53 protein-coding genes and 1 pseudogene are annotated in these 55,982 nt (G+C 61.3%); 18 read left to right on the top strand and 36 right to left on the bottom strand.

The genetic code is table 11. From position 1 onward, the window contains the following. Nucleotides 1-385: 385 nt before the first annotated feature. The 6 genes from ppa to exaC form a co-directional block, all read right to left on the bottom strand. Nucleotides 386-913, bottom strand: a complete 528-nt coding sequence (ppa, locus tag ACW55A_RS25370) for an inorganic diphosphatase (RefSeq protein ID WP_003366402.1) — start codon at nt 911-913, stop codon at nt 386-388. A 110-nt stretch (nt 914-1,023) separates the two neighbouring features. Next, nucleotides 1,024-1,833 (bottom strand): M90 family metallopeptidase, encoded by an 810-nt coding sequence (locus ACW55A_RS25365; protein ID WP_455809368.1) that lies wholly within the window; start codon nt 1,831-1,833, stop codon nt 1,024-1,026. Between the two features lie 3 nt (nt 1,834-1,836). Beyond that, complete coding sequence (locus ACW55A_RS25360; protein WP_003366404.1) at nt 1,837-2,484, bottom strand: DedA family protein; 648 nt, start codon at nt 2,482-2,484, stop codon at nt 1,837-1,839. A 249-nt stretch (nt 2,485-2,733) separates the two neighbouring features. Further along, nucleotides 2,734-3,582, bottom strand: a complete 849-nt coding sequence (gene eutC / locus ACW55A_RS25355; RefSeq protein ID WP_268950506.1) for an ethanolamine ammonia-lyase subunit EutC — start codon at nt 3,580-3,582, stop codon at nt 2,734-2,736. A gap of 11 nt (nt 3,583-3,593) precedes the next feature. Next, entirely contained in the window at nt 3,594-4,988 is a 1,395-nt protein-coding gene (locus tag ACW55A_RS25350) for an ethanolamine ammonia-lyase subunit EutB (RefSeq protein WP_044310537.1), read from the bottom strand. A gap of 414 nt (nt 4,989-5,402) precedes the next feature. After that, entirely contained in the window at nt 5,403-6,923 is a 1,521-nt protein-coding gene (exaC, locus tag ACW55A_RS25345) for an acetaldehyde dehydrogenase ExaC (RefSeq protein ID WP_044310536.1), read from the bottom strand. 225 nt (nt 6,924-7,148) lie between these two features. Between exaC and mpl the strand changes: the two genes are divergently transcribed. The 3 genes from mpl to ACW55A_RS25330 are packed head-to-tail and all read left to right on the top strand — an operon-like array spanning nt 7,149 to nt 9,401. Beyond that, nucleotides 7,149-8,498, top strand: a complete 1,350-nt coding sequence (mpl, locus tag ACW55A_RS25340; protein ID WP_455809365.1) for a UDP-N-acetylmuramate:L-alanyl-gamma-D-glutamyl-meso-diaminopimelate ligase — start codon at nt 7,149-7,151, stop codon at nt 8,496-8,498. Beyond that, entirely contained in the window at nt 8,495-9,124 is a 630-nt protein-coding gene (gene ubiX / locus ACW55A_RS25335; protein ID WP_003366410.1) for a flavin prenyltransferase UbiX, read from the top strand. The genes mpl and ubiX overlap by 4 nt, the downstream gene beginning before the upstream one ends. Further along, nucleotides 9,117-9,401: a YceK/YidQ family lipoprotein gene (locus ACW55A_RS25330; RefSeq protein ID WP_455809363.1), complete on the top strand. Its 285-nt coding sequence runs from the start codon at nt 9,117-9,119 to the stop codon at nt 9,399-9,401. The genes ubiX and ACW55A_RS25330 overlap by 8 nt, the downstream gene beginning before the upstream one ends. Before the next feature lie 119 nt (nt 9,402-9,520). On the opposite strand, the gene ACW55A_RS25325 is transcribed toward ACW55A_RS25330, so the two are convergent. From ACW55A_RS25325 to ACW55A_RS25315, 3 genes are all read right to left on the bottom strand, one after another. Continuing rightward, nucleotides 9,521-10,162, bottom strand: a complete 642-nt coding sequence (locus tag ACW55A_RS25325; RefSeq protein ID WP_003431871.1) for an NAD(P)H-binding protein — start codon at nt 10,160-10,162, stop codon at nt 9,521-9,523. Nucleotides 10,163-10,189: 27 nt separating this feature from the next. Beyond that, nucleotides 10,190-11,917, bottom strand: coding sequence for a C13 family peptidase (locus tag ACW55A_RS25320; protein ID WP_003366418.1), 1,728 nt, complete (start codon nt 11,915-11,917; stop codon nt 10,190-10,192). Nucleotides 11,918-12,057: 140 nt separating this feature from the next. After that, complete coding sequence (locus tag ACW55A_RS25315; protein ID WP_003366420.1) at nt 12,058-12,513, bottom strand: MaoC family dehydratase; 456 nt, start codon at nt 12,511-12,513, stop codon at nt 12,058-12,060. A gap of 203 nt (nt 12,514-12,716) precedes the next feature. Here ACW55A_RS25315 and ACW55A_RS25310 point away from each other — a divergent pair, with 203 nt between their 5' ends. Genes ACW55A_RS25310 through ACW55A_RS25300 form a run of 3 tightly spaced genes read left to right on the top strand, consistent with a single transcriptional unit; the run spans nt 12,717 to nt 14,397 of the window. Further along, on the top strand, nt 12,717-13,079 hold the full coding sequence (locus ACW55A_RS25310) for a CidA/LrgA family protein (RefSeq protein ID WP_003431869.1): 363 nt from the start codon (nt 12,717-12,719) through the stop codon (nt 13,077-13,079). Next, nucleotides 13,076-13,792 carry an LrgB family protein gene (locus ACW55A_RS25305; RefSeq protein WP_003431868.1) on the top strand — a complete coding sequence of 239 codons (717 nt, stop codon included), beginning with the start codon at nt 13,076-13,078 and terminating at the stop codon, nt 13,790-13,792. The genes ACW55A_RS25310 and ACW55A_RS25305 overlap by 4 nt, the downstream gene beginning before the upstream one ends. A 14-nt stretch (nt 13,793-13,806) precedes the next feature. Next, nucleotides 13,807-14,397: an LON peptidase substrate-binding domain-containing protein gene (locus tag ACW55A_RS25300; RefSeq protein ID WP_003366428.1), complete on the top strand. Its 591-nt coding sequence runs from the start codon at nt 13,807-13,809 to the stop codon at nt 14,395-14,397. Nucleotides 14,398-14,481: 84 nt separating this feature from the next. Here the strand turns inward: ACW55A_RS25300 and ACW55A_RS25295 are convergent, their stop codons facing one another. The 6 genes from ACW55A_RS25295 to ACW55A_RS25270 all read right to left on the bottom strand — a co-directional run bounded on the left by ACW55A_RS25295 (nt 14,482) and on the right by ACW55A_RS25270 (nt 19,141). Beyond that, the gene (locus tag ACW55A_RS25295; RefSeq protein ID WP_122265537.1) at nt 14,482-15,048 is read right to left on the bottom strand and encodes a DUF4136 domain-containing protein; all 567 of its coding nucleotides are present in this window, start codon (nt 15,046-15,048) and stop codon (nt 14,482-14,484) included. Between the two features lie 18 nt (nt 15,049-15,066). Next, nucleotides 15,067-15,705 carry a DUF4136 domain-containing protein gene (locus tag ACW55A_RS25290; RefSeq protein ID WP_002555543.1) on the bottom strand — a complete coding sequence of 213 codons (639 nt, stop codon included), beginning with the start codon at nt 15,703-15,705 and terminating at the stop codon, nt 15,067-15,069. Between the two features lie 19 nt (nt 15,706-15,724). Continuing rightward, nucleotides 15,725-16,474, bottom strand: coding sequence for a methyltransferase domain-containing protein (locus tag ACW55A_RS25285; protein WP_044310533.1), 750 nt, complete (start codon nt 16,472-16,474; stop codon nt 15,725-15,727). Next, complete coding sequence (locus ACW55A_RS25280; RefSeq protein ID WP_003366436.1) at nt 16,471-16,776, bottom strand: MazG-like family protein; 306 nt, start codon at nt 16,774-16,776, stop codon at nt 16,471-16,473. The genes ACW55A_RS25285 and ACW55A_RS25280 overlap by 4 nt, the downstream gene beginning before the upstream one ends. Nucleotides 16,777-16,897: 121 nt before the next feature. Then, nucleotides 16,898-17,755, bottom strand: a complete 858-nt coding sequence (locus ACW55A_RS25275; protein WP_455809360.1) for a MaoC family dehydratase — start codon at nt 17,753-17,755, stop codon at nt 16,898-16,900. 30 nt (nt 17,756-17,785) lie between these two features. Continuing rightward, nucleotides 17,786-19,141 (bottom strand): 3-oxoacyl-ACP reductase, encoded by a 1,356-nt coding sequence (locus ACW55A_RS25270; protein ID WP_369625523.1) that lies wholly within the window; start codon nt 19,139-19,141, stop codon nt 17,786-17,788. A gap of 108 nt (nt 19,142-19,249) precedes the next feature. On the opposite strand from ACW55A_RS25270, the pseudogene ACW55A_RS25265 reads away from it, so the two are divergent. The 3 genes and pseudogenes from ACW55A_RS25265 to ACW55A_RS25255 all read left to right on the top strand — a co-directional run bounded on the left by ACW55A_RS25265 (nt 19,250) and on the right by ACW55A_RS25255 (nt 22,422). Then, nucleotides 19,250-20,526 (top strand): annotated as a pseudogene (locus ACW55A_RS25265) (acetyl-CoA C-acetyltransferase). A 187-nt stretch (nt 20,527-20,713) separates the two neighbouring features. Further along, nucleotides 20,714-20,992 carry a hypothetical protein gene (locus tag ACW55A_RS25260; RefSeq protein ID WP_455809357.1) on the top strand — a complete coding sequence of 93 codons (279 nt, stop codon included), beginning with the start codon at nt 20,714-20,716 and terminating at the stop codon, nt 20,990-20,992. Between the two features lie 32 nt (nt 20,993-21,024). Beyond that, the gene (locus tag ACW55A_RS25255; RefSeq protein ID WP_455809356.1) at nt 21,025-22,422 is read left to right on the top strand and encodes a DUF726 domain-containing protein; all 1,398 of its coding nucleotides are present in this window, start codon (nt 21,025-21,027) and stop codon (nt 22,420-22,422) included. Nucleotides 22,423-22,429: 7 nt separating this feature from the next. Here ACW55A_RS25255 and ACW55A_RS25250 read toward each other — a convergent pair whose 3' ends face one another. Then, nucleotides 22,430-23,458, bottom strand: coding sequence for a bile acid:sodium symporter family protein (locus tag ACW55A_RS25250; RefSeq protein WP_054081324.1), 1,029 nt, complete (start codon nt 23,456-23,458; stop codon nt 22,430-22,432). Nucleotides 23,459-23,543: 85 nt separating this feature from the next. Between ACW55A_RS25250 and ACW55A_RS25245 the strand changes: the two genes are divergently transcribed. Beyond that, nucleotides 23,544-24,347 (top strand): AraC family transcriptional regulator, encoded by an 804-nt coding sequence (locus ACW55A_RS25245; RefSeq protein ID WP_498811883.1) that lies wholly within the window; start codon nt 23,544-23,546, stop codon nt 24,345-24,347. A 244-nt stretch (nt 24,348-24,591) separates the two neighbouring features. Further along, on the top strand, nt 24,592-25,488 hold the full coding sequence (locus ACW55A_RS25240) for a PA4780 family RIO1-like protein kinase (RefSeq protein WP_003366454.1): 897 nt from the start codon (nt 24,592-24,594) through the stop codon (nt 25,486-25,488). Between the two features lie 151 nt (nt 25,489-25,639). On the opposite strand, the gene cueR is transcribed toward ACW55A_RS25240, so the two are convergent. The 3 genes from cueR to ACW55A_RS25225 all read right to left on the bottom strand — a co-directional run bounded on the left by cueR (nt 25,640) and on the right by ACW55A_RS25225 (nt 28,683). Next, a complete protein-coding gene (gene cueR, locus ACW55A_RS25235) occupies nt 25,640-26,038 on the bottom strand; it encodes a Cu(I)-responsive transcriptional regulator (protein ID WP_003366456.1) in 399 nt (132 codons plus the stop codon). After that, on the bottom strand, nt 26,035-28,233 hold the full coding sequence (locus tag ACW55A_RS25230) for a heavy metal translocating P-type ATPase (protein ID WP_455809352.1): 2,199 nt from the start codon (nt 28,231-28,233) through the stop codon (nt 26,035-26,037). Before ACW55A_RS25230 ends, cueR begins: the two co-directional genes overlap by 4 nt. A 69-nt stretch (nt 28,234-28,302) precedes the next feature. Next, a complete protein-coding gene (locus ACW55A_RS25225; protein WP_003366459.1) occupies nt 28,303-28,683 on the bottom strand; it encodes a hypothetical protein in 381 nt (126 codons plus the stop codon). A gap of 164 nt (nt 28,684-28,847) precedes the next feature. On the opposite strand from ACW55A_RS25225, the gene ACW55A_RS25220 reads away from it, so the two are divergent. Next, on the top strand, nt 28,848-29,045 hold the full coding sequence (locus tag ACW55A_RS25220) for a heavy-metal-associated domain-containing protein (protein ID WP_003366461.1): 198 nt from the start codon (nt 28,848-28,850) through the stop codon (nt 29,043-29,045). Between the two features lie 137 nt (nt 29,046-29,182). Further along, nucleotides 29,183-30,379 carry a multidrug effflux MFS transporter gene (locus ACW55A_RS25215; protein ID WP_032609231.1) on the top strand — a complete coding sequence of 399 codons (1,197 nt, stop codon included), beginning with the start codon at nt 29,183-29,185 and terminating at the stop codon, nt 30,377-30,379. 75 nt (nt 30,380-30,454) lie between these two features. Here the strand turns inward: ACW55A_RS25215 and ACW55A_RS25210 are convergent, their stop codons facing one another. Then, a complete protein-coding gene (locus ACW55A_RS25210; protein WP_498811875.1) occupies nt 30,455-31,468 on the bottom strand; it encodes a zinc-binding alcohol dehydrogenase family protein in 1,014 nt (337 codons plus the stop codon). A gap of 115 nt (nt 31,469-31,583) precedes the next feature. On the opposite strand from ACW55A_RS25210, the gene vimR reads away from it, so the two are divergent. Both vimR and ACW55A_RS25200 read left to right on the top strand, forming a co-directional pair. Continuing rightward, complete coding sequence (vimR, locus tag ACW55A_RS25205; RefSeq protein WP_498811872.1) at nt 31,584-32,507, top strand: transcription regulator VimR; 924 nt, start codon at nt 31,584-31,586, stop codon at nt 32,505-32,507. A gap of 436 nt (nt 32,508-32,943) precedes the next feature. Beyond that, nucleotides 32,944-33,636 carry an ArsR/SmtB family transcription factor gene (locus tag ACW55A_RS25200; RefSeq protein ID WP_003350954.1) on the top strand — a complete coding sequence of 231 codons (693 nt, stop codon included), beginning with the start codon at nt 32,944-32,946 and terminating at the stop codon, nt 33,634-33,636. Nucleotides 33,637-33,893: 257 nt separating this feature from the next. On the opposite strand, the gene ACW55A_RS25195 is transcribed toward ACW55A_RS25200, so the two are convergent. The 7 genes from ACW55A_RS25195 to ACW55A_RS25165 all read right to left on the bottom strand — a co-directional run bounded on the left by ACW55A_RS25195 (nt 33,894) and on the right by ACW55A_RS25165 (nt 40,892). Continuing rightward, nucleotides 33,894-34,847: an adenosine deaminase gene (locus tag ACW55A_RS25195; protein WP_003366473.1), complete on the bottom strand. Its 954-nt coding sequence runs from the start codon at nt 34,845-34,847 to the stop codon at nt 33,894-33,896. Between the two features lie 78 nt (nt 34,848-34,925). Beyond that, nucleotides 34,926-35,891 (bottom strand): 2-oxoglutarate and iron-dependent oxygenase domain-containing protein, encoded by a 966-nt coding sequence (locus ACW55A_RS25190; RefSeq protein ID WP_003366475.1) that lies wholly within the window; start codon nt 35,889-35,891, stop codon nt 34,926-34,928. A gap of 83 nt (nt 35,892-35,974) precedes the next feature. After that, nucleotides 35,975-37,069, bottom strand: a complete 1,095-nt coding sequence (locus ACW55A_RS25185; protein ID WP_003366477.1) for a BMP family ABC transporter substrate-binding protein — start codon at nt 37,067-37,069, stop codon at nt 35,975-35,977. Nucleotides 37,070-37,220: 151 nt separating this feature from the next. Further along, nucleotides 37,221-38,012 (bottom strand): Fe(3+) dicitrate ABC transporter ATP-binding protein FecE, encoded by a 792-nt coding sequence (fecE, locus tag ACW55A_RS25180; protein ID WP_003431853.1) that lies wholly within the window; start codon nt 38,010-38,012, stop codon nt 37,221-37,223. A gap of 4 nt (nt 38,013-38,016) precedes the next feature. Further along, the gene (locus ACW55A_RS25175; RefSeq protein ID WP_003366481.1) at nt 38,017-38,985 is read right to left on the bottom strand and encodes an iron chelate uptake ABC transporter family permease subunit; all 969 of its coding nucleotides are present in this window, start codon (nt 38,983-38,985) and stop codon (nt 38,017-38,019) included. Then, a complete protein-coding gene (fecC, locus tag ACW55A_RS25170; protein ID WP_498811861.1) occupies nt 38,982-39,971 on the bottom strand; it encodes an iron-dicitrate ABC transporter permease FecC in 990 nt (329 codons plus the stop codon). The genes ACW55A_RS25175 and fecC overlap by 4 nt, the downstream gene beginning before the upstream one ends. Further along, a complete protein-coding gene (locus tag ACW55A_RS25165; RefSeq protein WP_003431850.1) occupies nt 39,972-40,892 on the bottom strand; it encodes a Fe(3+) dicitrate ABC transporter substrate-binding protein FecB in 921 nt (306 codons plus the stop codon). Nucleotides 40,893-41,156: 264 nt separating this feature from the next. Here ACW55A_RS25165 and ACW55A_RS25160 point away from each other — a divergent pair, with 264 nt between their 5' ends. Continuing rightward, complete coding sequence (locus ACW55A_RS25160; RefSeq protein ID WP_455809344.1) at nt 41,157-42,260, top strand: calcium:cation antiporter; 1,104 nt, start codon at nt 41,157-41,159, stop codon at nt 42,258-42,260. Nucleotides 42,261-42,371: 111 nt separating this feature from the next. On the opposite strand, the gene ACW55A_RS25155 is transcribed toward ACW55A_RS25160, so the two are convergent. From ACW55A_RS25155 to ACW55A_RS25115, 9 genes are all read right to left on the bottom strand, one after another. After that, nucleotides 42,372-43,727, bottom strand: coding sequence for an 8-oxoguanine deaminase (locus ACW55A_RS25155; protein ID WP_455809343.1), 1,356 nt, complete (start codon nt 43,725-43,727; stop codon nt 42,372-42,374). A gap of 123 nt (nt 43,728-43,850) precedes the next feature. After that, nucleotides 43,851-44,540 carry an SDR family oxidoreductase gene (locus ACW55A_RS25150; RefSeq protein WP_054995097.1) on the bottom strand — a complete coding sequence of 230 codons (690 nt, stop codon included), beginning with the start codon at nt 44,538-44,540 and terminating at the stop codon, nt 43,851-43,853. A 239-nt stretch (nt 44,541-44,779) separates the two neighbouring features. Further along, on the bottom strand, nt 44,780-45,709 hold the full coding sequence (locus ACW55A_RS25145) for an ABC transporter permease (protein WP_498811852.1): 930 nt from the start codon (nt 45,707-45,709) through the stop codon (nt 44,780-44,782). Continuing rightward, a complete protein-coding gene (locus ACW55A_RS25140) occupies nt 45,706-46,806 on the bottom strand; it encodes an ABC transporter permease (protein ID WP_003431845.1) in 1,101 nt (366 codons plus the stop codon). Before ACW55A_RS25140 ends, ACW55A_RS25145 begins: the two co-directional genes overlap by 4 nt. An 11-nt stretch (nt 46,807-46,817) precedes the next feature. After that, nucleotides 46,818-48,371 carry an ABC transporter ATP-binding protein gene (locus tag ACW55A_RS25135; protein WP_248696015.1) on the bottom strand — a complete coding sequence of 518 codons (1,554 nt, stop codon included), beginning with the start codon at nt 48,369-48,371 and terminating at the stop codon, nt 46,818-46,820. Between the two features lie 532 nt (nt 48,372-48,903). Then, nucleotides 48,904-49,497, bottom strand: coding sequence for an IMPACT family protein (locus tag ACW55A_RS25130; RefSeq protein ID WP_455809341.1), 594 nt, complete (start codon nt 49,495-49,497; stop codon nt 48,904-48,906). A gap of 32 nt (nt 49,498-49,529) precedes the next feature. Beyond that, a complete protein-coding gene (locus ACW55A_RS25125) occupies nt 49,530-50,192 on the bottom strand; it encodes a TetR/AcrR family transcriptional regulator (RefSeq protein WP_003318629.1) in 663 nt (220 codons plus the stop codon). 94 nt (nt 50,193-50,286) lie between these two features. Continuing rightward, complete coding sequence (locus tag ACW55A_RS25120) at nt 50,287-51,684, bottom strand: uracil-xanthine permease family protein (RefSeq protein WP_044309518.1); 1,398 nt, start codon at nt 51,682-51,684, stop codon at nt 50,287-50,289. 185 nt (nt 51,685-51,869) lie between these two features. Further along, nucleotides 51,870-52,790 carry a LysR family transcriptional regulator gene (locus tag ACW55A_RS25115; RefSeq protein ID WP_498811840.1) on the bottom strand — a complete coding sequence of 307 codons (921 nt, stop codon included), beginning with the start codon at nt 52,788-52,790 and terminating at the stop codon, nt 51,870-51,872. Nucleotides 52,791-52,901: 111 nt separating this feature from the next. Here ACW55A_RS25115 and aptA point away from each other — a divergent pair, with 111 nt between their 5' ends. After that, complete coding sequence (gene aptA / locus ACW55A_RS25110; protein WP_499140656.1) at nt 52,902-54,248, top strand: omega-aminotransferase AptA; 1,347 nt, start codon at nt 52,902-52,904, stop codon at nt 54,246-54,248. A gap of 90 nt (nt 54,249-54,338) precedes the next feature. Next, nucleotides 54,339-55,832 (top strand): CoA-acylating methylmalonate-semialdehyde dehydrogenase, encoded by a 1,494-nt coding sequence (locus ACW55A_RS25105; RefSeq protein ID WP_455809339.1) that lies wholly within the window; start codon nt 54,339-54,341, stop codon nt 55,830-55,832. The last annotated feature ends 150 nt before the right edge of the window (nt 55,833-55,982 follow it).

The raw sequence follows: 55,982 nt of genomic DNA, 5'->3' as shown, positions 1-55,982 counted from the left end.
GATGCGGAGTCGATCACCTGATGTATTCATAGTGGCGAAGTCTACGGGCGTCGTCTGGGTGTTTAAATGAACGAGGTGTTGACGTCGACGTTATCCCAGGGTGGGCGTGGCTATCCGGACTACGGATGGAATGAATGTCGTGTAGGTGGATTCCGTAATAGCGCTTTTGGCGCTAAACGAGGTATTGCGCGTTTACCCCCGCTATACGGGCATTAACGAACTGTTCATTGAATGTCTAAAAGGCGGGCGCATTTTTAAACGTGCGTGCTGCAAAAAGACGGGTGATTTCGTTTCAGCAAGAGAGGTGTGCGGGGAGGTGCAGCGAGGAGGGGGGGAGCGTGTTTCAGGGCACGGGTGTTCGCGCCCTGAAACGCCAGATCGGTGATCAGCCTTTGAAGGCCGCAACCGATTTGGTGATCTCGGCGCGGGCAGCGTCAGCGTTGCCCCAACCTTCGATCTTCACCCATTTGCCTTTTTCGAGATCCTTGTAGTTCTCGAAGAAGTGCTTGATTTGCTCCAGCAGCAGCGGCGGCAGATCGGTGTACTCTTTCACGTCGACGTACAGCTGGGACAGCTTGTCGTGTGGCACTGCGATAACTTTGGCATCGCCGCCGCCGTCGTCAGTCATGTGCAGGATGCCGACCGGGCGTGCGCGGATAACCGAGCCTGGAGTAACCGGGTATGGGGTTACCACCAGCACGTCCAGCGGGTCGCCGTCGTCAGCCAGGGTGTTGGGGATGAAACCGTAGTTGGCCGGGTAGAACATTGGGGTGGCCATGAAACGGTCAACGAACAGGCAATCGGAATCTTTGTCGATTTCGTATTTGATCGGCGCGTGGTTGGCCGGGATTTCGATCGCGACGTAGATGTCGTTCGGCAGGTCTTTACCCGCCGGAATCTTGCTGTAGCTCATTGGGCATTGCCCCCCTAGTTGACCAGACAGATTGTGGCGCGAACCGCCATAAAGTGGTCCGGATTATAGGCATATTCTGTTTTGGTTGCCACGCATGGCCTTGGCGGCCGTCAGCTGTCCCGGTAAGCCGGGTCCTGTTGACGCAGCAGGTCGAGCTGCGCCAGGGTGTCCTGGCGGTAGAACGCTTTCAGTTGTTCGTAGACTGCCGGGTAACTGCTGTGCAGCAGATCGGGTGCGCTGAAGAAGTATTCGCTGGTCACGGCGAAGAATTCGGCGGGGTCTTCGGCGGCATAGGGATCGATGGCGGGCTCGGCGTCGGGGTTGTGGTCCAGTTGCCGGTTGAGATCATCGAACGCGCTTTGCATGACGCGAGCCCATTCGGTCACCTGCATATCGCTGTGCAGCGGCGGCAGGCCATTGGCGTCGCCGTTGAGCATGTCGAGCTTGTGCGCCAGTTCATGGATCACCAGGTTGTAGCCATCCCAGTCGCCGCTGCTCAATACGCCGGGCCAGGCCAGAATCACCGGGCCCTGCAGCCAGGCCTCGCCACTGTGCTCGCCATCCCACTCGTGTTCGACGCCGCTGGCATCGCGATAGCGCTGCGGGCTGACGAAGTCGTCGGGGTACAACACGATTTCATGAAAACCCTGATACCAGTTCAGTTCGCCCAGATTCAACAGCGGCAGTTGCGCCTGAGCGGCGAGAAACAGCCGTTGTTCGTCATCCAGATCAACGCCCGGCAGTGCACTGAGGTGTTTGTCATGCAGAAACAGCACGCAGGCGTCACGCAGTTGCGCGTGTTGCTCACTGCTCAGGCCATCAAGGATCGGCAGACGTGCGCAGACGTTCTGCCATAGTTCTTCAGCAACCGGGTGTCGGGCCAGCGTGCGCTGCCTGCGCCAGTGGCTGAATGACCACATGGTTCAGCGCGCGTCGACCGGACGCGCGGTGCGGCTGCGCACCACGCCGATGACCATCGGCACCAGTGACAGCAGGATGATTGCCAGTACCAGGAAGGTCAGGTTGTGCTTGATGAATGGCACGTTGCCGAAGAAGAAGCCCAGGGTCACCAGACTGCCGACCCACAGCACCGAACCCAGCACGCTGAAGCCCACGAAGCGCGGATAGGACATCCTGCCCACACCGGCCACGAATGGCGCGAAGGTACGGATAATGGGCAGGAAGCGCGCCAGCGTGACGGTCTTGCCGCCGTGGCGTGCGTAAAAATCCTGGGTACGCAGCAGGTAGTCGCGGCGGAAGATGCGCGATGACGAATTGCTGAACAGTTTTTCGCCAACCGTGCGGCCAATCACGTAGTTGGTGCTGTCGCCCAGAATCGCTGCGAGCATCAGCAACCCGGCCAGCAGGACCGGGTCCATGCCGCCACCGGCAGCCACTGCGCCAGCGATGAACAGCAGCGAGTCGCCCGGCAGGAAGGGCATGATCACCAGTCCGGTCTCGCAGAAAATCACCAGAAACAGAATCGCGTAAACCCATGTGCCGTAGTTGGTCACCAACAGGTCAAGGTAAACGTCGAGATGCAGAATAAGGTCGAGCGGGTTGAATTCCATTAAAGCACCTGAGGCGAGAACCCTGTCCGGGGTCGCATGCGGAAGAAACGACTGTGCGTATGCGCGGCATTATAGAAGCAGAATGCGCAGAAGGGGCTTCGGAATAAGCGGCGGGGTTGAATGGGGGGTGAGCGGTACGTCTTCAGAAGGGATGAACAGGCCGCAACGTTCATCCGGGCTGATGCCATACGCCGGGCTGATTACGCGAATCGCCCCGGCGGCTTGGAATGGCATAAGCCTGCATGGGGCCTAATGCGACGCTGCAGGACCGTCGAGCAGGAAGTTGCCGATGGGTTTGTCTGAATGATCATCAGTGCCGTCTGATTCCAGAATCTGCAGCTCAGCTTCGTCCTTCAGATTGACCCCGGAAATCTGCCGCCTGCAGGCCTCGCGCATCAGGTACAGCAGCCGATGAGCGGCCATGCCGTAGCTCAAGCCTTCCAGGCGCACATTGGAAATACAGTTGCGGTGCGCGTCGTTCAGCCCGACCTTCGGCGCGTAGGTGAAGTACAGGCCCAGACTGTCCGGGGAGCTGAGACCGGGGCGCTCGCCGATCAGAATGACCACCATCTTCGCACCGAGCAGTTCGCCGACCTCATCGGCCACGGCGACGCGGCCCTGTTCGACCATGATCACTGGCGACAGCGACCAGCCCTCTGCACTGGCCTGTTCTTCCAGGCGAATGAGGAAAGGCACCGCATGCCGATGCACCGCCAGGGCGGACAGACCGTCGGCGACCACTACCGCCAGATCAAGACCTCCCGGATGTGCAGCGGCGTAGTCACGCAACGTCTGCGCTGATTCGTCATTCAGGCGACGGCCCAGGTCCGGACGCTGCAGGTAGCTGTCCCGGTCGGCCGCGGCGCTGTGCAGCAACAGGGTTTCACGACCTTTTTCGGTCAGTTGTGCGCTGATCGCGGCATGGTCGAAGGCCAGATGCACCGCGTCGCGTGCCTGCGCATGAGCGGCTTGAAAGTCCAGTTGCGCAGAGGTCGGCAGGCTGGTGCCGGTACGACCCAGCGCAATACGCGCAGGGGTCAGGCGGCGCAGTTCCAGCCAGGGATTGGTGGGGGCGGCGCTGTCTTGTAGTTCGTTCATCGGCTCGTCACTCATGCTAGATGCGCCAGCGCCTGACGGAAGGCAGGCGGCAGGCTGTCGCCGAAGCGCACACGACCGTCGGCCTGGGTGAAGATGCCCATTTTCTCCAGCCAGGCTTCGTATTCCGGTGCAGGACGCAAGCCCAGGCTTTGCCTGGCGTACAGCGCGTCGTGGAACGAGGTGGTCTGGTAGTTGAGCATGATGTCGTCGGAGCCGGGAATGCCCATGATGAAGTTGATCCCCGCAACGCCCAGCAATGTCAGCAGAGTGTCCATGTCGTCCTGATCGGCCTCTGCGTGGTTGGTGTAGCAGATGTCACAGCCCATCGGTACGCCCAGCAGTTTGCCGCAGAAGTGATCCTCCAGACCGGCGCGGATGATCTGTTTGCCGTTGTACAGGTACTCGGGGCCGATGAAGCCGACCACGGTGTTGACCAGAAACGGATTGAAATGCCGGGCGACGGCATAGGCGCGGGTCTCGCAGGTCTGCTGGTCGATGCCATGGTGCGCGTTGGCCGACAGCGCGCTGCCTTGCCCGGTCTCGAAATACATCAGGTTTTGCCCGAGGGTGCCGCGGTTCAGGCTCAGGCCCGCTTCATAGCCTTCCTGCAACAGCTTGAGACTGATGCCGAAGCTGGCGTTGGCGGCTTCAGTGCCGGTGATCGACTGAAACACCAGATCGACCGGTACGCCACGGTTGATCACTTCAATCGAGGTGGTGACGTGGGTCAGCACGCAGGATTGCGTGGGGATTTCATAGCGCTGGACAATGGCGTCGAGCATTTCCAGCAGAGCAACGATGGACGAGGTGCTGTCAGTGGCCGGGTTGATGCCGATCATGGCATCGCCGTTACCGTACAGCAGGCCGTCGAGCACGCTGGCGGCAATGCCGGACGGGTCGTCGGTGGGGTGATTGGGTTGCAGGCGTGTCGACAGCCGGCCGCGCAGGCCCATGGTGTTACGGAAGCGCGTGACCACGCGGATTTTCTGCGCCACCAGCACCAGATCCTGCACGCGCATGATCTTTGAAACGGCAGCGGCCATTTCCGGGGTCAGGCCGGGGGCCAGCGCGCGCAGACTGGTTTCGTCGGCCTTGTCGCTGAGCAGCCAGTCGCGAAAGCCGCCGACTGTCAGATGACTGACCGGGGCAAACGCCAGTTTGTCGTGGGTGTCGATGATCAGCCGGGTAACTTCGTCCTGTTCGTAAGGGATCAGGGCTTCTTCAAGAAAGTGCTTGAGCGGAATGTTCGCCAGCGCCATCTGCGCGGCGACTCGCTCGCCGTCGTTCTGCGCCGCGACTTCGGCCAGATAGTCACCGGAGCGCGCAGGACTGGCCTTGGCCATGACTTCTTTGAGGCTGTCGAAGCGGTACGTCTGCGCACCGACAGAATGGGAAAAGCTCGCCATACAGATTCTCCATGACGTCGCGCTGCTTGCGTCGGACGTAGTCTTTCGCTGAAACGGATACGTCCCGGTTCAAACGACTGTGGGAAGCGATGCAAGCAATTAATACTCCATCCTGACCGGGAGTGCGAGTTTGCAGGCGTAAGCGGATTAGTCCAGGGCAGGATGCATCACGCCCAGCGTTAAGCCGGGGCGTGATGCACAGGGTTGGTGCGTGATGTGTTTCTTGTTACCGCGCAATAGGGCTCGGTGCTATACACAAGTCCGCTTTTGATTCTGGCCGAAGGCCGTGGGAGCGAACTTGTTCGCGAAAGGGCCAGTACATTCTCCGGGAAGGTATCGTCTGAACTACCGTCTTCGCGGACAAGTCCGCTCCTACAGTGGGCGTGTTCCAACCTGAACAGGGGACCTAAATACCTAGAAGAAACCCAGCGGGTTGGTGTCGTAGCTCACCAGCAGGTTTTTGGTCTGTTGATAATGCTCAAGCGCGATTTTGTGGGTTTCGCGGCCGACGCCGGATTTCTTGTAGCCACCGAACGCGGCGTGTGCCGGGTAAAGGTGGTAGCAGTTGGTCCACACGCGTCCGGCCTTGATCGCCCGGCCCACGCGGTAGGCGCGGTTGATGTCGCGGGTCCACAGGCCTGCGCCCAGACCGAACTCGGTATCGTTGGCGATGGCCACGGCTTCTGCTTCGTCCTTGAAGGTCGTGACGCTGACCACCGGGCCGAAGATTTCTTCCTGGAACACGCGCATTTTATTGTTGCCTTTGAGCAGCGTCGGCTGAATGTAGTAGCCAGTGGACAGGTTGCCCTCCAGCTTCTCCACTTTGCCGCCGGTCAACAGCTCTGCGCCTTCGCCCTTGGCGATGTCCAGGTACGAAAGAATCTTGTCGAATTGTTGCTCGGATGCCTGCGCGCCGACCATGGTGTCGGTGTCCAGCGGGTCGCCGCGCTTGATCTTCTCGACCTTGCGCATCACCGCTTCCATGAACTGCGGATAGATCGACTCCTGCACCAGCGCGCGAGACGGGCAGGTGCAGACTTCGCCCTGATTGAAGAACGCCAGCACCAGGCCTTCGGCGGCCTTGTCGATGAACTCCGGCTCGGCACTCATGATGTCTTCGAAGAAGATGTTCGGCGACTTGCCGCCCAGTTCCACGGTGGACGGGATGATGTTGTCCGCCGCCAGTTTCATGATGTGTGAGCCGACCGGTGTCGAGCCGGTAAAGGCGATTTTGGCGATGCGTTTGCTGCTGGCCAGCGCTTCACCCGCTTCGCGGCCATAACCCTGCACGATGTTCAGCACGCCGGGAGGCAGCAGGTCGCCGATCAGTTCGATCAGCACGCTGATGCCCAGCGGCGTCTGCTCGGCAGGTTTGAGCACGATGCAATTACCGGCTGCCAGCGCAGGGGCGAGTTTCCAGGCGGCCATCAGAAGCGGGAAGTTCCACGGGATGATCTGCCCGACCACGCCCAGCGGCTCATGAATGTGATAGGCCACGGTATTGCCGTCGATTTCGGCGGCGCTGCCTTCCTGCGCACGCAGCACACCGGCGAAGTAGCGGAAATGGTCGGCAGCCAGCGGAATATCGGCGTTGAGGGTTTCGCGGATTGCCTTGCCGTTGTCCCAGGTTTCGGTGATGGCCAGGACTTCCAGATTGGCTTCGATGCGATCGGCAATCTTCAGCAGGACCAGCGAGCGGGCCTGCACCGAGGTCGAGCCCCAGGCCGCAGCGGCAGCGTGCGCAGCGTCGAGTGCCTTGTCGATGTCTTCGGCGGTGGAGCGCGGAAACTCTGCAATGGCCTTGCCGGTGACCGGCGAGGTGTTGGTGAAATACTGGCCTTTCACCGGTGCGACGAACTCGCCGCCGATGTAGTTACCGTAGCGCTCCTTGAAGTTGACGATAGCGCCTTCGGTACCGGGATGAGCGTAACGCATGGTATGTCTCCTGGTTCTTGTTGTGAGGGAGTCTGTGTCGATTCTGCTTTCGGGTATCTGGCAATAAGCGTTCAAGAATAGGCCATTTGCATTCGGCCGTGGCTAGGACTTTAGGCTTATCTGCCTGGCATTGAAATGGCTTGCGCGCGCGAGACGACGGACAAACTCAGGGTGCCATTTCACCGTCCCTACGTTAACCTGCGCAGATGTTCTGAGAGGTTGGTCATGCATATTCATATCCTTGGTATCTGCGGCACGTTCATGGGGTCTCTGGCGGTGCTCGCCAAAGAGTTGGGGCACCGGGTCACGGGCTCCGACGCCAATGTCTATCCACCGATGAGCACCCAGCTCCAGGCGCAGGGCATCGAGCTGACCCAAGGCTATGATCCCGTGCAACTGATTCCCGCGCCGGACCTGGTAGTGGTCGGCAACGCGCTGTCGCGTGGCAACCCTGCGGTTGAATATGTGCTCAACACCGGTTTGCCGTATGTGTCTGGCCCGCAGTGGCTGGCGGACCATGTGCTGCAAGGCCGCTGGGTGCTGGCCGTGGCCGGCACGCACGGCAAGACCACCACCAGCAGCATGCTGGCCTGGGTGCTGGAACACGCGGGCATGAGCCCCGGCTTCCTGATCGGAGGCATCCCGCAGAACTTTGCCGTGTCGGCGCGTCTGGGCGAGACCCCGTTCTTTGTGGTCGAGGCCGATGAGTACGACAGCGCGTTCTTCGACAAACGCTCCAAGTTCGTTCACTACCGCCCACGGACAGCGATCCTCAACAATCTTGAGTTCGATCATGCCGACATCTTCCCCGACCTGCCGGCCATCGAACGCCAGTTTCACCATCTGGTGCGTACTATCCCGAGCGAAGGCCTGGTGATCCATCCGACTACCGAGCCGGCGTTGTCGCGGGTCATCGAGATGGGCTGCTGGACGCCGGTACAGACCACGGGCCAGAACGGTCAGTGGCAGGCACGACTGTTGAGCGAAGACGGCTCGCGCTTTGAAGTGCTGTTCGAAGGCGAGCTTCAAGGCACCGTCGACTGGGACATGACCGGTCAGCACAACGTAGCCAACGCCCTGGCGACGCTGGCAGCCGCTCGCCATGTTGGCGTGGTGCCGCTGCTGGGTGTGCAGGCGCTCAGTGCATTCAAGAGCGTCAAACGGCGTATGGAAAAGGTGGCCGACGTGCGCGGCATCACTATTTATGATGACTTCGCTCATCACCCCACGGCCATCGCCACCACGCTGGACGGCCTGCGCAAAAAGGTCGGTGATGCGTCGATCATTGCAGTCATCGAGCCGCGCTCCAACTCGATGAAGCTTGGCGCGCATCGCGAAGGCCTGCGGGAAAGCGTGAGTCAGGCGGATCAGGTGGTCTGGTATGCGCCCCCCAATCTGGGCTGGGACCTGGCGGCAACAGTCGCGGGAGGCACTGTGCCGGCGTTGGTCTGTGATTCCCTCGAGGCAATCATCGCCCGGGTCAAAAGCCAGGCGCAGCCCGGCACGCACATTGTGATCATGAGCAACGGCGGCTTTGGCGGTCTGCATGGCAAACTGGCGGAGGCGTTGCAATGAGCGGCCCGGAGCGCGTCACCGTCGCGATGACCGGTGCATCAGGCGCGCAATATGGCCTGCGCCTGCTGGATTGTCTGGTGCGTGAGGACCGGGAAGTACATTTCCTGATCTCCAAGGCGGCGCAACTGGTGATGGCCACCGAGACCGACGTGCGCCTGCCGCCCAAGGCGATGATGATGCAGGCGTTTCTGACGGAGTACACCGGTGCGTCTGCCGGGCAGATTCGCGTCTATGGACGCGATGACTGGATGTCGCCAGTGGCCTCCGGCTCGGGTGCGCCCAGCGCGATGGTGGTGGTGCCGTGTTCCACCGGTTCGCTGTCGGCGATTGCCACCGGGGCTTGCAACAATCTGATCGAGCGCGCCGCTGACGTCACGCTGAAAGAGCGGCGCCAGTTGATTCTGGTGCCGCGCGAAGCGCCGTATTCCAGCATTCATCTGGAACACATGCTCAAGCTGTCGAACATGGGCGCAGTGATTCTGCCGGCGTCTCCCGGCTTTTATCACCAGCCGCAGACCATCGACGACCTGGTGGACTTTATCGTCGCGCGGATCCTCAACCTGCTGAATATTCCTCAGGACATGTTGCCGCGCTGGGGCGAGCACCATATTGGCGGCGATGAATAAGCTGCTGCTGGTAGCGCTTGCGCTGGCGCTGACCGGATGCGCAACGGCACGCACGCTCAATGCGGCCAAACCTGGTGCGCCGGTGGTGTATGCCGGTACGCGGTTGAATATGTACGCGCTGCAGGGTGGTTGCTGTGCCGCCGACCGATTCGGCGCAGACGCTCCCAGGTACCCTGGCCTGGACCTGCCTGGCAGTGCGCTGCTCGACACCCTGCTGCTGCCACTGTCATTGCTGACCGCGGCGGGACTGGGGGTTCAGGCTACAGGCGGGCTTTAGGGGGGCGGAGCGACACCTGGGCTATCGGGTAAAGCTCCCTTGGGTGACGCAGAGCGTCACGAACTGCATTCCCACGCGGAGCGCGGGAACGATCAGCGCTGGGCCCCGGCGATCATCACCTACTTGCCCAGCTTGCGCAGCTCATCCGATTCGACGATCCGTTCGCCGTTCTGCTCTTCCAGCGCCAGCCGCCACAGGGCGCGGGCCAGTTGGCAGGCTTCGATTGCGCCGTATTTGCCGGGGATCAGTTTGGCGATAGGTGCCGCCAGTTGCTCGACCCAGCGGGTTTCAGGACGGCTGCCCACCAGCAGGGAAGGGCGGGCGATGGTCAGTTGCGGCCAGCCTTGCGCACGAAGCGCCTGTTCCATTTCGCCTTTGACACGGTTGTAAAAGGTACTGGAAGCCGGGTCTGCGCCGACTGCGCTGATCACCAGCAAGTGGCGAGCACCGAGTTCGCGGGCGCGGCTGGCGAACGCCGTGACCATGTCCAGATCGACGGCCTTGAAGGCTTCCTGTGAACCGGCCTGTTTGATCGTGGTGCCCAGGCAACAGAATGCGATATCCACCCGGCCGGACAGCGTTGGCAGCAAGGTCGCCAGCTCGCCGATCGGGTTTTCCAGGTGCGAGTGCTCGGCCAGCGGCTTGCGGGTCGGTGCCAACACGCGGCTGACGGTCGGCTCGCTGAGCAGCCGGTCCAGCAAATGCTCGCCTGTAAGGCCTGTGGCTCCTGCGAGCAGGATGTGTTGCGGCGTCAGGTACATGTGGCTTCTCCCTTAATACACATAAGCCTAGCGGCTAGTCGAAGTCTTCGCTTCCGTGCGGTTCAACGCCGTACTCAACGCGCGTTCGGCCTGGCTCTTGCGCAACTGCTGCCAGCGCGCCAGGACTCCTTTGGGTGCCCATATCTGCGGTTCGGAGGCTTCGAAGTTGTCTTCGGTCTCACGTTGCGCAACATAGGCCTTCGCTTCGTTGAAAGCGTGTTGCAGGTCATCGGTTTCGACCAATGCCCTGGCAAATAGTGCATCGCCAAAATAAGTGAAGTCCGCTTCTTCCGAGCAGCCGAACGAGACACGGTCGGCGCGCGAGGCGGTCATGATCAGCGTGCGCTCATCTTTCAGGTCGGGAATGAACCCGCCCGAATAACAGGCTGAAATCACCACGACCTTGTCACGGTTCTTCAATGGCGCGAGGGCTGCTGCCAGGGCGTCGGCGGGCAGGTCTGCCAGCGACAGGCGCGGCTGGTCGAGCACCAGTTCATGATCCTGAGTGCCGTGGCTGGTCAGGTAAATGAACACCAGATCTTCCGGGCCGGTGCGCTGGGCGAGTGTCTGCACTGCGCGGGTGATGGTTTCACGCGTCGCCATCGGCCGGTCGTCCATGTGATCGCGATGATTGACCAGGCTGACCTGTCCGACGGCACCGAAACGCGACTTGAGCAGGTTGCTCACGTAGTCCGCCTCGCGCATGAACACGCTCTGCTTGCCGTCGCCACCTACCACGAGCGTGTACAGCTCGGTAGCGGGTGTCGACGCCGGCACGGCTGCCAGTGCCTTGTCCAGCAGCGAACCCTGGACCAGCAGCCCGGCTTCAAGTGGGTCCGGCAGCAATTTGCCTTTGGCATCACGGATCCGCTGACCATTGGCCCAGATGCCGCGCTGCTCCTTGCCATCGGCGGAAATCAGCACACCGTCGCCCTGGTAAGTGTCATCGGCAAACTGGCCGATGTAACGGCTGCCATCGGCCAACAGCAACTGGCCCTGACCCATGAAGCGCCAGTTGTCGAAATCACCCTGATAGCGGCTGCCGTCAGAGCCGATCAACTCGCCTTTGCCGGTCAGCGCGCCTTCCTTGAATTCACCGCTCCAGACGTCGCCGTCACTGTTTTCGTAGCGACCCTTGCCATCCAGCTGGCTGTTGTGGAAATTGCCGACGTATTGATCGCCGTCAGCGCTGGTGAAGCTGCCGGTGCCCTGCAATTGTCCGTCGATGAAATTGCCGCTGTACTGGTTGCCGCTGGCGTCACTGCGCGAACCCTCGCCATTGGCCTTGCCATTGGCGAACATGCCCTGATGCTGGCTGCCGTCTTCCAGTTCCAGGCGACCGGGCCCGTCGTACACGCCGGCCTTGAACTGGCCACGGTAAAGCACGCCCTTGTCTTTCTGGGTGCCTTCGCCGTCGCGCATGCCAAGCTTGAAGTTGCCGACATAACTCGCGCCAGCGCGGGTGGTCAGGCGGCCCTGGCCATTGAACAGACCTTGCTCGAAGCCACCCTTGTAGACGTCGCCGGTGCTGGAGTGCCATTCGCCCTGACCTTGACGCAGGCCGTTTTCGAACTGACCTGCGTACCAACTGCCGTTGGGGTAATCGATGCGGCCTTGGCCCTGTAGAACGCCATTGACCAGATCGCCCCGGTAGCGTCCGCCGTCGGGCAGGCGGCCGTCTGGCGGCAAAATTGATTCGCCATCACCGCAACCTGCGATCAAGAGTGTCAAAGCCAATGGAGCGAGCGCGCGCATGTGAGATCCCGGAAGAATGATTCAGGGGCGAGCCCGGCTCCGCTTGAGCAGATGTTAGGGGGCACGACCGCAGGGGAGTATGCCGCAGCGGGTCAGCGGGATGAAACAGTCTGTTACGACTGTTTCATGTTTTAAACGCCTTATACGAAACACAGCGTTAAAGGCTCGGCCACAAAAGCGGGTTTTTCCTGACCTTCTATCTCCAGTGTGGCCATTGCCTTGAGCAACCACTGACCGGGTTTTTTCTCGCTTACGCCGGTCAATTGGACCTTGAGGCGCACCCGCGAGTTGACCGTCACCGGTTGAACGAAGCGCACACTGTCCATCCCGTAATTGACCGCCATCTTCAAGCCTTCGGGCAGTACCATGATGCCCTCCATGAGCTTGGGGATCAGCGACAAAGACAGGAAGCCGTGTGCGATAGTCGTGCCGAACGGGGTCTGCGCTGCTTTGACCGGGTCGACATGGATGAACTGGAAATCCCCTGTGGCGTCGGCGAACAGGTTGATACGCTGCTGATCGATGGTCAGCCAGTCTGAATAGACTGCGTCCTTGCCGATGTATTGTTTGAGCTCTTCGACGGGTACAAAAGGCATGCCGCTCTCCTTGTCTGATGAGGGGGTATGGAGCTGCCACTGCCCGCATCCGCTGATGCCTGCGGGCGAATGACCAGATCAGCAGAGGGCGGTTGCCCGGTCAAGCAACTGCGGCAATGCGAATACCCACTCATGACCTCTGGCGCAGCGTGTTTATAATGACGCCGATCGTTCGCCGGGTTCGTTTATCTGCTGGAGTCCTCATGCTGTTAAGGGGTTTGACATGGCTGGTGCTGTTCCAATTGCTGGGGACCGCGCTCAACCATCTGTTTCTGTCGATTTTGCCGGGGCCGATCATCGGCCTCGTGCTGTTAATGGGCTATCTGATGTGGCGCGGTGAAGTCAGCGAGCCGATCAGCACTGCTGCCAGCAGTCTGTTGCGCTATCTGCCGTTGCTGCTGGTGCCGCCTGCGGTCGGGGTGATGGTTTACGCGTCGGCGATTGCCGAGGACTTCTGGGCGATCTTCGGCACGCTGACCCTCTCGCTGATGATTTCCGTGACCTTCGTCGGCTGGCTGATGCAGACCCTGATCAAGCGTCAGGCTCAGCGCCGGGAGTTGCCATGAGTCTTGACTGGCACGGTGCATGGCTGTCGGTGATTCATCACCCGCTTTTCGGCATCGCGATCACCCTGGGTGCCTATCAACTGGCGATGGCGGCTTACGAAAGAACCCGCTGGCTGTTTCTGCAGCCCGTGCTGGTCTCGATGGTGGTGGTGATCGGGGTCGTGCTGTTCTGCGACCTTGAGTACACCGAGTACCGCAAAAGCACCGAGATTCTGGGCACGCTGCTGGGGCCTGCAACCGTCGCGCTGGCGGTCCCGCTCTATCTGAATATGCGACGGATCCGACAGTTGTTCTGGCCGGTCTTGACTACGCTGGTAGTCGGCGGGGTGTTTGCCACCGGCCTGTGCGTGGGCTTCGGGGTGCTGTTCGGTGCCGACCACATGATTCTGATGACCATGGCACCGAAGTCGGTGACATCGCCCATTGCCATGCTGGTCGCCGAGCAGATCGGCGGGGTTGCCGCCCTGGCGGCGGTTTTTGTGTTGATTACTGGCGTATTCGGTGCCATTTTCGGCCCCGGTCTGCTGTCGCTGATCGGGGTGGATAATCCTGCTGCCCGAGGCATGGCGCTGGGGCTCACTGCACATGCGGTAGGCACATCCGTGGCATTGCAGGAGGGCGAGGAATCGGGGGCTTTTGCTGCGTTGGCAATGAGTCTGATGGGCGTTGCGACGGCGTTGTTCCTGCCGCTGGCAATGTCGCTGGCCATTTAAAAGGAGGCTTTTCTATGACGCTGCCATTGTTTCCACTGAACGCTGTGCTGTTTCCGGGGTGCGTGCTTGATCTGCAGCTGTTCGAAGCCCGTTACCTGGACATGATCGGCCGCTGCATGAAGCAGGGGGAAGGGTTCGGTGTGGTGTGTATCACCGAGGGAAGTGAAATCGGCCCAGTGCCGGGCGGCTACTCGATGATCGGCTGCGAAGCGCTGGTTACCGATTTTCAGCAGCAGGAGAACGGCTTGCTGGGCATTCGGGTCGTCGGCGGGCGTCGCTTCCGCGTCGTTGCCGCTGAGGTTCAGCGCGATCAACTGTTGGTGGCCGAGGTTGAATGGCTGGAAGAGCCCGTGGAGCGCCCGTTGCAGGAGGAAGATGCTGACCTCGTGGCCCTGCTCGAAGCGCTGGCCGAGCATCCGATGGTGGCTTCCTTGAACATGGGCATGTCTGCCGGTGGGCAATACGCGTTGTCCAACCAGCTTGCCTACCTGCTGCCGTTCACCGAAAAAGACAAAGTGGAACTGCTGGAAATCGACGATCCCGAAGAGCGTCTCGACGCGATTCAGGAATTGCTCGATGAAATGCAGGGCGATTTGCAGGCCTGAGCACGGATCGCGCTGTTCATTGCGCAGGGCAGCAGAGTGTCTGGAACGCCATGCCGACGCAGCGCATCGGCACGTCAGTTGCGGTTAGCGCGGTGGATACTGCTCCAGAATTTTTGCCACCGTGGCGCGCATGGCCTGATCGCGTTCGGACGGGCTGCCGGCATTGTCGTTGAGGATGCGCTCGGTGCTTCCACGCCAGACCAGTTTGCCGTCCTTGCCGTCGAACATATCGATCTGCACGGTGCCGACCTTGTAGTCGACGCTGCGGGTTTCGGTGTTCATCGGCCCGTTCCAGTAGCCATAACCACCCCAGGGATTCCAGCCCCCGCCATAGTTGGTGCTGACCGTCTGCTGACGGTTTTCGACAATCAGCCAGGCCTGCACTTTCAAATCCGGCCGGGCACCGGCTGTTGCCATGCGCAGACCGCGCTGGTCCAGCTGTTCGCCGATCGATTGGCGAAGACGCTGCTCGGTCAGGTCGCTCTTGAGCCGCGGATCATTGTCAGGCTGATACTGAACGGCGGGCTCCTTCCAGCTCCAGCTGCGATAGCCGCCGAAATCCCGCTGGGCATCGAAGTCGCGATTGATCGAGTTGCTCTGACAGGCCGTCAGCAGCACGGCACAGGTCAGCAGAACGATACGGCGAAACATGGCAGTTCTCCGAAAGGGTTACGAAGGCGGATAGGCCGCCAGAGCCTGTTGCACGGCCTGGCGCAACGCACTGCTGCGGTCGGCCAGATTATTGCTGGCGCGCGCATCGGCGCTGGCGCTCCATACCGGCTGGTTGCTGCGCGCGTCGATCAGGTTGATCTGCACCACCATGACCTTTTCCTGATAGGTGCGTACCACCGGCACGCTGGCGTAGCCGCCGTAACCGGGCCGGTAGCCATCGTAGCGGCCATAGCCCATGCCGCCCCCATAGTAGGGATCGTAATCTTCACGCACCTGACGCAGCCGGGTTTCCTGGCGGGTCGTGGCAGTGACGTACAAGTCTGCCGGCTGATTGCCGCGAGCCGGTCGCAAACCACGCTGGTCCAGACCGTTGCTCACGGCTTCGACCACCTGCGCCGAATCCACCCACGCCGTACCGGGCGGCAGCTGGCCGTTGAGCCAGCCCCAGGACCGATAACGCCCATAGTCCCGCGGCGGCGCAGGGTAGGCGCTCATGTCCAGCGTCCTTGCCGCCTGCGCAGGAGCGGGCGGCATGGGCAGAGAGCTGGCGACATACGGGTTGTCGCTCTGGCAGGCGCTGATCCCGAACAGACTGGTCCCCAGCAGCACGGCAAACAAGGCAGAACGGTGTTTCATGGTGGGCTCCGCAGTGATGTCAGACCGGACGGCACATCCAGTGGAGGTATCGACCCAGCCCGGCAAAGGCTGGATGACGCCGATGCGCCAGTTCCATTTCCAGCAAATCCGTCAGCTCGGCCCGAGCCTGGAATTCAACCGGCATGTAATCGTGAAATACCCGCACCCCGCTACGGGTTTCGACTTGCCACAGGCCTTCAAGTTGCGTCGCCAGTTCCCGGGGGTCGAGCGGTTGCTGAGGCGTCAGGCTCTGTTTTTCCCCGGCCATGTCATTCTTGCGCATCTTGCGGAAATGGCCCTTCAACAGGTTGCGATAGATCAACGCATCGCGGTTGTAAAACGCCAGCGACAACCAGCCATCGTCCCTGGTCAACTGGCGTAGCACCGGGAGGATGGTATGCGGCTCGGCCAGCCACTCCAGCACCGCGTGGCACAGCACCAGATCATAAGTGTCGCTCAGTAAACCCGGCAGCGCCTGCCACGGAGCCTGAATGAAGGTTGCCGTCTGTCCGGCATCTGCGAAGCGCTGACGTGCGCCTTCGAGCATCGGCTCTGCGGGTTCGGCCAGGGTTACCTGATGACCCTGTTCGGCCAGCCACAGTGACATGTGTCCCAGCCCGGCGCCGATATCCAGTACACGAAGCGGTCGTGCGGGCAGGGTCTCGGTCAGGTCGGCCTGCAGCACCGCCAGACGAATGGCTCCCTTGGCACCGCCATAGATCTTTTCCGCAAAGCGGGTCGCCAACTGGTCGAAATGCCGATCACTCACTTGGCAAATCTCCGCTCGCTGTCAGCCAGCTTGTTACGCACCACCGTGTCCATGTCCAGCCCCAGTTCGCTGCACAGCAGCAACAGGTAGAGGACGATGTCGCCGACTTCCTGGCCGGCGTGCTCCAACTGTTCGGCAGGCAGCTCGCGGGACTGGTCTTCGCGCAGCCATTGGAATATTTCCACCAGCTCGGCCATCTCCACACTGGCAGCCATGGCCAGGTTTTTCGGGCTGTGAAATGGCTTCCAGTCATTCTGGTCGCGGATGCGGTGCAGGCGTTGGGTCAACTCGTCGAGGTTCATCGTGTTCTCCTGAAGACGCATAGCTTCAGGGGGAACGGTTCGCCAGGCAAGTGGGCGTTGAGGTTTGTTCAGCCGTTGATGGGAGCAATGCTCCCGTCAGAGGTGTTCATCCGGCTGTGCGTCACTCGCTGACAGGCTGCCAGCTACCGACCATATGCACGATGCCCTCCTGGCCTTCGACACGGAACTGGCCATGCGAGCCGGCGGCACTGGTCGACAGCGTCACGTCGGCAGGCAGGCGTACAGGCTTCTGGAACTGCACGCTGATCTCGACATTCGAGGCCGGCAAATGCTCGCCCAGCGCCGCGAGCGCACGGGCCTTGAGCCACATGCCGTGGGCGATGGCGCGTGGAAAACCGAACAGCCTGGCGCTGGGGGCGCTGAGGTGAATCGGGTTGTAGTCGCCCGACACCTTGGCATATTCGCGGCCTATTTGCGCCGTCGCCCGCCAGCCTTGCAGCTCGCTGAGCGGTAGCGGCGCGGCTTCGGGATAGCTCACAGGGCTGTCTTCCGGGTGCACGGCGGTGCACAGCATGGTGCTTTCTTCTTCCCACAACAGCCCCATGCCGTCTTCGGCCTGAGTGACCAGGGTGAACGTCGCGCCCTTGGCGTGCGGGCGCAGATCAGTGGCCTGTACGCTGATGTACAACTGGCTCACACCGCCCAGTGGACGATGCGTACGGGTGCGATTGGCGAGGTGAATCAGCCCCAGCAGCGGAAACGGAAAGTCCTCGGAGGTCATCAATTGCATTTGCAGCGGAAACGCCAGCACATGCGGGTAGGTCGGAGGCAGCAGGCTGCTTTCTTCGAAGCCGCAGACCTTGCGGTATGCCTCGAGCTTATCGGTATCGACCGCGATCCAGCTGCGCAAGCCCAGATCGGGTAGCTGCATCCCGGTGACCTTGCGCCTGAGCGCAGCCTGGATGAACAGGTTGGACAGGGGCTGCAGGGAATTGAGGTAGCGCCAGTGAGCCGTCATCATCCATCTCCTTGAATTCGATGCGGGTGCTTAAGCCCCGATCACGTTTTGACCACATACACGTAGAACCTGACCGCTCACCGCGCCGCTGCCCGGTTGGCTGAACCACGCCACTGCTTCGGCAACGTCCTGTGGCGAGCCGCCCTGACCCAGCGAACTCATGCGCCGCCCGGCTTCACGCAGGGTGAACGGCATGTGCGCGGTCATTTTCGTTTCGATGAAGCCCGGCGCGACGGCGTTGATGCTGATGCCGCGTGACTTGAGTCCGGGGGCCATGGCCCGTGCAAAACCGATCAGACCGGCCTTGCTGGTGGTGTAGTTGGTTTGCCCGCGATTACCGGCGATACCGCTGATCGAGGCCATGAGCACGATGCGGGCGTTGTCCTTCAAGGCTCCCGCGTCGAGCAGCACTTGAGTCAGCACTTGCGGCGCATTGAGGTTGACCGCCAGTACCGAGTCCCAGAAATCTTCCGGCATGTTGACCAGCGTCTTGTCGCGCGTGATGCCGGCGTTGTGCACCAGTATGTCGACGCCATCGGGCAGGTGTTCGAGCAACTGTGCCGGAGCATCCGCCGAGCAGATATCCAGCACCAGAGCCTGACCGCCAAGCCGCGAGGCCAGTGCCTCCAGCTCGTTTTTGGTCTGCGGTACATCCAGCAGAATGACCTGCGCACCATCACGTGTCAGGGTTTCGGCTATAGACGCGCCAATGCCGCGTGCAGCGCCCGTTACCACTGCCTTGCGTCCGGCCAGCGGGCGGGTCCAGTCCTGCACCTTGCTCGTGCAGGCTTTCAGGTGGACGAACTGGCCGGAGATGAACGCAGCCTTGGGCGTGAGGAAAAAGCGCAGGGCGCCCTCCAGTTGATCCTGCGCGTCGTCATCCACTTGCAACAGTTTGACCGTGGCGCCGTTGCGCACTTCCTTGGCCAGTGAGCGGCTGAAACCTTCGATGGCCTGTTGAGTGCTGGCGGCCAGCGGATCAGCGAGTGTCTCGGGGGATTTACCGAGAATGACCACATGTGCGCAGTGATCGAGATTGCGCAGCAGCGGCTGAAAGAAATCCCGCAACTGCCTGAGCTGCTCGGTGCGCAGGATCTGGCTGGCGTCGAACACGACTGCTTTCAGGCGCGGCCCCTGGTTGGACACCCACGTCGTGGCACCGGGCATCTCACTGCCGAAACTGTACAGCGAGTCGGTCAGGCGGCTGGCGAACTGGCGCACCTGATCCCCCAGCGGCCCGGCGCTGATCAGCAGCGTCCCTTCGACGGGCCGCAGACGTCCGGCCTGCCAGCGCTCCAGGTGAGTGGGGGCGGGCAGACCGGCGGCCTTCACCAGGCGCCGACCCATGTCGGAGTTGGCGAAATCAATGTAGCGATCTGACGGCATGGAACACTCTCCTGAAGTCGGGGTTCAAAGGAATGGACCACGGTGGCATGACGTTTGTTCTTGCGATCGGCACGGCTCGTTCATTCGCTTGAAGAAAGGGAGTTTTCCATGACGCATCCTCGTCGGGTCGCCATCGTCGGCGGTAACCGCATTCCGTTCGCGCGCTCCAATGGCCCTTACGCCAAGGCCAGCAATCAGGACATGCTCACGGCTGTTCTGGAAGGGCTGATCGAGCGCTTCAATCTGCACGGGCTGCGCATGGGCGAGGTGGTGACGGGCGCGGTGCTCAAGCACTCCAGAGACTTCAACCTGACCCGCGAATGCGTGCTCGGCTCGCGGCTCTCGGCACAGACCCCGGCCTACGACATTCAGCAAGCGTGCGGTACGGGGCTGGAAGCGGCGTTGCTGGTGGCCAACAAGATCGCTCTGGGGCAGATCGAGTGCGGCATTGCCGGCGGCGTGGACACCACGTCCGATGCACCGATCGGCGTCAACGAGGGGCTGCGCAAAATCCTGCTGCAGGTAAACCGCAGCAAGACGCCCGGTGACAAGCTCAAGGCCCTGATGCAGCTGCGTCCACACCACCTCAAACCGGAGCTGCCGCGTAACGGCGAGCCACGTACACGCTTGTCGATGGGTCAACATTGCGAGCTGATGGCGCAGACTTGGGGCATAGAGCGCGGGCCGCAGGATCAACTGGCGCTCGAGAGCCATCTGAAAATGGCGGCAGCCTACGCCGAGGGCTGGCAGGATGATCTGATGACGCCGTATCTGGGGCTGATCCGTGACAACAACCTGCGTCCGGACCTGACGCTTGAAAAACTGGCCAGCCTCAAGCCCGCGTTCGAGCGCAGCGCCAAGGGCACCTTGTCGGCGGGCAATTCGACACCGCTGACCGATGGCGCATCGGTGGTGTTGCTGGCCAGCGAGGAATGGGCTCGCGAGCGGGACCTGCCGGTGCTGGCCTATTGGCGCGATGGCGAAGCTGCGGCGGTGGACTTCGTCAACGGAGCAGAGGGCTGCTGATGGCACCGGTCTACGCCGTTCCGCGTCTGCTGGCCCGCAATGGCCTGACCCTTCAGGACTTCGATTACTACGAAATTCACGAAGCCTTCGCCGCGCAGGTGCTGTGCACCCTCAAGGCCTGGGAAGACGCCGATTACTGCAAGACCCGTCTGGGGCTGGATGCGCCGTTGGGGTCTATTGATCGCAGCAAACTGAACGTCAAGGGCAGCTCACTGGCTGCCGGCCACCCGTTCGCCGCAACCGGAGGCCGCATCGTCGCCAACCTGGCCAAGCTGCTGGATGCGGCAGGCAGCGGACGTGGACTGATCTCGATCTGTGCCGCAGGCGGCCAGGGCGTGACGGCAATTCTGGAGCGTTAGGCAAATGGCTGGGGTCATGGGCATAATCCACAACTGAACTACGCAGAGCACTGGCACGATAAGTGTTCTTCCGGGCACCTATCGTTCCTCACGCTCCAGCGTGGGAATGCATGTCGTGACGCTCCGCGTCGCATCCGTGCGCGGGATGATCAATCAGCATTGTTAGCCTGTAACGTTGAGGTAAGGCATGGGGTTCATCATTGGGGTATCGGTACTTCTGATTCTGATCGGCACCGTGCTCTATCTGTTCGACAAAGGCTCGCGGACTCGCTGGCTGAGGCCCTATATCGGGCTGGTGCTGATCGGTTTGCTGATCGGCGGGATGGGCTTGCTGGTGGGGCTGGTCTCCGATGAAACGGAGGTTTACTTCCTGCTGGTGGCCAAATGGGTCATCGCGGTGACCGGTATCATGTTCTGCCTGCGACTGATCGTACTGATCGCCAAGCGCTTCATCGCCAGAAATTGAGCGTGCAAACCGCCCATGTGTGACAGGACAACGTGGAAAATCACTTCAAATTTCTGACCCTGCCCAAGACATCGGGCGAGGTCGCCAACGTCTTCATTCACGGCTATTCGTCAGGGCACGATCTGGATGACCGACGCCTGTTGGCCAACAGCATCCCCGGTGCATTGCGCAAGAGCGTGAACATTCTGGCGTTCTGGCCATCCAGCCATTTCACCCAGATGGACAACCGTTCCCGTGGCCTGCTCATGGCTGCTGCCCGTGTGCACCCGCTCGCGGGCGCGGCGGCGTTGGCGGGGGACCGGGTCGTTCACTTCGCGCGCATCCGCAACCGTGCCCGCGACATGGGCAAGGTGCTGTTTGCACAGCTGGATCGCTACCTGTTCGAGCATCATCCCGACGTCAGGCGGGTCAATCTGATCGGTCATTCACTGGGCGGCCGGCTGCTGGTCAGCGCGCTCAAGGACCTGCAGCAGACACCCGAGCACGGGCTGGTGGTGGGCGATGTATTGCTGATGGCCGCTGCCGTGCGTATCGATGCCGCCGAGGCCGAGCTGCTCAAGCAGAGAATCAGCGGACGGCTGATCAATGCGTATTCCACGGAAGATCATGTGCTCTTGCTGAACCTGGGCGAGAAGAGCCTGGGACGCACGCCGGTCGAGCACTTCGAGAACGTGCGCATGCAGGGTTATCGCCATCACCATTACTGGCAGCGCTTGCAGGAAGTGCTGATTGCGACCCGCTTCAGTGGCTGTGAAGGGTTGGAAACCGGCGTTGCGGTGCTACCGACCATGACCCGCGACCCGGTTTTGCAGGACGTCTGGTTGCACAGCGTTCTGGCCCGTTCGCCTGACTACGTGCTGGAGGCGGCCATCAAGCACTTGCGCAGCAGTCGCTGGACGCGCCTCAAGGCCACTGAAGCGGACCGTACGTACGCATTCGTGCGTGAATTCCAGCTGGTCGCCGGGCATTTTCTGATCAATGCCGCCCGGCGTCGCGGCGTGCCCTATACGCGAGTGTTGGGCATGCTGGCGCGGCAATACGGTCTGGGCGACGCGCTGCACCAATGTGCGACGGTGGTTGAAGTGGAAGAGCTGCTGCTCAGAACGTTCTTTCGCCATGCGTTCAACAGCGCGCACCCGCTGGTGCAGATGCCGCGCGCCAGTGTCCGCGCGATGAGCTGGGATATCTATGCCGCGCATGTCGATGCACTGGCCGAGCGCCTGACCGTGGCAGCGTTTTTCAAGACCGCGCAGCCCGACGAGGCGCCCGGCGCGGTCAAGGGCTTACTGGGTGCAATTCGCCAGGCCCCGGTGCAACGCCTGCTGACGCACTTCGGCACTGCGCTGCGGCCGGGTTATTCCGCGCTGATCCCTACCGTGGCGATCGTCTTCTATGCGCGCGTCACACTGGATGATGACGCGCTGATGTAAGCCGCATTCACGCGGCGCGAGCCTCTTCCAGCGCGGCGGCCGAAAGCTCTTGGCGATGGCGACTGGCGTAGCTCTCGGCGATGATCGAGCACACGATCAACTGCATCGGGTGGTAGATCATGATCGGCAACAGAATCAGGCCAAGCCCCGGGTTGCTGCCGAAAATCAGTGCAGCCATCGGCGCGCCCGCGGCGAGGGATTTCTTGGTGGCGCAGAACACCGCCGCGACCTTGTCGGCATGATCGAACTTGAGCGCCCGCGCCGTGCGGGTGGTCATCAACAGGATCACCGCCAGCAGCAGCGCGGTGCCGACGAACGCCGTCAGGATCACGCTGTTGCCCTGGCTTTGCCACATGCCGGAGATCATCGAGTTGCAGAACGCCGCGTACACCAGCAGCAGAATCACCAGCTTGTCGATCAGGTTGGTGTACTTCTTGTGACGGGCGAAAAATTTGCCCAGCAACGGCCGCATTAGCTGGCCAAGCACCAGTGGCAGCAGGAGCATGGCGCACAGGTCGAGCAGCGTATCGCCCAGATCGATCCCGCCAGCGCCGGTGCCGACCACCAGGCTGACCAGCCACGGGGTGATGAAAATCCCGATGACGCTGGACATGCTGGCGTTGAGAATCGCTGCCGGGACATTGCCGCCTGCGCTGCCGGTCAGTGCCACCGAAGACGAAATGGTCGAGGGCAGGGCGCACAGGTAGAGGAAACCCAGCATCAGCAGCGCCGGCACATACGAGCCCAGCAGCTTTTGGCACGCCAGCCAGATCAGCGGGAACACCACGAAGGTGAAGACCTGGATCATCACGTGCAGGCGCCAGTTGGTCAGGCCTTTCTTGATCTGCTCGCTGGACAGGTTTACCCCATGCAGAAAGAACACCACGAACACGCCGACCTTGATGACGTATTCAGCGTGCATGCTGCCGCCGGTAGCGCCGAAACGCGGGAAGAAGTAGGCGAGCACCGTCGCCAGAACCATGCCCCAGAGGAACCAGTCGGTAGCGACGCGTTTGAAGTGTTTGAGTGATTGCATGCGGGGTCCGTAGAACGTTTGTACACAGAGATGCGTGCAGGCTACTCTGTTGCGCCATAGCCGTCTTGCGACATAAGGCCATAAGATGCCGAGTAACGGACAGATCAATCAGCGGCAGCCTACGGGCGAACGGCAGATACCGGCATTGGCCGGCCTGCCGCGCCCGCTGTATGCCCGTGCTGAAAGCCTCACTGCCGGTTCGTGGACGCCGCCCCATCGCCACGACTGGGTACAGTTTTCCTACGCCATCAGCGGGGTTCTGGGGGTGCATACCGCCGAGGGCAGTTTCTTTGCGCCGCCGCAGTGGGGCGTCTGGGTGCCTGCCGGGCTTGAGCATGAGGTAGTGACCTCCATGCGCGCCGAAATGCGCAGCCTGTACATTCGCACGGCAGATTCGGGGTGGGCACCGCAGCGCTGCAGGGTGCTGGAAGTCACGCCACTGGCCCGTGAGCTGATCAAGAGCTTCTGCCTGCTGCCCGTGGATTATCCCGAGCAGGACAGCCATGAGGCGCGGCTGGTGCAGGTCCTGCTGGATCAACTGGCGCAGTTGCCCGAAGTCGGCTTTTCACTGCCGTTGCCGCGTCATCCGCGTTTGCTGGGGCTGTGCAACGAGTTGATCGAGGAGCCGGGTCGGTTGATTACCCTGCACGACTGGGCCGCCCGTCTCGGGACCTCCGAGAAAACTCTGATGCGAATGTTTCAGCGGGAAACCGGATTGAGCTTTCGCGGCTGGCGGCAGCGGGCACGGTTACTGTCTTCGCTTTCTGCACTGGAAGAGGGCGCCAGTGTGACGCATACCGCGCTGGCCTGCGGTTATGACTCGACGTCAGCATTCATCGCTGCGTTCAAGGGTTTGTTCGGTCACACCCTCGGTGACTTGTTCAAGTAAGGCCGGGATGCCTTGTGCACTAATGAGTGCATCTAACGCGGGTTTTTCTGCTTTTACATGTTTTGTCCCGGAATATCTTCGACCTGCTGTACGGCACGAAAGGTGCTTTAAACCGGGGGATTGCGTGGTTTTTTCTTAAAAAACCTTTCAATCCACAGGGGGTTACCCCTACTCGCTGGCGGAGGATTGCCGTATAACGGCAACAATCGCGTATCTGGCAACAAAGGACCCACAATAAAAGCTGATGAAAACTCCTAAACGCATTGAACCCCTGATCGAAGACGGTCTGGTCGACGAGGTGCTGCGCCCGCTCATGAGTGGTAAAGAGGCAGCTGTTTATGTGGTGCGTTGCGGCAATGAGCTGCGGTGTGCCAAGGTTTACAAGGAGGCTAACAAACGCAGTTTCCGTCAGGCGGCCGAGTATCAGGAAGGCCGCAAGGTACGCAACAGCCGACAGGCCCGCGCCATGGCCAAGGGCTCGAAGTTCGGGCGCAAGGAAACCGAAGACGCCTGGCAGAATGCCGAAGTGGCTGCGCTGTTTCGTCTGGCCAGCGCAGGTGTCCGGGTGCCCAAGCCGTACGACTTCCTGGAAGGCGTGCTGCTCATGGAACTGGTGGCCGACGAGTACGGCGATGCAGCGCCGCGTCTGAACGACGTCGTGCTGGAGCCGGATCAGGCGCGCGAGTATCACGCGTTCCTGATCGAGCAGATCGTGCTGATGCTGTGTGCCGGTCTGGTGCACGGTGACCTGTCCGAGTTCAACGTGCTGCTGGCGCCGTCCGGTCCGGTCATCATCGACTTGCCGCAAGCGGTCGATGCCGCGGGCAACAACCATGCGTTCAGCATGCTGGAGCGCGACGTCGGCAACATGGCGCTGTACTTTGGCCGCTTCGCGCCGGAGCTCAGAAAGACCAAGTACGCCAAGGAAATGTGGTCGTACTACGAGGCAGGCACCTTGTCGCCCGCCACGGTGCTGACCGGCGAATTCGATGAGCCGGAGGACGAAGCCGATGTGGGCGGCGTACTGCGCGAAATCGAAGCCGCCCGCCTCGACGAAGCCCGTCGCCAGGCAGCTCGCGCGGCAGACGATGCGCCACCAAGCAAATCCACCGAAGAGCCACCACCGCCGTGGATGCAGTAAAGCTTTTGTGGGAGCGAGCCGGGCGACCTTCGCTTGCTCGCGAAGGCGATGGATCAGGCGCGTTGTTTTCGGAGCCTGTACGGGCCCTTTCGCGAGCAAGCTCGCTCCCTCGGGAGTGCGTGTGGATGCAGTAGGGGCCCTTGCGGTGTGGCTAGCAGCACCCGCCCGACGCCAGGTCCTTGAGGATCGGGCAGTCGGGGCGGTCGTCGCCTTGGCAATGTTCCACCAGTTCCTGAAGCGTATCGCGCAGGCTCGCCAGTTCTTCGATCTTCTTGTTCAGCTCGGCAATGTGTTGCCGGGCCAGTGCCTTGACGTCGGCGCTGGCCCGCTGGCGGTCCTGCCAGAGGGTCAGCAGTTTGCCGACTTCTTCCAGCGAAAACCCCAGGTCTCTTGAGCGCTTGATGAACGCCAGCGTGTGCAGATCGTCCGCGCTGTACACGCGATAGCCGCTGTCGCTGCGATGCGCCGCCTGCAACAGGCCGATGGATTCGTAATAGCGGATCATTTTCGCGCTCAAGCCACTGTTTTTCGCCGCTTGACCGATATTCATGGTGCGTCCTCCAGGTCGCGGGGTTTCCAGGTTTTCAGCAGCAGCGCATTGCTCACCACGCTGACACTCGACAGCGCCATGGCCGCGCCCGCCAGTACCGGATTGAGATAGCCCAGCGCCGCGAGCGGAATGCCGATCAAGTTGTAGACGAACGCCCAGAACAGGTTCTGGCGGATTTTCGCGTAGGTCCTTCGACTGATGTCCAGGGCGGCCGGAACCAGTCGCGGATCGCCGCGCATCAGGGTGATGCCCGCTGCATGCATGGCGACATCGGTCCCGCCGCCCATCGCGATACCGACATCCGCCGCCGCCAGCGCCGGAGCATCGTTGATGCCGTCACCGACCATCGCGACCACATGATGGCTTTTCAGTTGAGTGACGGTGGCCGCCTTGTCGGCAGGCAGCACTTCGGCATGCACGTCGTGTATCCCCAATGTCCTGGCAACCACTTGGGCACTGCCACGGTTATCGCCAGTCAGCAGATGGCTGGTGATGCCCCGCGCATTCAGTGCTTTGATCGCCTGATCGGTTCCGGGCTTGAGCGTGTCACCAAAGGCAAACATGCCGATCACCTTTGGCTCCGGAGCCTGCTCGATCAGCCAGGACAGCGTGCGCCCCTCGGTTTCCCAGATGCGCGCGGACTCGGCCAGATCGCCCATCGGCAGGCCGCTTTCCTCTAGCAAACGTCGATTGCCCAGCGCCAGTTCACGGCCCTGAACGCTGCCAGCGATGCCCCGACCACTCAGTACGCGGCTGTTTTGCGCGGCATCAGGCTTGAGTTGCCATTCATGACACACATCCAGCACTGCTTTGGCTAAGGGGTGTTCACTGCCGCGTTGCAGCGCCCCCGCCAGTTGCAGAAGGTGTTCTTCATTGCCCAGCACCGCGCTGATGTTGGTGATACGCGGCGTGCCCGAGGTCAGCGTGCCGGTTTTGTCGAACACCACGGCATCGACCTCGTGAGCCCGTTCCAGCGCTTCGGCGTCCTTGATCAGAATGCCATAGCGCGCAGCCACGCCGGTCCCGGCCATGATCGCTGTCGGCGTCGCAAGGCCCAGCGAGCAAGGGCAGGCGATCACCAGTACAGCGACGGCATTGATCAGCGCGACTTCAAGCGAGGCACCGACCAGCAGCCAGCCGACCAGCGTGAGCAAGGCAATCACCAGTACGGTGGGCACGAACACCTGGCTGACTTTATCCACCAGTTTCTGGATCGGAGCCTTGCCTGCCTGGGCGTCCTCGACCAGACGAATGATGCGCGCCAGCACCGTTTCTGCGCCCAGCGCTGTGGTCCTGATCAGCAATTGGCCTTCGCCATTGATAGCCCCGCCGGTGACCTTGTCGCCCGGTTGCTTGACCACCGGCAGGCTTTCACCGGTGATCAGCGCTTCGTCGGCATGGCTGCGGCCTTCGACCACTTCGCCGTCCACCGGAAAGCGTTCGCCGGGTTTGACCAGCACCCGATCATCAAGCTGCAGCGCGCTGATAGCGACGTCCTGTTCGAGGCCGTCGACCACCCGCAGGGCACGCTCCGGGCGCAGTGCTTCAAGGGCACGGATAGCACTGGCGGTCTGACGCTTTGCGCGGCTTTCCAGGTATTTGCCCAGCAGCACCAGCGCGATCACCACCGCCGATGCTTCGAAATACAAATGCGGCGTTGTGCCAGGCGCAGCGTGCAGCCATTGATAGACGCTCAGGCCGTAGCCGGCGCTGGTACCGATGGCGACCAGCAGGTCCATATTGCCGGCACCTGCGCGCACGGCTTTCCAGGCGGCCACGTAAAAGCGTGCGCCAAGGATGAACTGCACCGGCGTCGCCAGCGCAAACTGCACCCACGCGGGCAGCATCCAGTGCACGCCCAGCGGGGTCAGCAGCATCGGCAGGATCAGCGGCAGCGCCAGCGCGATGGCCAGCAGCAAGGCCCAGCGCTCGTTATGCAAGTGACGGGCTTTTTGATCGGCTTCGGCGTGACGATCCTGGCTCAGGGTGGCGCCATAACCGGCGCGGCTGACGGCGTCGATCAGGGTTTGCGGATCGGTGTGCGCTGCGGTGTCTACATGGGCGCGTTCATTGGCCAGGTTGACCGTTACGCTGTTGACCCCCGGCACTTTGGCCAGGGCACGCTCGACCCGACCTGCGCAACTTGCGCAGGTCATGCCGCTGATCGGCAGGTCGAAGGTGGTGGTGTCTTGCATGTGAATCACTCCCTGAGGCTGGCTGCCTGCAAGGATCAACCTTGCCATATGGGCAAGGTCAAGCGCGAATCAATAGTTGAGGTCGGCTTTCTTGAGGTACAGCCCGTTGAGGTCGGTAGCAATGCGGTACTTGAGGATATCCCCGGAGCGCAGCTGAATCTTGGTGCTGCGCGGCGCTTCCATGCCGGGTTCACAGCCCACGACATTGCCGCGCAGGGTGCTCAGCCGCACCGAGACTTCACCTGCCGGCAGGTTGAAGGACACCGAGTCTTCCTGAAACAGCCTGCCGGCCAGGCGGTCCTGAACGTAGATGCCGATCTCGCAGGAGGTCGCGACTTCCAGGCGCTCGCGGGAAATGATCAGGATGCCGTAGTCCTGAGCCGCCTGAGTGGCAGGGGTGATAGCCAGGAAACCGAGAATGCTGAAGAGGCTGACTGCTGACCAGCGCATCGCTGATACTCCTGATGTAAATGTGGCTGACGGTATAGGTGTCGATCACTCAGCTTGGCTCACGATTACGCCGAATGCCAGCCCGGCAGCAATGACAGAAACTTGACCTTGCCATGATGACAAGGTTGAAGATGCTTACTGTTCATCACTGAAGGAGTGACACCATGCAGTTATTCAACGTTCAAGGCATGACCTGCGGGCACTGTGTTCGCGCGGTGACCGAGGCCATCAAGCATGACGATCCGAGCGCCGATGTTCAGGTCGAACTGGCCAGTAAACAGGTCAAGGTGCAAAGCAGTTTGTCGCCCGAGCGGATTGTCAGCCTGATCAGCGAAGAGGGTTATCAGGCGCAGCCGGCATGATCCAGACCCGGGAGATCAATGCGGTCTCCCGGTCTGTAAACATTGAAAAATTTTGAATTAATTCCCCCGTCCGTCGTTCTCTGCAAGGTAAGCCGGGTAAACTAGCCCGTTGCTCTGCATCCGTTAATGGACACCCGATGAATCTACGAACGATCCTTATCCTTGGCTCATTGAGCGCCTTCGGCCCTCTGGCCATCGACTTCTATCTTCCTGGCTTTCCGGCCATGGCCTCGTATTTCGGGACCGATGAAAAACACGTACAGCTGACCCTGGCGGCCTACTTTCTGGGGCTTTCCCTGGGGCAACTGGCCTATGGTCCGGTGGCTGACCGGTTCGGTCGGCGCATTCCGCTGCTGGTCGGCGTGACCCTGTTCATGCTGGCCTCGGTCGCCTGCGCCTTTGCGCCGAGTCTTGAATGGCTGATCGCTGCACGCTTCGTGCAGGCGCTGGGTGGCTGTGCCGGAATGGTCTTGTCGCGCGCCATCGTCAGCGACAAGTGCAACGCTGTCGAGTCGGCCAAGGTCTTCTCGCAACTGATGCTGGTCATGGGCCTGGCACCGATTCTGGCTCCCATGCTGGGCGGCGTGCTGGTCAGCACCTTTGGCTGGCAATCGATCTTCGTCAGCCTGGCCCTGTTCAGCGGTGCCTGTCTGGCGGCCGTTGCACTGGGGCTGCCGGAAAGCATGCCGGCCACCACGCCGCGCCAGCCGTTGAGCGGCGCGCTGGGCCAGTACCTCAATCTGTTCAAGGACGGCGTGTTCATTGGTCATGCGCTGACCGGTGGCATCGCCATGGCCGGGATGTTCGCCTACGTCGCGGGCTCGCCGTTTGTGTTCATCAAGCTGTATGGCGTGCCTGCCGAGCATTACGGCTGGCTGTTCGGGATGAATGCGGCGGGCTTCATTCTGGTGGCGCAGATCAATGCGCGTATTCTGCGCAAGACCGGTCCGGCGTTTTTGCTGTCGCGCACGGTCTGGATCTATCTGGCTGCGGGGCTGGTGTTGCTGGCGATCAGCTTGCTGCGCACCGAAGCGCTTTGGCCGCTGCTGGTGCCGCTGTTCATTTGTGTGGCGAGTCTTGGGTGCATCATCCCCAATGCATCGGCTTGCGCCATGAATGGCCAGTGGGCGCGCGCGGGCAGTGCGTCGGCGTTGCTGGGGTGCCTGCAATTCAGCGTTGCCGCCGTCGCCGCCAGTCTGGTGGGCTTGCTGCATGATGGCACGGCCACACCAATGGCGCTGGTCATCAGCCTGTGCGGCGTGCTGACTGTGGGCATCTCGGTGCTGACGCGCCGTGCGCAGGCACGGCGCGACGCATCGCTCCAGACCGCCTGATCGCCAAAGCGGTGGTGTCAGTCGCGCCGGGCGTGACTGATACCATCGACTTCACACGGCCCAGGCCTCTGTGGCTCAGAAACCTTCCAGCACGACCTTGCCCTTGGCCTTGCCGCTTTCCAGCAGGGCATGAGCGCGGCGCAGGTTTTCGGCATTGATGGTGCCGAAGTGCTCGCCAAAGGTAGTTTTCAGCGTACCGGCGTCGATCAGCTCGGCAACCCGGTTGAGCAGGTTGTGCTGCTCGATCATGTCCTCGGTTTCAAACATCGACCGGGTGTACATGAACTCCCAATGCAGCGACAGGCTCTTGCGCTTGAGTTTCGACACATCCAGCGACTTGGGGTCGTCGATCAGCGCCAGCTTGCCTTGTGGCTTGAGTGCCTCGACGAGCTGATCCAGATGCTGTTCGGTCTGGGTCAGGCTGGCCACATGAGTCACGTGGTTCAGGCCGACGCGCTTGAGTTCTTCGCTCAGCGGCTTGCTGTGATCCAGCACATGGTGCGCGCCCAGTTCGCTGACCCAGCTTTCGGTCTCGGGCCGCGAGGCGGTGCCGATGACTTTCAGCGAGGTCAGTTTGCGCGCCAGCTGGATCAGGATCGAACCCACGCCACCGGCAGCACCGACGATCAGCAGACTGTGTGCGCCTTCACCTTTTTGCTGCGGGATCTGCAGTCGCTCGAACAGCAGTTCCCAAGCGGTGATGGCTGTCAACGGCAGCGCCGCCGCATGGGCGAAGCTCAGGGGCTTGGGCATGTGGCCAACGATGCGTTCATCCACCACGTGCAACTCGCTATTGGCACCTGGCCGGGTCAGAGAGCCTGCGTAGAACACCTTGTCGCCCGGCTTGAACAGCGTGACCTGGCTGCCGACGGCTTTGACCACTCCGGCCACGTCCCAGCCCAGCACTTTGCCTGCACCGTCCTCAGGCTGGACGTTCTGGCGGATCTTGGTGTCCACCGGGTTGACGGAGATGGCCTTGACCTCGACCAGCAGATCGCGATCGCCAGCCACCGGCTCGGGCAGCTCGATATCCTGCAATGATTTCACGTCGCTGATGGGCAGGGACTGATAGTACGCAATGGCTTTCATGTCAGGGGCCTCTCCGAAAGAAAATGATGAAGAGATCATTGGCTATTTCCAGCAAAGATAAAACCCGCTAAAACGGCAGGCTCTTTCAATTTTATTTTGATAATACGGGGCCTTGATGCTGCGTTTTGATGACTTGCAGTTGTTCGTACGTGCAGCGGATCTGGGCAGCCTTTCTGCCGCAGCGCGGGTCATGGACCTGTCTGCGGCGGTTGCCAGCGCGGCGCTCAAGCGTATCGAACGGCAGTTGGGCGCGCGCTTGCTGGCCCGTTCGACGCGCAGCCTGCGCCTGACTGCCGAAGGCGAGGGGTTTCTGGAATACGCGCGTGCCGCGCTGGGCAGCCTTGAGGAGGGGCGGCGTTTGCTGGCCAGCAGCCAGGACCGTTGCGAGGGCGTGCTGCAACTCTCGGCGCCATCGGACCTGGGGCGCAACGTGCTGTTGCCGTGGCTCGACGAATTTCAACAGCAGCATCCGCAACTGACTGTGCGTCTGCTGCTGGGTGATCGTATTGCCGATCTGTTCCGCCAGCCTGTCGACGTGGCGCTGCGCTACGGCGAGCCGGAAGACTCCAGCCTGGTCGCACTGCCGGTGTTGCCTGACAATCGCCGGGTACTGTGTGCGGCGCCGAGTTACCTGCAGCGTCATGGCGAGCCGCATCAGGTCGAGCAACTGGCGCAGCATAACTGCCTGCTGTTCATGCTCGGCGATCGCGTTCATGACCGTTGGACGCTGAACGACGGCAAGCGCGAAATAAGTCTGACGGTCAGCGGCAACTGGTTCAGCGACGATGCCGACGTGGTGCGCCGCTGGGCGGTGGCGGGCGAAGGTGTGGCGTACAAATCCTGGCTGGACGTGGCCGCTGATGTGCGGGCCGGGCACCTGAAAGTGTTGATGCCCGACCTGATCGGGGAGCGGGCGCCATTGAACCTGTTGTGCGCGCATCGGGCGCAACTCAGCAAGCCTGTCATTCTGTTACTGGAAATGCTCAGGTCACGGTGTAAGCAACATGCTGTAAGTCTGTCGTCCGCCAGCGTGTTTTAATCGCCGCGCCCCAGTAGGAAATGGCCTTCGGAAATGTCGGAAAATATAATTTTCGAAGGCCGTTCAATAACGCGAAGTTTCGCTGCCGGAACAAAGTTGAAACTGACTGTTGTTGAGTGGATTTGGCATTTTTGTCATAGCCATTACGCTTGTCTTTTTAATCCTCTTTTGAAGTGTCGCTGCAAACCCCTTGAATAGAGGGGTTGCGGTGTAGTCGCGGGAATAACTTGATGTTGATGGAGCACGCCATACTTGGGCGATTTTTTGCGTCGTGGTGTACCCACCGTGTGTAAGAGGCGTTTTTCATCCAACGGGGGCGGAGGGCATAGAGTTTATACTTGTCATGACATATAAGAGCCACGTTCAACTCTATCGAGGCGTGATTGCTTTCACCCAGTCATCACCATAGATGAATGTTTCAACAGGGAGTGAACACATGGAATACGGACCTTGCATCAGCCAGATCGCAACCTTGCTGGCTGACCCCAAGCGCAGCGCAATGATCTGGGCACTGATGGATGGTACTGCTCGCCCTGCCGATGAATTGGCAATCCTGGCGGGACTCTCGACTTCTTCTGCCGGCGCCCATCTGGCGCGGCTGACCAGTGGTGGTCTGTTGAAACAGGAGGTCCGCGGCCGCAAGCGCTTCTTTCGCCTCGCTGCGCCGGAAGTGGGGGCGGCGGTCGAGGCCTTGGCCTGTGCTTCGCTGGCCAGTGCTGAACAGATCAATCGTCGCTTTGCCCAGCCTGCGCCGCCCTTGCCGCTGCGCCGCGCAAGAGTCTGCTCCGATCATCTGGGTGGCGAGATGGCTGCCGAGCTTTATCAGCGTCTGCTGGAGGCGGGCTGGATAGAACAGCAGGAGAAGCGCGTCGAAGTTACCAGCAAGGGTGTGGCCAGATTTGCCGAACGCGGTATCTACATTCCCGCACTGGCGCAACGCAAGCGCGAAACGGTGTGTGTCTGTCCGAAATGGAACGATAGCAATCCGCATCTGGGCGGCGCGCTGGGGGCGGGGTTGTTGCAGCTTTTCATTCAGATGGGCTGGCTGCGCACCACTGAAGAGTCCAGCACCTTGCAGGTCTCATCCAGTGGGCAGCGGGAAATCAGCAAGATCGCAGCGGCGGCCTGACGGGAGCGGCAGGTGTGGCGCGCTCCACCACTAACGTACCACCGGTCCGCGTCGGCACGCAGTTCTGCGCGCTCCGCGTTCTCTTGCGACGCAGAGCGTCGCGAAAGGCATTCCCACGCGGAGCGTGAGGAACGATGGAGGCGCCTGCCCCACCACTATCGTGCCAATGCTCCGCGTTGGTATGCAGTTCCTGACGCTCTGCGTCCTCTGCGACGCAGAGCATGAGCAGCGATGGATGTAACTCGCTCATTCCCTCTTTAGGGCTTGACCAGTCGTGCATCCAGGCTGTTTTGCGCCAGGCGTTTGGCCTGATCTTCGGTCATGCCCAGGTGGGTGTACAGCGCGTGGAAGTTCTCGGTCACGTAGCCACCGAAGTAGGCCGGGTCGTCCGAGTTGACGGTGACCTTCACACCACGTTCGAGCATGTCGAGGATGTTGTGCTGGGCCATGTCGTCGAACACACAAAGCTTGGTGTTGGACAGCGGGCAGACGGTCAGCGGGATCTGTTCGTCGATGATGCGTTGCATCAGCCGCTCGTCTTCGATGGCGCGAACACCGTGGTCGATGCGTTCTATCTTCAGCAGGTCCAGTGCCTCCCAGATGTATTCCGGCGGACCTTCTTCCCCGGCGTGAGCCACAGTCAGGAAGCCTTCGTTGCGCGCGCGATCGAACACACGCTGGAACTTGCTCGGCGGATGGCCCATCTCCGAGCTGTCGAGGCCCACGGCAACGAACGCATCACGGAACGGCAGCGCCTGATCGAGGGTTTTTTCGGCTTCTTCCTGGGACAGGTGGCGCAGGAAACTCAGGATCAGGCCGCTGTCGACGCCCAGCTTCGACTTGCCATCTTTCAGCGCACCGGTAATCCCGGCCAGTACCACTTCGAACGGGATGCCACGGTCGGTGTGGGTTTGCGGATCGAAGAACGGTTCGGTGTGGATAACGTTCTGTGCCTTGCAGCGCAGCAGGTAGGCCCACGTCAGGTCGTAGAAGTCCTGTTCGGTGCGCAATACGTCTGCGCCCCGGTAATACAGATCGAGGAATTCCTGCAGGTTGTTGAAGGCATACGCCTTGCGCAGGGTTTCGACGTCATCCCACGGCAGGGCAATCCTGTTGCGCTCGGCCAGGGCGAACAGCAACTCGGGTTCCAGCGAGCCTTCGAGGTGCAAGTGCAGTTCTGCCTTGGGCAGGGCGTTCAACCAGTCGTACATATTCTTTTCTCATCAGGTGCAGATCCCGGACATTCTACAGATGCACGTCGCTGCGCAGGGTAAAACCTGACCGAACGTTCAACTTGCCTCCTGTTCGCGGCGATAAGCGTAGGTGTCCGCGAAGCGCGACAGCAGAAATTCGGCGCAGGTGGTCACCGGATAGCGGGCAGGATGATCGTCGCTCTGGCAACCGGGCAGGCATTCGATGCGCGTGTCGGGGTGCGGTTCGGCGAAGAACGGCATGGAGTAGCGATCGACCCCGAGCGGGCTTATGACCCGATGCGGCGTGGACAGGTAACGATCGTTGCTCCAGCGCGCCATCATATCGCCCAGATTGACCACGAAGGTGCCGTCAAGCGGTGGCGCGTCGATCCATTCGCCGCGCACATCACGCACCTGCAAGCCGCCCGCTGTGTCCTGATACAGCAGAGTGATGCAGCCATAATCGGTATGCGCGCCTGCGCCTTGTTGCTCGGCTGAGGTCGCTGTATCACGCGGCGGGTAATGAATCATGCGCAGTACGCTGACCGGGTCCTTGAAGCGCTGATCGAAGAAATCACGCTCGATGCCCAGTGCCAGGGTCATGGCGCGCAGCAGGGTTTGCGCCAGCGCCTGCATGTCCAGATAGTGTTGCTCCATCAGCGCTTCCCAGCCGGGAATGTCCGGATGCCGGTTTGGCCCACGCAGCGGTTTGCCCGCCAGCACGTCGGGATGACGGGCATCCAGGTGCAGGCCCATGTCGAAGGTTTCCTTGAGGTCACTCGGCAGGCTGGGGTCCAGTTGTTCGGTGGCGATGGCGCCGTAGCCGCGATGATGGGTGCTTTGGGTGATATCGATCAGGAGCTTTTCAGCTGCCGGCCGGGCGAAGAAGTCCTTTGCCGCCGATTGCACCTGCTCGATGCGTTGCGCGCTGATCGGGTGGCCCTTGATGTAAAAGAAGCCCCATGCCCGACAGGCACTGTCGATTTGCCCGGCAACATCCTGCCAGGCCTGAGTGTCCGTGCCGTAGAGCGGGGCGATGTCGATGACGGGAAGCTGGTCCATTAACCGGTCCTGAAAGGAAGTGTCGGGTGTCGATGATCGTGCCTGGCGCAGCAGGCACGATGGTCAGGCAAGTGGCGGACTGATTACTTGGGCAGCTCGGCCTTGATGCCTTCGACGTAGTAGTTCATCGATGCCAGCTCGGCGTTGGTCGCGACCACACCGTCAGCAATTTTCACGGTGCCGTTCTGGTCCTTGATCGGGCCGGTGAACGGGTGAAATTCGCCGCTTTCAATACTGGCAATGATCTTCTGCGCTTCGGCCTTCACGTCAGCAGGCACCACGTCGCTGATCGGCAATTCGACCGTTCCTTCCTTCAGGCCGCCCCAGTAATCCTGTGGTTTCCAGGTCCCTGCGATGGCGCCTTCGGCGGCCTGAATGTAGTGCGGGCCCCAGTTGTTGACGATGGAGGTCAGCACTGCTTTCGGTCCGAAGTGAGCCATGTCCGAGGCATAACCGACGGCATACACGCCGCGCCGCTCGGCGGTCTGGATCGGCGCAGGGCTGTCGGTGTGCTGGAACACCACGTCCACGCCCTGATCGATCAACGCATTGGCCGCATCGGCTTCCTTGCCCGGATCGAACCAGGAGTTGACCCACACCACCTTGATCTCGGTGCCCGGGTTGTATTTGTTCAGCGCCAGCTGGATGGCGTCGATGTCGCGCAGCACTTCAGGAATCGGGAACGAGGCGACATAACCGATCTTCTTGGTCTTGGTCATCTTCGCGGCGATGTAGCCGCTCACGTAGCGACCCTCATAGGTACGGGCCAGATAAGTGCCCATGTTCTTGTCCTGCTTGTAGCCGGTCGCGTGCTCGAACTTCACCTTGGGGAACTGCTTGGCGACTTTCAGCGTGGGGTTCATGTAGCCGAACGAGGTACTGAAGATCAGGTCATAACCACCCTTGGCCATGTTGCGGATAACCCGCTCGGCGTCCGCGCCCTCCGGCACGTTTTCCACGTAGCTGCTGGTCACCTTGTCACCCAGCGCCTTGACCATCGCCTGACGGCCCTGTTCATGCTGATAGGTCCAGCCGTGGTCGCCGATGGGGCCGATGTAGACGAATCCGACTTTCAGCGGATCGGCTGCCGAGGCGAGCAGGCTGGAGCCGATGCCGACAACGGCGGCCATGGCACACAGCAGTTTTTTCAGAGGACGACGTGGGTTGGTCAGGTGCATCGGGTCTAGCTCCTTGCGGTCTTGTTGGAGTGCATACCCCGACAATGCAAATAACTGACCAACAGGACAACTTACGATGCTGGCGCGCTTTGCCGCTTGCCTGCCTGTTTCACCATGCAGCGGGAAGGTGCAGACGCTGCAGGTTACGCCGCTAACTGGTGCAGCGCGTGCTGCGCTCGACGATGCACATCGGCGTGCCTGCCACGGGTTCGCGCATGATCTGCACCTGCACATCGAACACCTGGCAGACCAGCTCGGCCGTCAGTACATCGCCCGGCGCGCCGCAGGTCACCAGACGTCCACCCTGCATGACCGCCAGGTGGTCGGCGTAGCGGCAGGCCTGATTGATGTCATGCAGCACGGTAATCACCGTCTTGCCTTCGGCGCTCAGTTCACGCATCAGGTCCAGCAGCTCGACCTGATGGCTGATGTCCAGATAGGTGGTCGGCTCGTCGAGCAGGACGATGGCCGCGTCCTGCGCAAGGATCATCGCCAGCCAGGCGCGCTGTCGTTGCCCGCCGGACAGATCCGACAGCGGGCGCTCGGCCAGTGTGTCCAGCTCCATGCGCTGCAAGGCTTGATCGACACTGCGTTGATCGGCGCCACTCAGGCGACCCCACAGACTGTTGTGCGGACTGCGGCCGTACGCCACCAGCTGGCGTACGCTGACGCCTTCCGGAATCGGCAGCACTTGCGGCAGAAAAGCCACCTTGCGCGCCAGCTCGTTGGCCGATAGCTGGCGGTAGGCCGTGCCATCCAGACTGAGACTGCCCGATTGCGGGGTGAGAATTCGGGCGAAGGCCTTGAGCAGGGTGGATTTGCCGCAGCCATTGGGGCCGATCAGCGCAGTGACCTGCGCAGGCGGCGGGCTGAACGACAGGTCTTGCACGATGCGCGTTGCGCCGTAGCCGATGTCGAGTTGCTGCGCCTTCAGAATAGTCATGGGATCAACCTTTGAATCGGGCCAGCAGCCAGAGGAAATACGGAGCGCCGATCACCGCCGTGAGAATCCCGGCCGGAATTTCGCTGGGCGCGATCAGCGTGCGTCCCAGCGTGTCTGCCAGCACCAGTAATAACGCACCCAGCACCATCGAGGCGGGCAGCAGGTACTGATGATGACCGCCGACCAGACGACGGGCCATGTGTGGTGCGACCAGGCCGACGAAGCTCACCGGGCCTATAATGCCCACCCCCAGGCTGGTCAACAGCACGGCACTGCCCATCGACAGCCAGCGCGTACGCGTGAGGCCGGTGCCCAGGCTCTGCGCCGCCTCGTCACCCAGGCCGATCAGGTTCAGTGGTTTGGCCAGCAGCAGACTGAGCGGGATCAGCAGCAGAAGCGGCGTGGCCAGCAAGACGTGGTGCCAGTTGCGGCTCCACAAACTGCCGGTCAGCGCCAGCAGGGCGGTGTTGATATCCAGCGGGTTGGACAGGATCAGGAACTCGGTGATGCTCGACAGCGTCACCGCAATCGCCACCCCGGACAGCGCGAAACGCACCCCTGAAAACTGCACGCCGGTGTTGTACAGCGCCAGCAGCAGCGCACCCGCCGCGCCGCCCAGACACGCCACAAACGGCAGCGCCGATACCGGTAACTGTGGCAGGCCGATAATCGCAATGGTCAGCGCCAGCCCGGCACCCTGGGTGACGCCGAGGATTTCCGGCGAGGCCAGCGGGTTGCGAATCACGCCTTGCACGATGGCGCCAGCCAGGCCGAACGCGCAGCCGGTCATGATTGCGATCAGGCCGCGTGGCAGGCGGTGATTCCAGACTTCGAAGTCCTTGCTGTCGTGGGCGATCAGGTGATCGAGCACGGCGCCGGGTGTCAGCCACACGGTGCCAGCGCTGAGGCTCAGCAGCAGGGCGAGTGCCAGCAGAGTCATCAGCAACAACAGCCTCGAGCGCGGGTGGTTCATAGCGCACGCCTCGCCAGAAACAGAAAGAACGGCGCGCCGATCAATGCCGTCACTACCCCGGCCGGTGTTTCCACCGGGAAGGCCACGGCGCGGCTGATCAGGTCCGAGGCCAGCACGATGGCCGCGCCCATGCCGGCGCTGATCGGGATCAGCCAGCGGTAGTCATTGCCCAGCCACTGGCGAGCGATGTTCGGCGCGATCAGGCCGACAAAGGCGATCGGCCCGACTGCACAGACACTGGCGCCAACCAGCAGCAGGCTGACCACGAATACCAGCAGGCGTAACGCACCGATGCGCACGCCCAGCGAACGCGCAGCGTCTTCACCGAGGTTGATCAGGTTCAAGCGCGGTGCACAGGCAATCGCCAGCACCACGCCGATCAGCGTGCACGGCCAGAGCAGTTGCAATTGCGCCGCGCCTACATTGGCCAGCGACCCTGCCAGCCAGTTGAGGACACTTTGCGCCTGTGCCTCGACGAGAATTACCGTGAGGCGGGTCAATGCGGCGCACAGCGCGGCGACGGCTACACCCGCCAGCACCAGTCGGCCCTGAGCCGTGGCGGGTGACCATGCACCGCCAAGACTGAACACGGTGACCCATGCCAGTGCACCGCCGAGGCAGGTCATTAAAAGAGCGCCACCGGGGAAGGGCAGAGCGACCAGACCTGTGGAAAACAGCGCCAGCCCCAACGCTGCGCCCGCCGTGACGCCAAACAATGATGGGGAGGCCAGACGGTTGCGGGTGATGCCCTGCATCAACGCGCCCGCCACGCCCAGGCAGGCACCGACCAGCGCCGCGCACAGGGCGCGTGGCACGCGCAGTTGCGCGACGATGTAAGCGATATTACCGCCCTCGCGGCCCTGCGTGATCAGTCCGTTCCAGGCATCCACCTGACGAATGCTGAGCGACGACAGGGCGAACAGCGACACCCAGAACAGTCCCAGGCAGGTCGCGGTGATCACGCCTGCCATCAGCCAGCGACGCATTTACGGGTTCAGCACGGCCTTGCCGCCCTTGAGTACGGCAAGCGCATCGTCGGCGATCTGCTCGGACGCCATGATCCCGCGATTGCGCGCCCAGCTGTCGCCATCCACTTCAGCTACCTGCTTGTTACGTACTGCGCCAAGCACCTGCCACAGCGGCTGCTTGCTCCAGCTGTCGACGATGCTCGGGCGACGATAATGACCGACCAGCAACCAGTTCGGGTCCAATGCCAGCAACTGCTCCAGGCTGACGAATTCGGTGGGCGCGGCGTCTTTGCGTACTTCCGGGACCTTCAGACCGATCGCCTGCAACACGCTGCCCGCATAAGAGTGCGGGCCGTGCACCGAGAAGCTGTCTTCGCGGGCGACGCCGAACAGCACGTTGGTGTTGGCCGGAATCTGCTCGGCAACAGTCTTCAGGTGCTGGCGGTTCTCCGCGATCCGCGCCTGCATCTCTGGGCCTTTGCCGAGCGCCACGCCGATCAGCTCGGCAGATTTCAGACTGCCCTGATAATCCTCGCCGCGTGACGGCAGCATCAGCGTCGGTGCCAGGCTGGCGAGGTCGTTGTACAGCGCCTGATGGCGACCGAGGTCGGCAATGATCAGGTCCGGCTTGAGCCGCGCGATCACTTCTATATTGGGTTGCGAGCGCAGGCCCACAGACTGCCATTCGCCGACGGCCTTGCGCACCTTGGGCAGTACGCGGTTGGCATCGCCATCGTCGGCGGCACCGACCGGCGTCACACCGACCGAAGCCAGTCCGTCGAGAAACGAAAACTCCAGCACCACCACGCGCTTGGGGGTGTCAGGCAGGTGAACTTTGTGTTGGCCGTCATCGATGTCGATAGGTGCGGCCTGGGCTGCACTCGCCATCAGGGTCAGCAGGCCGCAAGCCAGCAGATGCGGAAGTCGAAAAGCACGCATGGCAAAGGTCCTTTCTAACAAAACGGAATCAGGAAAAACAGGCGCGCCCTGAAGGCCGCGAAGAAAACGGCAGGCACTATTGTTGAAAACGGCGGGCACTATTTCACATCGTGGCGACGGGATCAAAAGTCATTTACGCGTGGGTGCGGTTCGCATTCGGGCTATTTTATGAAACCTTTTGTCACACAAGCTACTCTGACACGCTTCACTGTTGGCCACCTTCATGTACATCCGCGGCGATGTCGCAAGGTTTGGGGAATAAAAATGGGCGCATTGCTCAAGCAAGAAAAGTTTCTGTTGCTGGCAATCATTGCCATGTTCGTCGCTTATCCACTGGAGCACGTGCTGGTAGGCAACGGTCAGGTTGTGGCGCTGGTGTCCGGGCTGGCGCTGGTCGCGTTCATCATCTGCGCCTCGATGCGCGTTGCCCACCATGCCGAGATGCTGGCGGAAAAGGTCGGCGATCCCTACGGCACGATGATCCTCACGCTGTCGGCGGTGACGGTCGAAGTGGTGATCCTGGCGATCATGATGAGCAACGAGCCGTCGCCAACGCTGGTGCGGGACACGATTTATTCGGCGGTGATGCTCGACATCAACGGCATCCTCGGTCTTGCGGCGCTGATGGGCGGCATCAAGCACGGCGAACAGTCCTATAACGATGACTCGGCGCGCACGTATAGCGTGATGATCCTCACCGCGATGGGCGTGTCGATGGTCGTACCCGAGTTCATTCCCAAGGGTGACTGGAAGATCTATTCGGCGTTTACCATCGGCGCGATGATCCTGCTCTACACCCTGTTCCTGCGCATGCAGGTCGGGCCGCACAGTTACTTTTTCAGCTACAGCTATCCGGAAAAGAAGAAGCGTCAGAGCCAGGGTCCCAATACGGCTGAAGCGCATGCAGAGCCGGTCAATCTAACCCGCTCAATTGCCACACTGGTTGTCGGCGTGGTGGTGATCGGCGCGCTGGCCGAAGTAATGTCGAAGACGGTTGACCTGGGCCTGGAAGGCACCGGTGCGCCGCCGGTGATGACCGCCATTCTGGTCGCCGCCATCTCTGCCGCGCCGGAGATCCTCACGGCCCTGCGTGCCGCGCTGGCCAACCGCATGCAGTCGGTGGTCAACATCGCGTTGGGTGCGTCGCTGTCGACCGTGATCCTCACGGTTCCGGTCATGGAAGCCATGGCGCTATACAGTGGCCAGCCTTTCCAGATGGCCATGACTCCGGTGCAGACCGTGATGATCTTCATCACCCTGCTGGTGTCCGCCATCAACCTCAACGATGGCGAAACCAATGCCATCGAAGGCATGACCCACTTCGTGCTGTTCGCGACGTTCATCATGCTCTCGTGTCTGGGGCTTTAGGGCCTATTGCCTATCGCTCCCACGCTCTGCGTCGCAAGAGGACGCAGAGCGTCCTGAACGGCATGCCGACGCGGAGCGTCGCACGATAGTTGAGATTATCGCCCCGCACGTTCAGCCCCCAATCAACTCCCGCGCGGCCTGGCTGTGATCGGCAATCAACTGCTTGATGTCCAGGCCTTCGACCTGGCCGTCGATCACTCGCCATTGTCCTGCGATCATCACCCGATCGGCACGGTCCGCGCCGCACAGCAACAGCGCTGACAGCGGATCATGGCTGCCGGAAAAGCGCAGTTCGTCCATCTTGAACAACGCCAGATCAGCCTGTTTGCCCACCGCCAGTTCACCGAGGTCAGTGCGTCCCAGCAATTGCGCCGACCCCTTGGTGGCCCAGCCCAGCACGAGCTGCGGAGTGATTTTTTCGGCGCCGTAGCGCAGGCGTTGCAGGTAAAGCGCCTGGCGGGTTTCCAGGATCATGTTCGATGCGTCGTTGGACGCCGAACCATCGACCCCAAGCCCCAACGGCGCGCCAGCAGCGAGCAGGTCCAGGGTCGGACAGATGCCGGAGGCCAGGCGCATGTTCGAGCTCGGGCAATGGCAGACACCCGTACCTGCTGCGCCGAGACGGGCGATTTCGTCGGGGTTGAAGTGGATGCCATGGGCCAGCCAGGTACGCGGTCCCAACCAGCCGACACTGTCCAGATAATCCACGGTGCGCAGGCCGAAGCGTTGCAGGCAGAAGTCTTCTTCGTCGAGGGTTTCAGCCAGGTGGGTGTGCAGGCGCACGTCGAGTTTTTCGGCCATGGCCGCACTCTCGGCCATGATCTGCGGCGTGACCGAAAACGGCGAGCAGGGTGCCAGGGCGATCTGAATCTGCGCGCCGTCACCACGCTCATGGTAGGTCTCGATCAAACGCTGGCTGTCGGCCAGAATCACCTCGCCCTGCTGCACGGTTTGCTGCGGCGGCAAGCCTCCATCCGCTTCGCCCAGGCTCATCGAACCGCGCGTCAGCATCGCGCGCATGCCCAGCTCCCGAACGCTCTGCACCTGAACATCGATAGCGTGTTCAAGCCCGTCGGGAAACAGATAGTGGTGGTCAGCAGCGGTTGTGCACCCGGACAGCAGCAACTCGGCCAGTGCCACCTTGCTGGCGACCGCGAGCTTCTCCGGCGTCAGGCGCGCCCATACCGGGTACAGGGTTTTCAGCCAAGGGAACAAAGGCTGATTGACCACTGGTGCCCAGGCCCGCGTGAGGGTTTGATAGAAGTGATGGTGCGTGTTGATCAACCCCGGCAGCAACACATGCTCACGGGCATCGAACGTCTGAGTGCAGGGCTTTGACGGGAACTGCCCGGCGGCCAGCACTTCAGTGATGACGCCGCCTTCGATCACCAGACCGCCACGGGCGTCCAGGTCATTAGCAGTGAACACGGCAAGGGGATTTTTCAACCAGATACGGATCGAAGGCATGGGCCGGCTCCTCTGAAAGACAGGTTCAGGTTAGCCAGCTCAGTGTTGTCCTGTCTGCTGATCCAGGGTCGCCGGGGTCGGGTGCGCCCCGGCGAAGGACGGCGATTCTAGTCGAGCAGCCGATTACCAGGCAATCGTCTTGCCCTGGTAGTCGATGAAGTGATGGCCGCCCTTGCCGGCGTAGGCATTGAGCTGTTCGACAAGCCCAGTGGTGCTGGTCATCACGTCGATGGCGGCATTTTCGCCGCCCATGTCGGTCTTCACCCAGCCCGGATGCATAGACAAAACGGTAGGACGGTTCTCGCCCAGCTCGGTGACAAAGGTATTGGTCATCGAATTGAGTGCAGCCTTGCTGGCCTTGTACAACGCAAGGTTTGCGCCGTCCGGGCAAGTGACGCTGCCCAGCCACGAACTCATGAACGCCAGGACGCCCGTGCCGGGACGAAGTTGATCGACGAAGCGTTCGGCCAGACGAATCGGTGCCACCGCGTTGGTCAGGAACAACTGCCCGAGTTCGGCAGCGGTCGACTTCGCAGCGCTCTGGTGTGCCGCGCCACTGATGCCGGCATTGACGAACAGCACGTCGAACACTTCACCGCGCAGCTTCTGGACCAGCACTTCAAGCGAGGCCGTTTCGTCCAGATCCACCGCTTCGATGCGCACGCCCTCGACCGCTTTCAGGTTTTCAGCGTTTTGCGGATCACGTACGGTGGCGGTGACGTGCCAGCCCTGTTCGGTCAAGCGCTGCACCAGCCCGAGGCCCAGGCCACGTGAAGCACCGATGATCAGGGCGGTTTTCTTGGTAGTGGTCATGAATGATTCCTTGGCAGATTGAGAGACGGACTCCATGGCAGTGCCAGCAAGGCCTCTCGAAAGTTTCGACCTTGCAGCGTACTCCTGCCCATGACCTGTTGGAATCTTCGCGAGCCGAAAACGTTCAGGGGAATCACTGGAACGGCATGCCTGATAGTTTCAGGATTATCGTTCCTCACGCTCCAGCGTGGGAATGCCGTTCGTGACGCTCTGCGTCAACTATCTGCGCCGCTAGCTCCTCAATGCCCCGCCCGCCAAGGCTGGCCCAGCGATACCGGCGCATACAGTCGGGTGCGCAGGGCGTCGCGGGAGAGCAGGACAAGCACGATGATGGTGGCGAGGTAAGGCAGCATCGCCAGCAGGTTGGACGGGATGGCCAGGCCGATGCCTTGCGCGACCAGGTGCAGGATGCTGGCGAGGCCGAACAGGTACGCACCGAGCAGTAGACGCCACACGCGCCAGCTGGCGAACACCACCAGCGCCAAGGCTATCCAGCCGCGTCCGGCGCTCATGTTTTCTGCCCACATCGGCGTGTAGGCCAGCGACAGGTAGGCCCCGGCCAGCCCAGCCATTGCGCCGCCGAACAGCACGGCCAACGTGCGTACACGCAACACTGGCAAGCCCATGGCGCTGGCCGCATCGGGATTTTCGCCGACCGCCTGGATAATCAGCCCGACGCGGCTTTTCAGCAGCGCCCAGGCGACCAGTGCAAACAGCGCAAAGGACAGGTAGACCAGCAAGTCCTGGACAAACAGCATGCGGCCGATCAGCGGAATGTCACTGAGCAGCGGGATGGCCACCGGTTCGAAACCGCTCAACGGTTTGCCGACCCAGGCGGCCCCGACAAAGCTGGAAAGGCCAACGCCGAAGATGGTCAGCGCCAGCCCGGTCGCGACCTGATTGGCGTTGAACACCAGTGCCACCAGGGCAAACAGTGCCGACAGCAGCATGCCTGCAAGCATCGCCAGCAGCACACCCAGCCAGAGGTTGCCGGTGTTCAGGGCGACGATGAAACCGATCACTGCGCCAAACAGCATCATGCCTTCCTGACCGAGGTTGATGACGCCGCTTTTTTCGCAGATAAGTTCGCCCAGCGCCACCAGCAGCAAGGGGGTTCCGCAGCGGACCATGGCGTAGAAAATGTTGCTCAACAGGTCGATATCCATCATGCGGCTCCTGTGACGGCTGTCATCTGGCGCTTGGCCCAGTGCAGTTTCAAACGTGGGCGATAGAGAATCAGCACATCACAGGCCAGCAGGAAAAACAGCATCATCCCCTGAAACAACTGCGTGATTGCCAACGGCAGGTTCAAGGTCATTTGCGCGCTTTCTCCGCCCAGATACAGCAGGGCGATCAACAGGCTGGAGAACAGAATGCCGATGGGGTTGAGGCGGCCGAGAAAGGCCACGGTGATCGCGGCATAGCCGTAACCTGGCGAGACCTGCGGCACCAGTTGACCGATCGGCCCGGTCACTTCCGATACGCCGGCCAGCCCGGCCAGCGCGCCACTGATCAACAGTGCGAGCCAGACCAGGCGTTTTTCTCGAAAGCCGACAAACCCGGCAGCACGCTTGTCCAGGCCCAGCACCTTGATCTGAAAACCGACGAAACTGCGTTGCAGCAGCACCCACACCGCGACCAGCGCAAACAGGGCGAAGTACACGCCGATGTGCGCGCGGCCATCCTCCATCAACAGCGGCAGACGGCTGGCGTCGCCGAAGGTCGCTGACTCCGGGAAGTTCATGCCGGCCGGGTCCTTCAGCGGCCCGTGGACGAAGTACAGCAGCAAGTTGAGGGCGATGTAGTTGAGCATGATGCTGGTGAGGATTTCATTGGCGTTGAAGTGCGTGCGCAGCCAGGCGGTCACGCCCGCCCAGGCCGCGCCGGCGAGGGTGCCGGCCAGCAGCACCATGACCAGTGCCCAACGACTCTCCATCTCTATGATATTCACCGCCACGGCACTGCCCGCCAATGCGCCGAGCAGCAACTGGCCTTCCGCCCCGATGTTCCAGATACGCGCCTGATAGGCGACCGCCAGACCCAGCGCGCAGAGCAGAATCGGCAGGGTCTTGACCATCAATTCCGACAGGCCGTACCAGTCGCTGACCGGCGCGATCAGCAAGGTGTGCAGCGTCACCCAAGGGTTCAGGCCCAGGCCGATGAACAGCAGTGAACCGCAGACCAGGGTCAGCACCGCAGCCAGTAAAGGGGAGCACCACAACATCGCGCGCGATTGCTGGCCGCGCGGTTCCAGAGAAAGCAGCATGTTTTGCTCCGTTAACCAGGCACGTGGGCTTGGGTTTGAGAATGATCGAACTGTCCCGCCATCCAGCCGCCGATTTGCACGGTGCTGGTCTGTTCAGTGGGGATCAGGTCGGAAAGCTGTCCGCCACTCAGGGCGGCGAGTCGGTCGCTGATCTGGAACAACTCGTCCAGGTCTTCGGAGATCACCAGAATGGCGGCCCCCGCGTCGCGCAAGGCAATCAGCGCCCGATGGATCGCCGCCGCAGCGCCGACATCCACGCCCCAGGTGGGATGCGCGGCAATCAACAGTTTCGGCTTTTGCAGAATTTCCCGGCCGAGGATGAATTTCTGCAGGTTGCCGCCCGACAGACTGCGCGCCGGGGCCTGCGCATCCGGGGTCTTGACCGCAAAGCGCCGAATGATTTCGTCAGCCAGTGCGCGCACCTTGCTGCGCTGGATCAGGCCATTGTTCACCAGCCCTTGCTGAAAGGCGGTAAGCAGCGCGTTGTCGGCAAGACTGAGTTCCGGCACTGCGCCATGCCCCAAGCGCTCGGCCGGGACGAATGCCAGGCCACGCTTGCGCCGCGCATCGGGCCGCAGGTTGCCGACCGGGGCATCCTCAAAACGCAGGGTCGCCGCCTGGGCATGGGGCAAGGTCTGTTCGCCGCTGAGCAGCGCCAGCAACTCATCCTGACCATTCCCGGCCACGCCCGCGATACCGACGATTTCGCCGCTGCGTACTTCCAGGCTGAGGTCTTTGAGTGAGCAGCCGAACGGGTCCGGGTTGTGCCAGGACAGTTTGTCGATGCGCAAAAAGGCTGTGCTGCCGCTGACTTTCTCATACTGCGCGGTCAGCCCTTCGGCATCACCGACCATCAAGCGCGCCAGTTCCAGATCGGAGCATTCAGCGGGAATGCAGTGCCCGGAGACCTTGCCGTTGCGCAGTACAGTCGCGCTGTGACACAGCGCGCGCACTTCGCCCAGCTTGTGACTGATGAACAGAATGCTGCAGCCTTCTCGGGCCAGATGCCGCAGAGTCACGAACAGCTCATCGGCTTCCTGAGGCGTCAACACCGACGTGGGCTCGTCGAGGATCAACAGGCGAATGTCCTGCATCAGGCAGCGAATGATCTCGACTTTCTGCCGCTCACCAATCGACAGGCTGTGGACTAGCCTCTGGGGCTCCACTGCCATGCCGTAGCGTTGTGAGACCTCGCGGATGCGCGGTTCGAGTTGCTTGGGCGTGCCCGCCGCTGCGCCCATCGCCAGCGCGATGTTTTGCGCGACGCTGAGGGTTTCGAACAGCGAAAAATGCTGGAACACCATGCCGATGCCCAGGCTTCTGGCCTGTGCCGGATTGCGCATGGTCTGCGCCTGGCCTTGCCAGATGATCGTCCCGGTGTCGGGCTGCGTCACGCCGTAGATGATCTTCATCAGCGTGCTTTTGCCCGCACCGTTTTCACCCAGCAGGGCGTGAATCTCTCCGGGCTGAATCGTCAGGTCGACAGCGTCGTTGGCCAGGCAGCCGGGATACCGTTTGGTGATGTGGCGCAGTTGCAGGCGCGCAGCTATCGCGTGGTTTGACATGAAAGGCTCTGAGGCAGAAGTGGGTCGCGTGTGGATAAAGCAAAATCCTGGCCAAGGAGTCAGGATTCGCGTCCGGTGCGCTGAATCAAGGCCAGGCACGGAGTTTTCGGCTCTGTCACCGGTCTTCGCCTATCGACGGCGCTCGTTTCAGCACCAGTTCGGGGCGTGCTTGCCTGGCGCGGGCCAATGTGGCCCTTTGATTTGAACAAAAAATGTACAGCGGACGTGGAGGGCGGTGCGCTGAAGCAATGCGCGACCCTTGCACCTGTTATCCACAGGTTCTTCCACAGATACTGTGCGCAAGCCGGTTGAGTGAGAATAATGCGGCGGCGGTTAACATCCAAAGGCACTAAGAAGCGCTAACAGGCTGTTTTTGCACTCTTTATGGATCCACGCCCGGCAATTGCTCAAAAAACGATCATTCGCCTGAAACGCAAGCCCGGCAAGGCTCGCGGTGGAGTGTGCTCAGCTTATCCACAGCCGGATGCACAGTAGATGTGGGCAATTGTGACATGTGGCTCAGAGGCTCCGGCTATTGCTCCGGCGCTGGGTGCAGAAGGATTCTGCCGCGACTCAGATCGGCCAGTTGGCGCTGCAGGGTGTCGGTGTGCTCGGGGCCGATGGCGATGGACATCTGCACACCGTTGGCCATGAAGTTTTCGCTTTCCACCAGACCGTTCAGTTCGCCGAGACGCAGCTTGACCAGCGCCAGCTCGCTGAAGCTGCATTCAAGGTGGAACGACGCGCGCTGGATCAGCGGCAGACGCTCGGCCTGCTGCAGGCATTTGTTGGCACCGCCGCCATAGGCGCGGGCCAGGCCGCCGGTCCCCAGTTGAATGCCGCCGTACCAGCGGATCACCAGCACCACGACCTGATCGAACTCCTGCGCTTCGATGGCGGCCAGAATCGGCCTGCCTGCAGTGCCGCCCGGTTCGCCGTCATCGTTGCTGCGATACTGGCCACCGAGCTTCCAGGCCCAGCAATTGTGGGTGGCGTTCAGGTCACTGTGCTGTTCGATGAACGCCTGTGCGTCGGCCGGGCTGGAGATGGGGGCGGCGAGGGTGATGAAGCGGCTCTTGCGGATTTCTTCACGAAACTCGCAAGGGCCGATCAGGGTAAAAGGCATGCGTGTGTCCAGCTGACGTCAGGGCGACGATTCTACAAGGCTGGCGGGGTGAGCCCACAACCTTTGAGAATGATTCGAATGAGATTGTTGCTGGCCTGATCCATGTCCTGGCGAGTCAGTCGAGAACGACCGGTGACGCGACAGATCTGCGAGGCGAAGTCGGCATAGTGCTGGGTGCTGCCCCATAGCAGAAAGATCAGGTGCACCGGGTCGACGGGGTCCATCTTGCCGGCGTCGATCCAGGCTTGAAAGACCGCTGCCCGGCCCTGGAACCACAGGCGGTAATCCTGGCTGAAATACTCGCTCATGCATTCGCCGCCGCTGATGATCTCCATGGCGAAGATCCGCGAAGCCTGTGGCTGGCGGCGCGAGAATTCCATCTTGGCGCGAATATAGCGGGCCAGCGCCTCTGCCGGATCGTCTTCCACGCTGAGGTGGTTGAAGGTGCTGTCCCACAAATCGATGATGTTGCTGAGCACTGCGACATACAGGCCGAGTTTGTTGGTGAAGTAGTAATGCAGATTGGCTTTCGGCAGCCCGGCCTTGATCGCGATGGTGTTCATGCTGGTGCCCTTGAAACCGTGGCGGGCAAATTCATCTTCGGCTGCCTGGATGATCGCTTCTTCGTTCTTCTGACGAATACGGCTTGCAGGCTTGGTGACGTGAGCGCTGTGTGCGGGGACTTCAAGGGTCATGGGCAATTCCGGACAGGTCGTAGGGCGCGACGAATGAACAGATAGCGCACCGGCGAGCATCTCGCAAGCGTCGGTGCGGGCGCGGCAAGTAAAGTTATCGTGGTTGCTCCACAGGTTTGGGTTCCGCTGCATCGGCGGTCGGAACGACGGCGACTTTGCCTTCCGGAATCAGCAGGCACATGACAATGGCCGTGATACCGCCGCTGGTGATGGCCGAATCGAACAGGTTCTGCACCAGTTTCGGCAACTGATGCAGCAGCGCAGGTTGCGCCGCAATACCCAGACCGACACCCAATGAGGTGGCAATGATCAGCATGCTGCGTCGGTCCAGCGGTGACTGGGCCAGAATGCGTACCCCGGCGGCCGCGACGCTGCCGAACATGACCAGCGTTGCGCCGCCGAGCACCGGCTTGGGGATCTGCTGGACGATGGCACCAATGTGCGGAAACAGCCCGAGCACGAACAGCACCGCGCCGATGTACAGCCCGACATAGCGACTGGCAACGCCAGTCAACTGGATCACGCCGTTGTTCTGCGCAAAGGTGGTATTGGGAAATGCGCTGAAGGTCGCGGCGATCATGCAGCTCACGCCATCACCCAGTACACCGCCCTTGAGGCGCGCCAGGTAACTCGGGCCGCTGATGGGCTGGCGCGCGAGCATGCAGTTGGCGGTCAGGTCGCCGACCGTCTCGATACTGCTGATCAGATAAATCAGCGCGACAGGCAGGAAAGCGCTCCAGTCGAAATTGAAGCCGAAGCGGAAGGGCATTGGAACGCTGATCAACGGCAGGTCGTGAAGGGGTTGCGGCACCAGTTTGCCGCTGAACCATGCGGCCAGACTGCCCACCGCCAGGCCGATGATGATGGCTGACAAACGTACCCAGGGCGTATTCGAGCGATTGAGCACAATGATCACGGCCAGCACGAACGCGCCCAGCGCCAGGTTAACCGGGGCGCCGAAGTCCGGTGCGTTGAAGCCGCCGCCCAGGTCTGTCACGCCTACCTTGATCAGGCTCACACCAATCAGCGTGATGACAATACCGGTCACCAGTGGCGTGATGACCCTTCGCAACTGGCCAATGCAGCGACTCAGCGCGATCTGCACCAAGGCACCGAAAAAGCACACGCCGAAAATCATCGCCATGATGTCCTCCGGGCTGCCGCCGCGCTGCTTGACCAGAAAACCTGCGGACAACACTGCGCCCAGGAAGGCGAAGCTGGTGCCTTGCAGGCAGATCATGCCCGCGCCGATACCGAACGGGCGGCGTGCCTGGATGAAGGTGCCGGTGCCCGAGACCATCAAGGCCATGCTGATCAGGTACGGCATGTACTGTGTCAGTCCAAGGGTCGAGCCGATGATCAGGGGCGGGGTGATGATCCCCACGAAGCTGGCGAGAACGTGCTGGAACGCGGCCAATATCGCCGTCCAGGGTTTGGGGCGGTCGTTCAGGCCGTAGATCAGATCATCGTTGTCGAGTGTTTCAGGCTGCATGGCGAGTTCTCGGACGGGGAAATGCCATGTGCTGGCGTGTCGTTGTTCGGGACTACTGCAAAAAACTGTCCAGTTGCTCAGCTTATTTTTATTTGAGTCCATTTATTTCAATAAATATCAGCCTGATAGCGCTTTCAATGCCTCTGCAGCGTCGGCGAACCGGCCAGGTGCAGGGCAGAAATGTGTCATCGGGTAGCGGCAAGTGTTTCCAGAAAGCTCTCCAGCACCAAATGAGGGCGCCGGCCCTTGCGGGTGACGGTCACCAGATTGAGGTCGTAGAACTTCGAATCCGGTTTCAATGCGCGCAGCCTGCCTTCCTGCACCCAGGCATTGGCGTAATGATCGGGCAGGTAGCCTATGTAGCGGCCGGTCAGAATCAGGAAGGCGATGCCCTCCCGGTCGGACGCACTGGCCGTGCAGGTCAGTGCCTGATAGTGGTCCTGGATCTCGTTGGGCAGGCGAAAGGTCGGAGCAATGGCTTCCTGCTGTGCGAGACGTGCGTCATCCAGCGTGGCATTCTCGGCGTAAAACAGGGGATGCCCGACCGCGCAATAGAGCAGCGAACGCTCGCTGTACAACGGATGATACTCAAGCCCCGGCAAGGCACTGGCCTGCGGCACGACGCCGACATGCAGGCCGCCGTCGAGTACACCGCGCTCGACTTCGGCGGGGGCGATCATGCGGATGTTGATGTGCACGCCCGGACCGCGCTCTTTCAGCCGGGCCAGGGCATGGGTGATGCGCATGTGGGGGAGGGTGACCAGATTGTCGGTCAGGCCGATGTTCAGCTCGCCGCGCAGGTTCTGGTGCAGGCCGTTGACCTCTGTCCTGAAACTTTCCAGCGCGCTGAGCAATTGCAACCACGACTGATAGACCTCGCGCCCTTCGTCGGTCAGTGAAAAGCCGGCGCGGCCTCGCTGGCACAGGCGCAGGCCGAGGCGTTGCTCCAGATCACTCATCTGCTGGCTGATCGCTGATCGGCCAATGCCGAGCACGCTTTCAGCCGCAGAAAAGCCGCCCGCCTCGACGACGCTTTTGAATAGGCGTAGCAAGCGGATATCAAAATCACTGACCTGCGACACCGGATCGGAGCGACGGATATTCATTGTTTAGTGATTACCAAACCAAAGATCATAAAAGGCGGGTTTCATGAACTTTAGCCGCGTGGCACCTTGGCTGCAATGACCTTTCGTTTAGCGCCTGCGAGGCTTGCTCCCATGAATATGTTCGAAGTGTCCGATGTGCCTGTCACCCATCAGTTGAAGCTTGATGCTCACTGGATGCCCTACACCGCGAATCGAAATTTCCAGCGCGACCCGCGCATGGTCGTGGCCGCGCATGGCAGCTATCTGACAGACGACAAGGGGCGCAAGATCTACGATGCACTCTCAGGTCTATGGACATGCGGGGCTGGGCACACGCGCAAGGAAATTCAGGAAGCCGTGTCCCGGCAGCTGGGTGTGCTGGATTACTCACCAGGCTTTCAGTTCGGGCATCCCCTGTCGTTCCAGCTGGCAGAACAGATTACCGACCTGACGCCGGGCAATCTCAACCACGTCTTCTATACCAACTCGGGTTCCGAGTGCGCGGATACGGCGGTGAAGATGGTGCGTGCCTACTGGCGGCTGAAAGGCCAGGCGACCAAGACCAAGATGATCGGTCGGGCACGCGGCTATCACGGTGTGAACGTGGCGGGCACCAGCCTGGGCGGAGTGAATGGCAACCGCAAGATGTTCGGCCAGTTGATGGACGTCGACCACTTGCCGCACACCCTGCTGGCCAGCAATGCGTACTCGAAGGGCATGCCCGAGGCGGGCGGTATCGCGCTGGCTGACGAGATGCTCAAGTTGATCGAGTTGCATGATGCGTCGAACATCGCTGCGGTAATCGTCGAACCCATGGCAGGCTCGGCCGGTGTGATCGTTCCTCCGCAGGGCTATCTCAAGCGCCTGCGTGAAATTTGTGATCAGCACAATATCCTGCTGATCTTCGACGAAGTCATCACCGGCTTCGGTCGTACGGGCTCGATGTTTGGCGCCGACAGTTTCGGGGTCACGCCTGACCTGATGTGCATCGCCAAGCAGATCACCAATGGCGCCATCCCCATGGGCGCGGTAATCGCCAGCAGCGAGATCTATCAAACGTTCATGAATCAGCCGACGCCGGAGTACGCCGTCGAATTCCCTCACGGCTACACCTATTCCGCTCACCCCGTAGCCTGTGCGGCCGGGCTGGCGGCGCTTGAACTGCTGCAGCGGGAGAACCTGGTGCAGCAGGCCGCAGCCTTCGCGCCGCATTTTGAACGTGCGCTGCACGGTATCAAGGGCTCGAAAAACGTGGTCGATATCCGCAATTACGGTCTGGCAGGTGCCATCCAGCTCGCACCGCGTGACGGCGACGCCATCGTGCGGCCCTTCGAGGCAGGCATGAAGCTGTGGAAAGCCGGTTTCTACGTGCGCTTCGGCGGTGACACCCTGCAATTCGGACCGACCTTCAACAGCCAGGCGCAGGATCTGGATCGATTGTTCGATGCCGTCGGCGAAACCCTCAACCTGATCGACTGACCGCGCTGGCAGGCTCTCTTCTTATATAAGTGCCTTTATCGCATCGGGTGTGAGCTGATTCACGCCCGTTGCCTTTATCCGGAGTTTTCCATGAGCAGCATTCAACACCTGATCCACGGCGAGTTCGTTTCTGCTGAAGGTCGTAGCGCCAATGTCTTCAACCCGTCGACCGGGCAGGTTATCCACACCGTGGCGCTGGCCGATCGCGAAACAGTCCAGAAGGCAATCGACTCGGCCAAGGCTGCCTTTCCGGCGTGGCGCAATACGCCGCCGGCCAAGCGTGCTCAGGTGATGTTCCGTTTCAAGCAACTGCTTGAGCAGAATGAGTCACGTATTGCCCAATTGATCAGTGAAGAGCACGGCAAGACCCTGGAAGATGCGGCGGGCGAGCTGAAGCGTGGTATTGAAAACGTGGAATACGCTTGCGCTGCGCCTGAAGTGCTCAAGGGTGAATACAGCCGCAACGTCGGGCCGAACATCGATGCGTGGTCTGACTTTCAGCCGCTGGGTATCGTTGCCGGTATTACCCCGTTCAACTTCCCGGCCATGGTGCCGCTGTGGATGTACCCGCTGGCCATTGCGTGTGGCAACTGCTTCATCCTCAAACCTTCGGAACGCGATCCCAGCTCCACATTGTTGATTGCCGAGCTGCTGCATGAAGCGGGGCTGCCGAAGGGTGTGCTCAATGTGGTTCACGGTGACAAGGTCGCGGTCGATGCGCTGATCGAAGCGCCGGAGGTCAAGGCACTGAGCTTCGTCGGTTCCACACCGATTGCCGAGTACATCTATAAGGAAGGCGCAGCGCGGGGCAAGCGCGTTCAAGCGCTCGGTGGTGCCAAGAATCATGCGGTGTTGATGCCGGATGCCGATCTGGACAACGCCGTGAGTGCCTTGATGGGCGCCGCCTACGGGTCCTGCGGCGAGCGTTGCATGGCGATTTCGGTCGCGGTATGCGTTGGCGATCAGATCGCTGATGCATTGGTGGCCAAACTGGTTCCGCAAATCCAGAGCCTGAAGATCGGCGCGGGCACGACCTGTGGCCTGGATATGGGGCCGCTGGTCACCGGGCAGCATCGCGACAAGGTCGGCGGCTATATAAAGGAAGGTGTGCAGGCGGGCGCGACTCTGGTGGTGGACGGGCGCAACCTTCAAGTTGCCGGGCATGAACAGGGCTTCTTCATGGGTGGCTGCCTGTTTGATCGCGTAACGCCAGAGATGCGTATCTATAAAGAAGAGATTTTCGGGCCGGTGCTGTGCATCGTGCGCGTGGACAGCCTTGAGCAGGCCATGCAACTGATCAACGATCACGAATATGGCAACGGCACCTGCATCTTTACCCGCGATGGCGAAGCGGCGCGTCTGTTCTGCGACGAGATTGAAGTGGGGATGGTCGGGGTCAATGTTCCACTGCCGGTGCCGGTGGCCTACCACAGCTTTGGTGGTTGGAAGCGTTCCCTGTTCGGCGACCTGCATGCGTACGGTCCCGATGGTGTGCGCTTCTATACCCGTCGCAAGGCAATTACCCAGCGCTGGCCGCAACGTGCGAGCCATGAAGCGTCGCAATTCGCTTTTCCCAGCTTGTAAATTCCCGTGGCGGGAGATCGTCTATAAAGAGGATCTCCCGCATTTGTTGGGGCTCAGCAGTCGAATTGCAGATTTTTGAAATTAACGGTTGACGCCCTCTGTGAGGTGTCTATAATTCGCCCCACTTCCGGCGCAGACGGAAACGAAAAA

Source organism: Plantibacter cousiniae (nom. nud.), from assembly GCF_977070315.1.
The sequence above is the reverse complement of the archived record's forward strand: the minus strand, read 5'-3'. Positions and strand labels throughout refer to the sequence as shown.

Bases quoted from the DNA above. Each gene is read 5' to 3' on its own strand.
- ACW55A_RS25125 (WP_003318629.1), bottom strand. From the start codon at position 50,192: ATGACCCTTGAAGTCCCCGCACACAGCGCTCACGTCACCAAGCCTGCA.
- ACW55A_RS25210 (WP_498811875.1), bottom strand. From the start codon at position 31,468: ATGAAAGCCATTGCGTACTATCAGTCCCTGCCCATCAGCGACGTGAAA.
- ACW55A_RS25185 (WP_003366477.1), bottom strand. From the start codon at position 37,069: ATGCACCTGACCAACCCACGTCGTCCTCTGAAAAAACTGCTGTGTGCC.
- ACW55A_RS25250 (WP_054081324.1), bottom strand. From the start codon at position 23,458: ATGCAATCACTCAAACACTTCAAACGCGTCGCTACCGACTGGTTCCTC.
- cueR (WP_003366456.1), bottom strand. From the start codon at position 26,038: ATGAATATCGGTCAAGCGGCGAAAAACAGTGGCTTGAGCGCGAAAATG.
- fecC (WP_498811861.1), bottom strand. From the start codon at position 39,971: ATGCGTCGCTGGCTGATGGCAGGCGTGATCACCGCGACCTGCCTGGGA.
- ACW55A_RS25325 (WP_003431871.1), bottom strand. From the start codon at position 10,162: ATGTACCTGACGCCGCAACACATCCTGCTCGCAGGAGCCACAGGCCTT.
- ACW55A_RS25330 (WP_455809363.1), top strand. From the start codon at position 9,117: ATGAATAAGCTGCTGCTGGTAGCGCTTGCGCTGGCGCTGACCGGATGC.
- ACW55A_RS25300 (WP_003366428.1), top strand. From the start codon at position 13,807: ATGACGCTGCCATTGTTTCCACTGAACGCTGTGCTGTTTCCGGGGTGC.
- fecE (WP_003431853.1), bottom strand. From the start codon at position 38,012: ATGACTATTCTGAAGGCGCAGCAACTCGACATCGGCTACGGCGCAACG.
- ACW55A_RS25220 (WP_003366461.1), top strand. From the start codon at position 28,848: ATGCAGTTATTCAACGTTCAAGGCATGACCTGCGGGCACTGTGTTCGC.
- vimR (WP_498811872.1), top strand. From the start codon at position 31,584: ATGCTGCGTTTTGATGACTTGCAGTTGTTCGTACGTGCAGCGGATCTG.
- ubiX (WP_003366410.1), top strand. From the start codon at position 8,495: ATGAGCGGCCCGGAGCGCGTCACCGTCGCGATGACCGGTGCATCAGGC.
- ACW55A_RS25260 (WP_455809357.1), top strand. From the start codon at position 20,714: ATGGGGTTCATCATTGGGGTATCGGTACTTCTGATTCTGATCGGCACC.
- ACW55A_RS25200 (WP_003350954.1), top strand. From the start codon at position 32,944: ATGGAATACGGACCTTGCATCAGCCAGATCGCAACCTTGCTGGCTGAC.
- ACW55A_RS25165 (WP_003431850.1), bottom strand. From the start codon at position 40,892: ATGCGTGCTTTTCGACTTCCGCATCTGCTGGCTTGCGGCCTGCTGACC.
- aptA (WP_499140656.1), top strand. From the start codon at position 52,902: ATGAATATGTTCGAAGTGTCCGATGTGCCTGTCACCCATCAGTTGAAG.
- ACW55A_RS25305 (WP_003431868.1), top strand. From the start codon at position 13,076: ATGAGTCTTGACTGGCACGGTGCATGGCTGTCGGTGATTCATCACCCG.
- ACW55A_RS25105 (WP_455809339.1), top strand. From the start codon at position 54,339: ATGAGCAGCATTCAACACCTGATCCACGGCGAGTTCGTTTCTGCTGAA.
- exaC (WP_044310536.1), bottom strand. From the start codon at position 6,923: ATGCGTTACGCTCATCCCGGTACCGAAGGCGCTATCGTCAACTTCAAG.
- ACW55A_RS25115 (WP_498811840.1), bottom strand. From the start codon at position 52,790: ATGAATATCCGTCGCTCCGATCCGGTGTCGCAGGTCAGTGATTTTGAT.
- ACW55A_RS25155 (WP_455809343.1), bottom strand. From the start codon at position 43,727: ATGCCTTCGATCCGTATCTGGTTGAAAAATCCCCTTGCCGTGTTCACT.
- ACW55A_RS25275 (WP_455809360.1), bottom strand. From the start codon at position 17,755: ATGACGGCTCACTGGCGCTACCTCAATTCCCTGCAGCCCCTGTCCAAC.
- ACW55A_RS25150 (WP_054995097.1), bottom strand. From the start codon at position 44,540: ATGACCACTACCAAGAAAACCGCCCTGATCATCGGTGCTTCACGTGGC.
- ACW55A_RS25240 (WP_003366454.1), top strand. From the start codon at position 24,592: ATGAAAACTCCTAAACGCATTGAACCCCTGATCGAAGACGGTCTGGTC.
- ACW55A_RS25145 (WP_498811852.1), bottom strand. From the start codon at position 45,709: ATGATGGATATCGACCTGTTGAGCAACATTTTCTACGCCATGGTCCGC.
- ACW55A_RS25120 (WP_044309518.1), bottom strand. From the start codon at position 51,684: ATGCAGCCTGAAACACTCGACAACGATGATCTGATCTACGGCCTGAAC.
- ACW55A_RS25230 (WP_455809352.1), bottom strand. From the start codon at position 28,233: ATGCAAGACACCACCACCTTCGACCTGCCGATCAGCGGCATGACCTGC.
- ACW55A_RS25365 (WP_455809368.1), bottom strand. From the start codon at position 1,833: ATGTGGTCATTCAGCCACTGGCGCAGGCAGCGCACGCTGGCCCGACAC.
- ACW55A_RS25215 (WP_032609231.1), top strand. From the start codon at position 29,183: ATGAATCTACGAACGATCCTTATCCTTGGCTCATTGAGCGCCTTCGGC.
- ACW55A_RS25245 (WP_498811883.1), top strand. From the start codon at position 23,544: ATGCCGAGTAACGGACAGATCAATCAGCGGCAGCCTACGGGCGAACGG.
- ppa (WP_003366402.1), bottom strand. From the start codon at position 913: ATGAGCTACAGCAAGATTCCGGCGGGTAAAGACCTGCCGAACGACATC.
- ACW55A_RS25310 (WP_003431869.1), top strand. From the start codon at position 12,717: ATGCTGTTAAGGGGTTTGACATGGCTGGTGCTGTTCCAATTGCTGGGG.
- ACW55A_RS25280 (WP_003366436.1), bottom strand. From the start codon at position 16,776: ATGAACCTCGACGAGTTGACCCAACGCCTGCACCGCATCCGCGACCAG.
- ACW55A_RS25195 (WP_003366473.1), bottom strand. From the start codon at position 34,847: ATGTACGACTGGTTGAACGCCCTGCCCAAGGCAGAACTGCACTTGCAC.
- ACW55A_RS25295 (WP_122265537.1), bottom strand. From the start codon at position 15,048: ATGTTTCGCCGTATCGTTCTGCTGACCTGTGCCGTGCTGCTGACGGCC.
- ACW55A_RS25320 (WP_003366418.1), bottom strand. From the start codon at position 11,917: ATGCGCGCGCTCGCTCCATTGGCTTTGACACTCTTGATCGCAGGTTGC.
- ACW55A_RS25315 (WP_003366420.1), bottom strand. From the start codon at position 12,513: ATGCCTTTTGTACCCGTCGAAGAGCTCAAACAATACATCGGCAAGGAC.
- ACW55A_RS25190 (WP_003366475.1), bottom strand. From the start codon at position 35,891: ATGGACCAGCTTCCCGTCATCGACATCGCCCCGCTCTACGGCACGGAC.
- ACW55A_RS25270 (WP_369625523.1), bottom strand. From the start codon at position 19,141: ATGCCGTCAGATCGCTACATTGATTTCGCCAACTCCGACATGGGTCGG.
- ACW55A_RS25350 (WP_044310537.1), bottom strand. From the start codon at position 4,988: ATGGCGAGCTTTTCCCATTCTGTCGGTGCGCAGACGTACCGCTTCGAC.
- eutC (WP_268950506.1), bottom strand. From the start codon at position 3,582: ATGAACGAACTACAAGACAGCGCCGCCCCCACCAATCCCTGGCTGGAA.
- mpl (WP_455809365.1), top strand. From the start codon at position 7,149: ATGCATATTCATATCCTTGGTATCTGCGGCACGTTCATGGGGTCTCTG.
- ACW55A_RS25360 (WP_003366404.1), bottom strand. From the start codon at position 2,484: ATGGAATTCAACCCGCTCGACCTTATTCTGCATCTCGACGTTTACCTT.
- ACW55A_RS25225 (WP_003366459.1), bottom strand. From the start codon at position 28,683: ATGCGCTGGTCAGCAGTCAGCCTCTTCAGCATTCTCGGTTTCCTGGCT.
- ACW55A_RS25175 (WP_003366481.1), bottom strand. From the start codon at position 38,985: ATGAACCACCCGCGCTCGAGGCTGTTGTTGCTGATGACTCTGCTGGCA.
- ACW55A_RS25140 (WP_003431845.1), bottom strand. From the start codon at position 46,806: ATGCTGCTTTCTCTGGAACCGCGCGGCCAGCAATCGCGCGCGATGTTG.
- ACW55A_RS25130 (WP_455809341.1), bottom strand. From the start codon at position 49,497: ATGCCTTTTACCCTGATCGGCCCTTGCGAGTTTCGTGAAGAAATCCGC.
- ACW55A_RS25160 (WP_455809344.1), top strand. From the start codon at position 41,157: ATGGGCGCATTGCTCAAGCAAGAAAAGTTTCTGTTGCTGGCAATCATT.
- ACW55A_RS25290 (WP_002555543.1), bottom strand. From the start codon at position 15,705: ATGAAACACCGTTCTGCCTTGTTTGCCGTGCTGCTGGGGACCAGTCTG.
- ACW55A_RS25135 (WP_248696015.1), bottom strand. From the start codon at position 48,371: ATGTCAAACCACGCGATAGCTGCGCGCCTGCAACTGCGCCACATCACC.